This is a genomic window from Pseudomonas sp. p50(2008) (genome assembly GCF_015351605.1).
Lineage (GTDB): Bacteria > Pseudomonadota > Gammaproteobacteria > Pseudomonadales > Pseudomonadaceae > Aquipseudomonas.
This window is the reverse complement of the sequence record NZ_JACMYF010000001.1, coordinates 915,890-973,560: the sequence shown is the minus strand read 5'-3', so window position 1 is coordinate 973,560 and position 57,671 is coordinate 915,890. Positions and strand designations below refer to the sequence as shown.

Below are 57,671 nucleotides of genomic sequence, written 5' to 3'. Positions count from 1 at the left end.
AGAATGCCGGCCCGATCACCCCCGGCACCTTCACCGGTGTTTACGGCACCCTGGTGCTCAACGCCAACGGCACTTACACCTACACCCTGAACATCAGCGATGCCGATTTCAAAGCCCTGCACGGCGGTGGCGACGGGACGGAAACCTTCGCCTACACGATCACTGACTCGGACGGCGATACCAGCACCGCGAACCTCGTTCTGCAGATCCATAACAACGACGATCCGGTGACCATCGGCGGTTTGAACGTGAACGGTGGCGAACTCACCGTCTACGAGAAAAACCTCGACTGGGGCACCAGCCCTGACACGCCTGCATTGACCCAGAACGGCACCTTCACCGTGACCGCGCTCGACGGTCTGCAAACCCTGACCGTGGGCGGTTATGCAGTGATGAACGGTGGCGTGGTCTCCGGTTTGCCGCACACCATCGTTACTCCGCTGGGCAGCTACCTGACCATCACCGGTTTTGATCAGGTCACCGGCGTGGTCAGCTACAGCTACACCTTGGTGGGCAGCGAAACCCATCCCAATGCGGACGGTGCGAACAGCATCAGCGAAAACTTCCAGGTGGTGGCGACCGACTCTGATGGCAGTTCTGCTTCGGGCGAGATCAACGTCAACATCGTCGATGACCTGCCAAGCGCGAAGCCGGATTCGGCCCATGTCGATGAAGGCGGAACGGTCAGCGGCAATGTGCTCGACAACGACATCGGTGGCTCCGACGGTCCGGCGGCCAGTGGTGCCGTGGTGGGCGTGCGCGCCGGTAGCGATACGTCGACTTCGGCCAGTGGCGGGCTCAACACCAATATCAACGGCGCCTACGGCTACCTGACCCTCGATGCCAATGGCAACGCGACCTATCACAGCAACCCGAACTCGGTCGGCACGCCAGGTGCGACCGACGTGTTCACCTACACCGTGCGCGACGCTGACGGCGATGAAAGCACCACCACCATCACCATCGATGTCTGCAACAGCAAAATCCTCGCGGCGTCGGACACCGATGTGACGGTCTACGAAAAAGCCCTGGACCTGACCAAAGATGGCAACGATCTGGCAGCGGGTACGGTCGCCGGCAGCGAGCCTGGCAACACCGGTGAAACCGCTTCCGGAACACTGGTCGGCTCGGTCACCGGTGCCGTCGGTGCGATCACCTACGCATTGGTGGGCAGTGCGACCGGCAACTATGGCCAGATTCAGCTCAACGCCGACGGTACCTACACCTACACCCTGACTTCGCCGGCGAGCACGACACCTCACGCCAACGATGGCGCGAACACCCTGACTGAAAGCTTCACCTACCTTGCGACGGATTCGCTGGGCAACACCACCTCCAGCACCATTGTGGTGAGCATCGTCGATGACGTGCCAAAGGCAGTGGATGACACGAACGCGAAGACCGCTGCGGAATCCCTGGTGACCCTCGACGGCAACGTGCTGACCAACGACGTGCAAGGCGCCGACCGGGTCGTGACCGGCGACAATGCAGGCCCGGTTACACCCGGCACCTTCAACGGTGTTTACGGTAGCCTGGTGCTCAATGCCAACGGCACTTACACCTACACCCTGAACACCAACGACGCTGATTTCAAAGGCCTGAAGGGCGGCGGTAACGGGACGGAAACCTTCACCTACACCCTCACCGATTCGGACGGCGATACCAGCACCGCGAACCTCGTTTTGCAGATCCATAACAACGACGATCCGGTGGTCATCGGCGGCTTGAACGTCAACGGGGGCGAAGTCACTGTCTACGAGAAAAACCTCGACTGGGGCACCAGCCCTGACACGCCGGCATTGACCCAGACCGGCACTTTTACCGTGACAGCGCTCGACGGTCTGCAAACCCTGACCGTGGGCGGTTATGCGGTGATGAGCGGGGGCGTGGTCTCCGGTTTGCCGCACACCATCGTTACTCCGCTGGGCAGCTACCTGACCATCACCGGTTTTGATCAGGTCACCGGCGTGGTCAGCTACAGCTACACCTTGGTGGGCAGCGAAACCCATCCCAATGCGGACGGTGCGAACAGCATCAGCGAAAACTTCCAGGTGGTGGCGACCGACTCCGACGGCAGTTCTGCTTCGGGCGAGATCAACGTCAACATCGTCGATGACCTGCCGAGCGCGAAGCCGGATTCGGCCCATGTCAATGAAGGCGGTACGGTCAGCGGCAATGTGCTCGACAACGACATCAGTGGCTCCGACGGTCCGGCGGTCGGTGGTGCGGTGGTGGGCGTGCGCGCTGGCGGCAACACCTCGACCTCGGTCAGTGGCGGGCTCAACACCAACATCAACGGCAACTACGGTTACCTGACCCTGGACGCCAATGGCAATGCGACCTATCACAGCAACCCGAACTCGGTCGGCACGCCGGGTGCGACCGACGTGTTCACCTACACCGTGCGCGACGCTGACGGTGATGAAAGCACCACCACCATCACCATCGATGTCTGCAATAGCAAACTGCTCGCGGCGTCGGACACCGATGTGACGGTCTACGAAAAAGCCCTGGACCTGACCAAGGATGGCAATGACCTGGCGGCGGGTACCGTGATCGGCAGCGAGCCGGGCAATACTGGCGAAACCTCTGCGGGAACACTGGTTGGCTCGGTCACCGGCGCGTCCGGCGCAGTCACCTATACCTTGGTCAGCAATGCCACCGGCACCTACGGGCAGATGCTCCTCAACGCTGACGGCACTTACACCTACACCCTGACCTCGGCACCGAAAACGTCGCCGAACGCTAACGACGGGGCGAACACCCTGAGCGAAAGCTTCACCTACAAAGCCACCGATGCCCTGGGCAACAGCACCACCAGCACGATTGTGGTGAACATCGTCGATGACGTGCCCAAGGCGGCCGCCTCGGAACGCGCGGTGGCTGCCGTGGAAATCGATTCCAACCTGCTGTTGGTGATCGACGTGTCCGGCAGTATGGCCGACGCCTCGGGTGTACCGGGCCTGTCACGTTTGGCCCTGGCCAAGCAGGCAATCAGTGCCTTGCTCGACAAGTACGATGACCTGGGCGACGTGAAGGTGCAGATCGTGACCTTCAGCAGCAACGCCACCGACAAGACCTCGATCTGGGTCGACGTGGCCACCGCCAAGTCGATCATTTCCGGCCTGACGGCGGGCGGCGGCACCAACTACGATGCCGCTGTGGCCACCATGAAGCAGGCATTCGACACCGCCGGCAAACTGACCGGTGCGCAAAACATCGGTTACTTCTTCTCGGATGGTAAACCCAACGAAGGCGACATCAGCGCCTCCGACGAAGCCTCGCTGAAAGCCTTCCTCGACGCCAATGGCATCAAGAACTACGCCATTGGCCTGGGCAGCGGCGTGAGCAACGCCTACCTGGACCCGGTCGCCTATGACGGCAGCACCCATACCAATACCAACGCGGTGGTGGTAACCGACCTTAACCAACTCAACTCGGTACTCTCGGGTACCGTGCAGGGCGCGCCGGTCACTGGCACGTTGCTGGAGGGCGGGACGTTCGGTGCCGATGGCGGTTTCATCAAGACTATCGTGGTCGATGGCACCACCTACACCTATGACCCGAAGGACCTGGGGAACCAGGGGTCGCTGAAATTCACCGGCGGGGCCAACCACGGTACGTTCAACACCGTGGATAATTCGCTGAGCATTGCCACCAACAACGGCGGCACGCTGGTTATCAAACTCGACACGGGCGAATACAGCTACACCTCGCAAAAAGCCACTTCGGTGGTGATCACCGAAAACATCGGCTTCACCGTCAGTGACAACGATGGCGATCTGGCCAGTTCGACCCTGGTGGTCAAAGTCGTTCCGAACGCGGCGCCAGTGGCGGTGGATGACCACATCATCACCAACGTTCTGTCCAGCAGCGTTGTGGTACCGGGCGAATTGCTGCTGGCCAACGACACTGATCCTGAGGGCGATCCGCTGACTGCCACGCCGACCACGTTCAACACAGGTTGGGCGGCGAAGGGCGCGGATTTTGTCGGGACAGGCGCGAAAGGCTTCTCCGGAACCGGCAACACCGCGGCGAACCAGAACCTGGCGGACGTGCGCGCTCTATTCGCAGCCAATACGGCAGCGATGACGGCGGTACTGGTCGTCAGCGGATACCTGGGCGGTGTCACCACGGCCAACGCGAATGATGAAGACCTCATCACCGTCAAACTGAAAGAGGGCGAAACCCTTAATCTGGACCACAACCTGGCGGCCGGTCGCATCACCCTGGAGTACTCGCTCAATGGCGGCCCGTTCGTGTCCATCGCCGATGGCGGGACCATTACCGCAGCGGCTGACGGCACCTATCAGATCCATGTCACCAACATCAATAACGGCAGTGGCAGCAACCCCACGGGGGCGGAAAATTATCAGCTGAAAATGACCGTCAACTACGCCGGGGCTCACGACATCACCCCGGATGCCCACGGCAGTTATACCGCCAACGACAGCCATGGTGGCAGCGACGGGGCGAATGTGACCATCAGCTATCAGGACGGCCACACCCTCACCGGTACGGCGGGCGATGACGTGTTGGTGGCCGGCGCGGGCAACAACATCCTCAATGCTGGCGACGGCAACGACGTGCTGACTGCGGGCAGTGGCAACAATGAACTGCACGGTGGCGCCGGCAATGACTTGTTGTTCAGCGGAACCGGCAATGACCTGCTGGACGGCGGCGCCGGCATCGACACCGTGAGCTACGCCCACGCCACCAGCGGCGTTACGGTGGACCTGAGCTTGCTGACAGCGCAAACCACCGGCGGCGCCGGCACCGACACTTTGACCGGGCTCGAGAACCTGACCGGCTCCAACTTCAATGACAACCTGACCGGGGACAACAACAGCAACGTCATCAACGGCGGTTTGGGCGATGACATCCTCAATGGCGGTGGCGGCGATGACTTCCTGATCGGTGGCCTGGGCAATAACACCCTGACGGGCGGTGCCGGTGCGGACACCTTCCAGTGGCTCAAAGGCAATTCCGGGCACGACCTGGTTACCGATTTCACCCCCGGCACCGACAAGCTCGACCTGTCGCAATTGCTGCAGGGTGAAAACGGCACCACCGCTTCGCTGGATGATTACCTGCACTTCAAAGTCATTGGCAGCGGCGCTTCGGTGCTGACCAGCATCGACGTCAGCGCCATGGCCGGCGCCACGCCGAACCAGACGATCGATCTGGCGGGCGTCAACCTGGCAAGCCATTACGGCGTCACGCCGGGGGCCGGCGGTGTGGTGGCCGGGGGGCATGACACGGCGACGATCATCAACGGCATGTTGAATGACCATTCGCTGAAGGTGGATACCGTCTGATCCATGGCCTGAAACGACAAAACCCGCCATTCCTGTAAACAGGGAATGGCGGGTTTTTGTTTGTCTGGGGTTTCAGTATTGCGCTTCAGCCTTTATCGCGAGCAGGCTCACTCCTACAAGGGTTCGTGAACCCTTGTAGGAGTGAGCCTGCTCGCGATGAACGATGACGCGGTTGCCAAACGAACACTCACATCGGCTCTGGCGGCCCGATCAACCGTCCCATCACCCCGAACACTCCCAGCTCCTTGATCGTTTCAAACTCGCCGCGCGTCTCCACTCGCTCCGCAATCAACGGCAGATCGATGCTGTTTGTCGCGCGAAAAATGGCATCGATGAACAGTCGCTTGTCACTCTGCTCATCGATCCCGCGAATGTAGGCTCCATCAATTTTCAGGTACGCCAGGCCCAATTGAGTGAGGTTGCCGATCTGGCTGAAGCTGCCACCGAAATGCTGCAGGCCGATTCGATAGCCGGTGTTCAGCAGGCTGTGACTCAAGCCTTGCAGTTCAAGGGGAGGCGGTAGTTGGCGTTCGTCGATTTCCAGGGTCAGCAACGGTGCCAGCTCAGGCAGCGATTCGAGCATGTCGAGGATTTTTTGCAGTTGCACAGGGTCGCGCAGGGTGCTGCCGGACAGGCTCAATGCCAATGGCCAGCGGTTGACGATGAGGTAGTCGAGGGTCGCCTCAAGCATCGCAAGGTCCATCCGCGCCGACCAGCCGAGACGCTCGATCCACGGCAGGAAATGCCCTGCGGCGATGGCCACGCCCTGCGGATCGAGCAGGCGGGCCAGCACCTTGTGGTGCAACACCTGACTGGTGTCGGCGCATTGCACGACAGGCTGGAAATACAGCTGCATGTGGCCGTGGGTCAATGCGTCATCGATCCAGGTTCGCCAGTCGTGTTGGGACTGGTTGGGTGCGGTCGTGTCATCGGTCAGGTGTGTCCACGGCCGCTCGGGGCGCTGCCGGGCCTCGGTCAGGGCTTGATCGAGGCGCAGCAAGACATCGCCGGGCGATTCTCCCGGGTGGTAGGCGACGATGCCCAGGTGCGCCACGGGCATGCAGTCGCTGGCACCGGTCAGGCGCAGGTTTTCGAGGGTGGCGCTGATTTCACTCGCCACGCGTGCAGCGTCTGCGTTGTCCATGCCGGGTATCAGCAGGCTGAACTCCCCCCCGCGATTGCGCGCTGCCAGCCACGTGCTGCGTTCCGGTTGTTGCGTCAATCGCTTGAGCAGTTCGGCCACACTGCTGATCAACTCATCGGTGCGCTGACCGCCCAGGCGTTGATTCAGCCCCGCCAGGTCGTTGATCTGCAGCATCAGTAAATGGCCGTCGCTGCTTTGTTCGGAGATCAGCAGATGGTTCGCCAGGTGTTCATCCAGCAAGCGTCGATTGGCGAGGCCCGTCAGGCTGTCCTGATAGGACTCGGCCCGCAGTTTTTCGCTGCGCGCCGCCTCTTCGGCAAACAGTGCCTTGAGCTTTTCGACCATTTGATTCATGGCCAATACCACGCGCTTCAACTCTGGCGTGCGCGGCAATTTAGGCAAGCTCAGAAACTCGCGTTTGCTGATGGCTTCTGCCTGTTTAACCATCTTGTCCAGCGGTCGCAGCTGTCGACGCAGTAACCAGCCGCCGAACACCGCGCTGAGCAGCCCGCAAATCAATAACCAGATCAGGCTGCCAAGGGTGCTGTCCCAGAGTTTGGCCAGGGCGAACTGCGGGTTGCTCAACACTTCAACCCGCGCCGCCTGTTCCCAGCCGCGCATGATCAGCGCTTCGCCCGCCTGGGGGCGCAAGTCGACCAGGCTGATGAACCAGTCGGGAACGTCTTCGGCATAGGCACGTACGTTGCGTTCCACCAGTACCTGCTCATCGGCAATGCTGATGACCCGAATGCTGTTGAAGTAGCCGCTGTCGAAAATCGAGCTGACCATCAGTTCGACCATGGCCGGGTCATCGATTTGCGCCGTCAACGACAGTCCCAACGCAGTGGCCGCGTCCTGGGCGTGGGAGCGCAACTGCCCGAGCATCTGGTCGCGGGAGCTTTCCAGGCTGACAAAAAAACTGCCGCTGAACGCCACCAGCAGGAACAGGCAGATGGCGAGGAACAATTGTTTGCGCAGTGACATGACACGCTCCTTGCGGTGATGACTAGCCGTCGCCCACGGCGAACCCTTCGGTTTGCATTTTTTTCAAGACGTCCTGCCAACGCGACAACTTCTTCGAGTCGCTGGAGCGTTTGCCGCCGTTTGCTCCGGGCAGGTACAGGCCTTCGGCGTTGAAGGCGTACACCGGCAACAGATCTTTGCGTTGAGAGGCGGGGCGGATTTCGCCGATCAGGTTGTCCAGCACCAACGGGGCGGCTGTGGGCGTGCTGTAGTACGTCAGCACCATGTGCGCCTGATTCTGAGTCAGGGCCTTGACGTAGGTGATGCGCAGTTTTTCGCTGGGTATGCCGAGTTCACGCAGGCTGAAGTACTTCGCCAGGGCGTAGTCCTCGCAATCGGCTTTGCCCTTGACCAGGGACTCGACGGGGGTGGCCCAGTAATCGGTCTGACCCCAGATGCGAGAGTCGTCCTGAAAGGTCAGCTGCTGATTGAAGAAGCGATTGACCGCGGTGAGCTGCTCGCGCTCGGATTGCTTGCGTTCGCTCTGCAGCAACTGGCCCCAGGCCTCGATTCGTTTCTGCGCCGGACCGAGTGGGCCGTAGCGTGTATCGGCGGTTTGCAGGATCCGCGTGAAACTCCAGTCGGCAAAGACATTGCCCAGGCCTGCCAAAAGCAAACCTGCCAGCAACAGCCATCCGCCGAACCGAAGTCGGAGCGTTGACCATCCTGGACTACGCCGGCGACGAGGCATATTAGGCGGCTCGGGTACAGATGCGTGAAGTCTAGGCGGTGTTTTTAGCGGGGGAGGGTTGATCGTCGGCCTGTAAAGCAAAAGATCTCAGGACTTGTGCAGCGTTTTCTGCCGAAGAATATAGATCGTCACCAGCACTGCGCTGGTCAGCATGAAGCCGCGGGCCCAGGGCAGGGGCACCAGATAGCAGGAGAACAGGATGCTCACCCACATCAGCCCGATGGCGTAGACCTTGCCTTTGAGCGGGATGCCGTTGCCGTCGAGGTAGTCGCGAATCCATGGCCCAAGCCGTGGGTGCTCCACCAGCCAATGGTAAAAGCGCGGCGAACTGCGGGCGAAACAGGCGGCCGCCAGCAGCAGGAAAGGCGTGGTGGGCAACACCGGCAGGAAAATCCCGATCACCCCCAACGCTACGCTGAGCCAGCCGATGGCCAGCAGCACGTAGCGCAACATCAGGGAGCGGTTGCCTATGGGGTTGTCCATAGGCAGAACCTTAGTGGTGACGTGGCTTGAGGATCGCCGGTTTTTCGTCTGGCGCCTGGCACAGCAGGTACAGCGCGGTCAGCGCTTCCGGGATCTGCACGATCATGTCGTCCATCAGGTTGGCGTCTTTGGCGATGTCTTCGAACTCGGGTTGTTCGTCGAACAGGCCCGAACCCACCATGATCGGCAGCAGCATCTCGCTGACTTCGTCTTCGGCGGTTTCGAACCAGGCCGCTTCGCGCAGGAACACGCCTTCCATGAAACCGATGCACCAGCCGCGCAGGTCGGAATCATCCGGGTCTTCGCCCAGGTCGAGCTCGCAAGGCAGTTCAAACTCTTCATCCGACGCCAACTGGCGAGCGATGTGAGCCTTGAGTGCGATCAGGGTGGATTCGATGGCTTCACGCTCGGTGTCGTCGGCGTAATGCGGCTCTTCGGCGAACAGCGCGTCGATCCATTCACGGTCGGGCACGGTTTCGGAACAGATCGACAGGGCGGTGAGATAACCGTGGGCGGCCACGTAGTCCAGCGCCTCGTCATGCAGTTCATCGGCGTCGAGGAAGACTTGCAGGCGGGTAAGTTGCTCAGCGAAGGACATTAAAGGGCTACCTTGGGAATTAAACAGATGCGGGAATTCTAGGCCTTCTTGAGCAGTCAGGCCAGCCGCGCGGCATATTTGAACCCGATACGCACTGCCTATTCCTGCAGGAGCTGCCGCCGGCTGCGATCTTTTGATTTTGTTTTTTAGAGACAAGATCGAAAGTTTGTAGCCTGCGGGGGATCAGTGTTTGTCCTTATGTGTCTTCTCAGCGGCACCCTTTGAAGAGGAGGCGTCGGGTATACTCCCGCGTTTTGTGATGCCCTGCTGGCGTTGCGGCTGAGATGTGAAGCGTCATGCAATGCGCACTTACTATTCGTTGGTGCAGCCTGCGTGGTTCTGAACCAGCCTTGCGGGGATGTTTCGGTGATTTTTGGAGTTTTTATGCTCGAACAGGCTCAACGCGTCCTCAAGGACATCTTCGGCTACGACAGTTTCCGTGGCCGCCAGGGTGCAATCATTGAGCGCGTGGCCAACGGCGGTGACGCCCTGGTGCTGATGCCTACCGGTGGTGGCAAATCGTTGTGCTTCCAGGTGCCCGCGCTGTTGCGTGAAGGCCTGGCGGTGGTGGTGTCGCCCCTGATCGCGCTGATGGACGATCAGGTGGCCACCCTCGAAGAGCTGGGCGTCGCTGCCGCTGCATTGAACTCGACCTTGAGCGCCGAGCAGCAACGCGACCTGGCCGCGCGTATCAAGCGTGGCGAAGTGAAGATGCTGTACCTCGCCCCCGAGCGCCTGGTTCAGCCGCGCATGCTGGCGTTTCTGCAAAGCCTCGAAATCTCCCTCTTCGCTATCGACGAAGCGCATTGCGTCTCCCAGTGGGGCCACGACTTCCGCCGTGAATACCTGCAACTGGGCCAGTTGGCGGAGCTGTTCCCCAACGTCCCGCGTATTGCACTGACCGCCACGGCCGACAAGCGCACCCGCGAAGAAATCGTCGATCGCCTGCACCTGCAGGATGCCGAGCGTTTCCTGTCGAGTTTCGACCGGCCCAATATTTTTTACCGCATCGTTCCCAAGGAGCAGCCGCGCAAGCAGTTGCTGGCGTTCCTTGCCGAGCGACGCAGCGATGCCGGAATCGTCTATTGCCTGTCGCGCAAGAAAGTTGACGAAGTCGCGGTGTTCCTCAGTGAACAGGGCTTCCCGGCACTGCCGTATCACGCTGGATTACCCAACGAAACCCGGTCCCATCACCAGAAGCGCTTCCTCAATGAAGAAGGGCTGATCATGGTGGCCACCGTGGCGTTCGGCATGGGCATCGACAAGCCTAACGTGCGCTTTGTCGCTCACCTGGACTTGCCGAAATCCCTGGAAGCCTATTATCAGGAAACCGGGCGGGGTGGCCGTGATGGCCTGCCGGCGGACGCCTGGATGGCGTATGGCTTGCAAGATGTGGTGATGCTCAAGCAGATGCTGCAGAACTCCGAAGGCGATGAGCGCCACAAACGCCTTGAACATCACAAGCTCGACGCCATGCTCTCGCTTTGCGAAGAAACCCGCTGCCGTCGTCAAACCTTGCTGGCCTACTTCGACGAAGACATGCCGGAGCCTTGCGGCCATTGCGACAACTGCGTCGATGGCGTGCAGACCTGGGACGCCACCGAGCCCGCCCGGCAGGCACTCTCGGCCATCTACCGCACCGGCCAACGCTATGGCGTGGGTCATCTGGTGGATGTATTGCTGGGCAAGGACAACGAAAAGGTCCGCAGCTTTGGCCATCAGCATCTGTCGGTCTATGGGGTCGGCAAGGCGATGGGGGAGAGCGAATGGCGCTCCCTGTTCCGTCAGTTGGTGGCCCGCGGTCTGGCTGACATCGACCTCGAAGGTTACGGTGGCCTGCGTTTGAGTGACACGTGCCGGCCGTTGCTCAAGGGCGAAGTCACCCTGGAACTGCGCCGCGACCTCAAGCCGCAAACCACCGCGAAGAGCAGCAAGAGCCCGGCGAGCCAACTGGTTCGGGGCGAAGAGCGCGAGCAGTGGGAAGCGTTGCGCGCCCTGCGTCGCAAGCTCGCCGAAGAACATGGGGTGCCGCCGTACGTCATCTTCCCGGATTCGACCCTGCTCGAAATGCTGCGCAGCCAGCCGACCTCTCTGGCGGAAATGGCCAGGGTCAGTGGTGTGGGTGCACGCAAGCTGGAGCGTTACGGCGAGGCCTTCCTCGAAGTGCTCGGCGGCGAGGTCGAAGCGCCGAAAGTGGTGGCCGACGTGCGCCACGAGCTGATCACGCTGGCCCGTGCCGGCATGACTCCGATGCAGATCGCGGGCCAGCTGCAATGTTCGGAGAAGAACGTCTACACCATGCTCGCCGAGGCAATTGGCAAGCAGCAGTTGTCGCTGGAGCAAGCCCTGGACCTGCCCGAGGATTTGATGGGCGAAATCCAGGATGCGTTCCTGGACGGCGAAGGGGAGTTGCCGCCCGTTGCGGAAATTATCCCGCTGTTTGCCGGGCGGGTACCTGAGGGCGTTTTGTACTGTGTTCGGGCGGCACTTCAGTCAGAATTTGAAATTTAAATGACCCGTTACATTGATGTAACGATTCAGTACATAGCACCCCTTGCTTAGCGCCAACGGCCATGCTTAGCTGACTAATAATTAGGTTTTCTCTATTTCAGTCTAACCATGAGTTTTTTATGCCGTTAACCGACCAACACCGCTTTGGCATGCAATTAGCCCAAATGTCCCGAGGCTGGCGCGCCGAACTAGACCGTCGCCTTGCCGGCCTGGGGTTGTCCCAGGCACGCTGGCTGGTGCTATTGCACCTGGCTCGTTTCGAGGACGCGCCTACTCAGCGTGAATTGGCGCAAAGCGTTGGCGTTGAAGGGCCAACCCTGGCTCGGCTCCTCGACAGTCTGGAAGGCCAGGGCCTGGTCCAGCGCCAATCGGTTCTGGAAGACCGTCGAGCAAAAAAAATCGTGCTTTGTGCCCCGGCCCGCCCGCTGATTGAGCAAATTGAGACCATTGCCAACCAGCTGCGCCAGGAACTGTTCGATGGCGTCGACGAGGCGGATTTGAAGATTTGCATGCGCGTTCACGGACACATACTGGCCAACCTGGAAAAATCTTGAGGCATTGCCTCCCGCAGGATTTTTGAGATACCCCGTTCGGCAGACTATAAAGAACTACTAGGCAATATCGCGTTCGTACCGGATGTGCGAACGCGTACAGGTTGGTTCTGGTTATCTAAGGGATGCTCATGCTCGAGAGTTGGCACGTTGTAGTACGGTATTGCGCCAGACTGGTTTTGGTCGGTGTTGCTGTCAGTTACTCGGCATTGGCCCCCGCGCTGGGATTGGGTGACATCACCCTGCATTCGGCACTGAATCAGCCGTTGCGCGCAGACATCGCCCTGGTGGATGCGGCAGGACTGGAAGAAGGCGACTTGTCGGTCAGCCTGGCGACGGCGGATGAATTCAGTCGTGCCGGTATCGAGCGCGTGTTCTTTCTCAATGACCTGAAATTCACGCCGATCCTTCGTGGTAATCGCAGCGTGATCCGGGTCAGCTCCAACAAGGTAGTCAACGAACCTTTCCTGAATTTTCTGGTGCAGCTCAACCAACCCAACGGACGCGTGCTGCGCGAGTACACGGTGTTGATCGATCCGCCGGGCGCTCCGGGAATTGTCCCGGTCATGGATGAGCCGGTGGCCAGCACGGCAAATTCCCCGTTTCCCAGTGTCAAACCTGCAACTGCAGCGCCTGCTGCGGCGAAAAAAACGGCGCCAGCACCCAAAGTCGAACCCGTTGCGGTAACCCCGGCAATTGATCTCGCCGCCGAGCAGTTAGCCGCCAGCGTGCTGCAGAATCAGCAACTCCAGGCGACCATCAGCGAGCTCAATACCAAACTTCAGGCCCAGGAGGAGCAGATCGCCGGCCAGAAAAAGCAGGTCACCGAGCTGCAAACCCAATTGGCAGAAATCGAGCAGGCACCGCCAGTGGTGCCAGTCGCTGTTGCACCCGCTTCCGTCGTCGTGGAAGAGCCCGAGGCCAGTCGTTGGCCACTTGTTTTAGGGTTGCTGGTGTTGGCGGGATTGGTGGTCCTGTGGCTCTTTGTTCGGCGTCAACGTCAGCAGGCCGAGGTCTCTTCAGAGGCCTCGCCGGTTACGCCGTCTGGACATGAACCGGTACTGGATCAGGCTGCGGCACCAGTTGTCATGGCTACCATGCTGAAACCTGCCAGCGATCAGCAGGATGAAACCCCGGCGGGCGATGTGCTTGAAGGTGTGGGTATCTATCTGGCCTATGGACGATTTTCCGAGGCCGCGGGTTTGTTGCGCGAGGCGTTGGCCAAGGATCCACAGCGAAAGGACCTGGCCTTGCAATTGTTGGAGGTTCTGGGGAAACAAGGCGACGTCGCCGCCTATGAAGCTCAAGAAAACAACCTGCGTGACACCGGTGTCGACGAACAAACCCTTCAGGAAATTCGTGGTCGTCATCCCAAGCTGAACACTGTGGCGCCGATGGCTGCCGTAACCATGGCGACTGCACCGGTCATCGCGATTGCTACACCCACACCCGCGGCGCCGGTCGTAGCACCCAACGATGACTTCCAGTTGAATCTCGACGACCTGTCGATGGACGCCAACTGGGATCTGATCAGTCCCTTCGACAACGCTCCATCCCCGGCGAAGCTCGCTGAAACGCCGCTTGCGGATGAGCCAGCGTTCACCTCCAACCTGCACGTCTTGCCCGATGTGTTCGAAATGCCTGATGAGCCGGCGCTGGACGACACGGAGCTTGAATGGAGCGCTGAACCGGATGCGCAATCGCTGGATGACGACTTTCTTGCCGAGTTCAGCGATCCCGACCAGTCCCTGGAGCTGGAGCCGCTGAGTCTGCAACCAGACAACGCCGGTAAGCTCGAACAGGCGCAGACCTGCATCGATGACGGCGACCTGGACAGTGCAATCGAGCTGTTGAACGAGCTGCTCAAAGAGGGCGACGAACCGCTCAAGCAGACTGCCCGGAGCTTGTTGGCGGGTATCCGCTAAAGGGTTTTCAAAAGACTAAAACGTCTGCCCCAGATTCAGATAAACCGCCTGTTCATCCGCATCGTTGAAACCATAACTGAAATTCAGCGGCCCCAAGGGCGTGTCGAATCCGATGAACACGCTGGCCGCATTGATGTAGCCGCTGTCGAATTCATTGTCATTGTTCCACGCCCGACCACGCTCCAGCGAACCACCGACGTACAGCGGGAAGTCCAGCGGCAGGTAGGAACGTGGGGTCAGACGTCGGTAATAAACCCCGCGCATCAGGCTGATGTTCTGCCCCGAAATGGCGTCTTCTCTAAAGCCCGACAGTTGCCGCGCGCCGCCCAGCAGGAAGCTTGAGGTAACCACGTTGGCGTCGTTCAGCGTGCGCCCATAACGACCACCGAGAATGAAGGTGTCCGGGCCGCTGCTCAGGGCTTTGTCCAGTTTGAATTCCCATTGCCGATATCGCTTGTCCGAGCCCAGCCCAGGCTCGTATTGACGGAACGCAAGGCCGATGTCTTCGCCTTCATGAGGGAAGTAGACGTTGTCCAGTGAATCGAACGAGTACTTGAGCTCATAGAACCCCTCATTGAAACTTTCGCTCGGCAAGTTCTGATCGCCAATGCGCACGTCCGCCTCGCCCCAGGCTTCGCCGACACCGAAACGCACCTCGCCGCTGTTGCCGATTTGGCGACCGACGTTCAGGCCGAAGCCGTAGCGCTCAACGCGATATTGCGCGATAGGGTCGTTTTCGAGGATAGCCTCGACGTTCTGCGCATCGAAGGCGGCATAGGGCGCGATGAAGTACCGCGAACCGACATCCAGCGGCTGATAGAACTCGCTGTAGAGTTCCTGCCGGTCACCGATCTGCACGCGGGTCAGCCATTCGGCACCCAGGCGGTTGATACCGTTGACCCGATAGCTGGCACCCAGGTTAAACGCACTGTCGCCCCGCATGTCGTCCGAAAGATTCAGGCCGACGCGTAAATAATCCGTACCACTGCGCTTGCCCCGGGCGCTGATGATCAACGTATGGTCCTTGCCCTTGTGAGCGACGCGATACTGTACCTGCTCGAAGTAATCCAGCCCGTACAGCGTGCCCATGTCGGTTTGCAGGCGGCCCAGGTCCAAGGGTTCCCCGATGTGCTGGCGGATGTAGTAACGAATGACGTCGTCGCCGACTTTCGAATCGTTTTCGACCTTGATCGCGGTGATGATCGGTGTGCGCTGACTTGGCGCGCGCGCAGCGTTCAGTTCTTCATCCAGTGGCTGCGCCGGTTTGAGTTTTGTCAGGCGGGCATCGAGGATCCGCGTGGCGCGATAGCCGGCGTCGATCATTTCCTGAGCCCGGCCAAAGTCGGTGACGCCGAAGCTTGCCAGTGACGGCTGGATCAATATGTCGTCTTGATGCAGGGCGGCGAGTTGTTCTTCGGAGTTGCGGCGAGTCATCAGGGTGATGGACTGGTTCAAGACATCGACCACCGTGACCAGTTGTTTGCGATTACGCAGGGGCGTGCCGATGTCGACCACGATGGCAATGTCCACGCCCATTTCCCGGGCGACATCCAAGGGGATGTTGTCGGTCATGCCGCCATCCACCAACAAGCGGCCGTCCATTTCGACCGGTGCAAACACGGCCGGAATCGACATGCTGGCGCGAATCACCTGGGGCAGGTGACCCTTGCGGAACACCACTTTTTCGCCGCTGGCGATGTCGGTCGCGACCGCACGGAACGGAATCGGCAGCTTGTCGAAATCCCGGGTATCACTGGCGTGGGCCAGCAGACTTTCCAGGAGCAGGGCGAGGTTCTGGCCCTGAATGACGCCCAGGGGCAGACCGAGACTGCCGTCGTCGCGAAAGCTCAGTTTCTGTTTGACGAGGAAGTCGCGATCATCCTGTTTGCGCCGGAACGGCACATCTTCCCGAGGTGGTGCATCGGACAGGGCTTGCTGCCAATCGATGTTCAGGGCGAGCTTCTCCAGCTCATCGATCTTGTATCCCGACGCATAAAGCCCGCCGACCACCGCCCCCATGCTGGTCCCGGCGATTGCATCGATCTGGATCCCTTGCTCCTCAAGCGCCTTGAGCACGCCGATATGCGCCAGGCCACGGGCGGCACCGCCGGACAGCACCAGCCCGACTTTCGGTCGAGGCGTTTCAGCGGACTGAACGATCAAGGGCAGGAGGCAGAGCAGCAGGCAGGACAACAGATGGCGCATCATGAATCTCGGGACGAGCGAAAAAGGCCGCTATTATAGCGGCGCCCTCTGGCTCAGGAGTTTTCTCGATCATGACCGCAAGTAAACCGGAAATCATCATCACTTATTGCACGCAGTGTCAGTGGCTCCTGCGCGCCGCCTGGCTGGCGCAGGAACTGCTCAGTACCTTTGGCGATGACCTGGGAAAAGTGTCGCTGGTGCCCGGTACCGGTGGGGTCTTTCACATCTTCTGTGACGATGTACAGCTCTGGGAGCGCAAGGCCGACGGCGGTTTTCCCGAGGCCAAAGTATTGAAGCAGCGTGTCCGTGACCGGATTGATCCGGACCGCGATCTGGGCCACAACGATCGGACTCAGTGAGACGCGGCCTCTGCTGCGACGACCTTCTTGTTTGATCCGCCTGAAAGCCGGCTCGATACCACGATCGCCAAAATGATCAGCGCACCGCCGAACAGCATGCGCAGCGTCGGATTTTCATCGAACAGCAGCCATGCCACGGTAATGCCATAGACCGGCTCCAGGGCAAAAACCACCGCAGCGGTGCGTGCCTTGATCACCGCGAGGCTGGCAACGAACAGGCTGTGAGCGACGCCTGTGCAGAACACCCCGAGCAGCCCGATCCACAGCCAGTCCAGGGCGCGGACTTCGCTCAATTGCGGTGCCGCAACCGGCAGCAGGCACAGCGCGACCACCACGTTCTGACACAGGGCGGCCTGGACCGGCGGGATGCGCCCCGAGCTGGCGCGGTTGGTCAATGAAAGCAGGGCGAACAGCAAGCCGGACGCGATGGCCCACAACAGGCCTGTGGTAGCTCCGCTGGCCAGATCGAAGTCAGGCGTGACCAATACCAGTCCGACACTCACCAGCACCACCAGCAGGATTTCGTTGGCGCGAATGCGTTCGCGGAAAATCAGTCCTTCGAGGATCACCGTGAATGCCGGGAAGCTGGCGAAACCCAAGGTGGCAATCGCCACCCCGGCGACTTTCACGGCGATGAAAAAACTCACCCAGTGTCCGGCCAGCAACAAGCCGCTGAGCAGCAGTCGACGCCAGTCCACCGCTTGGAGTTTGCGCCACGGTGTATCACTGGCGAATCGAGCAAACACCGCCAGTGCCAGTACCGCGAAAGCCGCGCGACCGAAAACGATGACGGCGGGAGAGGCCGCGGCGAGTTTGCCGAACACACCGGTCAGGCCGAACATCAATGCGCCGATATGCAGGGCGCCAAGGGCAGTACGGGGAGTCATTGCAAATCCTTGCTGAATTTTGAGCTACAAACTGAAACCTGTAGCAGCTGGCTTACCTGTGGCGAGGGGATTCATCCCCGTTCGGCTGCGCAGCAGTCGTAAAGAAATTGGGGCCGCTGCGGGACTCAACGGGGATGAATCCCCTCGCCACAGGTCGCCAGCTGCTACAAGGGGCGGGCAGAGTCGGACCTCAGTTGCTACATTAACTGTGCTTGCTTCACCGCGTCTGTCGCCAGACTCGCGTCATTTGTCGCCAGCCTCGCGTCGCAATGTCCCGGGCGAGGCGCCAAATTCCCTCAGCACCGCTGCCGCGAAGGCACTTTGAGAGCTGTAGCCAACCTGACTGGCGATCTCGCCAATGGGCAACGCCGACCCGCGTAACAAGTCGACGGCCCGATGCAGGCGGCGGCTGCGTATGTAATCCATCGGCGTCTGTCCGCACTCGGCAACAAACCGTGCATGCATCCGGGCGCTGGACAATCCAGCAACGCGGGCGAGGTCGGCCACTTGCAATGGGTAAGCCGCGTGCTGATCGATGTGTGCGTTCAGCGCAGCGTAGGGCAGACGCCGGCCACCCACGGTCTCGGCTCTGGCGTTATTTAGGCTGGCTAGCAACAGCACCGCGCCTTGTTGCGCGATCACCGGATCGTTGACCTGGCTTCCCGCCAGCCAGCTCACCAACTGACTCTGTCCCGCGTCCAGTGGCAGGCGTCCGGCGTTGTCGAGCAGGCGCCGGCTGGCTTCGGCGTGATCACCCAGGGACTGTGAAACCCATTGATCGCTCGGCACATCCAGCACCAGGCACCGACTGCCATTGGCGCTGCCGCAGGCATGGTGAAAGCCCGACGGCACCACCACAAAACTTTGCTGGACCACCTGACTGCCATGCCCGCCAACTTCGAAATCCAGCGCGCCCGACAGCCCGAACACCAGTTGCGCGTGGTCGTGGCTGTGGACAATCAGGTCTTCTGTGTAGTGGCGTAGCGTGAGGATCGGTCTCATCGCAGGTCTCCCGGGCAAGGTCGTCAGTCTACACCGAGGTCACTGCAGCGCGCTGTCACAGGACTGACGCGCACCTGTCATGGACGGTTCACCCGGCCGGCGCACAGTTGCAAAAACCATCGCAGAGGGTTGCCCATGACCAGCGCAGAGTTCGTCAAACCCAGTGGCAAGCAGCGTGTGCGTACCTTGTGGATTTCCGACGTGCACCTGGGTACCCGGGATTGCCAGGCCGAGCACTTGTCGCAGTTTCTCAAGCGCTACCACACGGACAAAATCTACCTGGTCGGTGACATCATCGATGGCTGGAAACTGCGCGGCGGCATGTACTGGCCTCAGGCGCACACCAATGTGATTCGACGGTTGCTGACGATGAGCAAGCGCGGCACCGAAGTGATCTACGTCACCGGTAATCACGACGAGTTCCTGCGCCGGTATTCCAAGCTGATTCTGGGCAACATCCATCTGGTGGACGAGGCGGTGCACGTCACGGCCGACGGTCGACATCTGTTGGTGATCCACGGTGATCAGTTCGATGTGATCACCCGCTATCACCGTTGGCTGGCCTTTCTCGGCGACTCGGCTTACGAATTCACCCTGACCCTCAACCGCTGGCTCAACCATTGGCGTGCACGTTACGGCTACGGGTATTGGTCGTTGTCGGCGTACCTCAAACACAAAGTTAAAACAGCGGTCAGCTTCATCAGCGACTTCGAAGAAGCCATCGCCCATGAGTGTGTGAAGCGCGAGTTGCACGGTGTGGTGTGCGGGCACATCCACCATGCCGAGATCCGCAAGGTCGGCGGGGTGGATTACCTCAATTGCGGGGATTGGGTGGAGTCATGCACGGCGTTGATCGAGCATTGGGACGGGTCGATCGAGTTGTACCGGTTGGCGGACGCGCAGGCACGGGAGGCCGAGCTGAAGGCGGTGAAGATTTCAGAGCCAGCATAGCCTGATAAATATGCAGTGTCTGAAAGGGCTTCTTCGCGGGCAAGCCCGCTCCCACAGGTGTCTCGGGTGCTCTCGAGTTCTGTGCTTATCTCACTCACTGTGGGAGCGGGCTTGCCCGCAATGGGGCCGATCCTGCTGAATCGATCAGGCTGGCGCGTGCTCTTCCATGGCCGCCTTGTAGATCGAGTTCTTGGGCTGCGCAAACAGCCGCTCCAACATCGGTTCGAAGAAGCTCAATGGCAGCGTGTCATAAGCCGGATCGAACGCCGCGGCATCGTATTTGGCACAAAACTCGATCGTCGCCTGATACTGCGGATGCTGGCTGAATTGCTCGCGTAAATGCCTGTCCATGCCCAAGTGGTGAAAGAAGTAATAGCCCTGGAAAATCCCGTGCTTCTCGACCATCCACAAGTTTTCCGGGCTGACAAATGGCTTGAGGATCGCCGCCGCGATGTCCGGATGATTGTAGGAACCCAACGTATCGCCAATGTCATGCAGCAACGCGCAGACCACATATTCCTCATCGCGGCCATCGCGCCAGGCGCGGCTGGCGGTTTGCAGGGAATGAGTCAGGCGATCCACAGGGAAGCCACCGAAATCACCCTCCAGCAACGTCAGGTGCGCCACGATCCGCTTCGGCAACTGCCGCGCGTAAGCACTGAAATCGGCGGCGATAATGGCCCAGTCTTCCTGAGTGCCGTCTTTCATGTGGGTGAAGCGGGCGTTGGCATTCATCGGTTTTCCTCGTGTGACGGTTGTGCACCTAGAACGGCACGCGACCCAGGATCATGTCGCGGTACATGACGAAATCGCCGAACAGGCTGTAAAGCGGGTGTTGAAAGGTGGCGGGACGATTCTTCTCGAAAAAGAAATGCCCGGCCCAGGCGAAGCTGTAACCGGCCAGCGGAAGCGCCCACAAGAGCCACCACGCGCCTTTAGCAAGGGTCAGCGCCAGGATTAAAATAACCAGCGACGTACCGATGAAGTGCAATCGTCGGCAAGTACTGTCGCTGTGTTCGCTGAGGTAATACGGATAGAACTCAGCGAAGCTGTTGAAACGCTTGGTGTTTTCCACGACTGCGATCTCTGTGGTTATTGTTCTGACGGCAAGTTGTTCTGCGGGTAGCTTATTTGAGTCTAGAGTGATCATTGGCATCAGCCAGTGACAATGGGCGCCACTTTAGTATCCTTCGGGAAATTTGCCGCGGTAGACGGCTCACCAAGACAGTAAACGCCATGAGCGAACGAACGACTTCTGCAAGCTGGGCGATGGGGATTGTCAAAGCACTGGAGATGGACGGCCTGGATTGCCGGGTTCTGTTCAAGCAGCTAGGGCTCGACTACGCATCACTGAATGATCCGGATGCGCGCTTCCCTCAAGATTCCATGACACGACTGTGGCAGCGTGCGGTCGAGCTGTCCGGCAACCCGGCGATCGGCCTGAACATGGGCAAGGTGGTGCGACCGGCCTCCTTTCATGTCGCGGGCTACGCCTTGATGTCCAGCCAGACCCTTGTCGAAGGCTTTCAGCGGCTGGTGCGCTATCAGCGGATCATCGCGGAAAGTGCCGACTTGAGTTTTCGTCTGCTGGATGAGGGGTATGCGCTGATTCTGACGGTGCATGGCGACCATTTGCCGCCGACCCGGCAAAGTGCCGAAGCGTCACTGGCCTGTGCCTTGGGGCTGTGCAGCTGGCTCACCGGGCGCACCTTGCAACCGCGCAAAGTGATGTTTCAGGGGACTCACCCCGCCAACCTTGAACCCTATAAACAAGCTTTCCACGCGCCGCTGGTGTTCGACGCGCCTTATGACGCGCTGATCTTCGAGCGTGCTGACATGGAGGCGCCACTGCCGACCGCCAACGAGGCCATGGCGCTGTTGCATGACCGGTTTGCCGGCGAGTACCTGGCGCGCTTTTCGGAGAGCCGCGTGACCCACAAGGCGCGGCAGGTATTGTGCCGCTTGCTGCCGCAAGGCGAACCCAAGCGCGATGCCGTGGCGCAGACGCTGCACCTGTCGCAGCGAACCCTGCAGCGACGGCTGCAGGAAGAGGGCACCAGTTTTCAGACGCTGCTGGACGACACCCGGCGCGAGCTGGCCGAGCAGTACCTGGCGCAACCGACCATGACCCTTCTGGAAATTGCCTACCTGTTGGGATTCGCTGATCCGAGTAATTTTTTCCGCGCTTTTCGACGCTGGTTCGACGCCACTCCAGGCGAATACCGGGCGCGGCTGTCGGGCATGCCTGTGCCGGTCAGTGACGCCAAAACGCCGGTATACACAGAACGAACACCGTAATGATCTCGAGTCGGCCCAGCAGCATGCCGAACGACAGAATCCACTTGGCAGCGTCCGGCAGCGTCGCGAAATTGCCCGCAGGGCCAATGGTCTCGCCGAGCCCCGGGCCGACGCCTGACACGGTACTGGCCGCGCCGGTCAACGCCGTCATCCAGTCCACGCCGAGCAGCGACAGCAGCAGGGCGATCACGCAGATGGTGATGGCGAAGAAGAACGAAAAGGTCAGAATCGAACGCACGATCTCTTCGTCGAGACGGTGACCGTTGTACTTTTGCTTGATCACCGCACGTGGATGAATCAACTGGTTAAGGTTGGCCTTGAGCAGGATGTAGGCCACCTGGAAGCGGAAAATCTTGATCCCGCCGGCGGTCGATCCCGAGCAGCCACCGACAAAGCCCAAATAGAAGAACAACATCAACGAGAAATTACCCCAGAGGCTGTAATCCCCCAGCGCGAAACCCGTGGTGGTCACCACCGACGTCACGTTCAGCGCCACGTGCCGCAAGGCCTCCAGCCAGTGCAACTGAGTCGTCCACCAGTACCAGGTGCCGAGTACCAGCCAGGTCACCAGCAACATGCCGAGCAAGCCTTGGACCTGTTGATCCTTGATCAAGGCTCGACGGTTGCCGCGTAACGTGGCCACGTACAGGGTGAACGGCAGGCTGCCAAGGATCATGATGACGATCGCTACCCAGTGCACCGCAGGTTGCGTCCAGTTGGCCAGTGATTTGTCGGAGGTCGAGAAGCCGCCGGTGGAGATCGCCGACATCGCGTGATTGATCGCGTCGAACGGGCTCATTCCGGCCCACCAGAACGCCAGGCTGCCGAGAATGGTGATGCCGACGTAGGCCGCCACGATCAGGCGCGCCACCATATGCGAGCGGGGCATGACCTTTTCAGAACGGTCCGAAGACTCCGTCTGAAACAGGCGCATGCCACCGATACGCAGTAGCGGAAGAATCGCAACCGCCATGCCGATAAAGCCGATACCGCCGATCCAGTGCAGCAATGAGCGCCACATCAGGATGCCGGGTGACATGGTGTCCAGGCCGTTGAGTACCGTCGCACCGGTGGCGGTGATCCCGGACATGCTCTCGAAGAACGAGTCGGTGTAACTGATGTGTTGGGTCAGCAGGAACGGCAGCGCGGCGAAGATGCACACCACCAGCCAGCTGCTGACCGTCAGCAGGTACATGTCCCGGGGCCGCAGGTGCACGTGTTCGGGACGACCGGGGATGACCAGGGCCAGGCCGGCGACAAACGTGATCATGCTGGCCCAGAGGAACGATGGCAGGTCGCTGGTGCGGTCAAAGATAAGCAGCGTGGCCATGGGCACGACCATGGCGATGGCCAGCGTGATCAGGAAGATGCCGATGATGAAACCAATTGTCCGTAAGGTCGGCAACGCCATGAAGTCCGCTCGGGCTGAAATAGGGAAGGGCGCCATTCTACCCGCGGGGCAGGGCATGTAAACCGGCATCCCTGCGGCACTTACCGCTAGAATAGCCAATCATTTTTTAAAGGAGGTGGCCGATGCAGGCTCTCGACGCGTTGCTCAACCGTGTTTCCGTTCCCCGATTGCTCGAGCCGGCACCGACCGCAGAGCAGCGTGAAGTGCTGTTTGCCGCCGCCATGCGTGCGCCGGACCATGGTCATTTGCAGCCGTGGCGCTTCCTGACCGTCGAAGGTGCAGCACGCGAGCAAATGGGCGAGCTGCTGGCCGAGGCCGCGAAGCTGCAGGACAGTGAAGTGTCCGATGCTGCGTTGGACAAGGCGCGCAACGGTCCACTGCGTGCGCCGTTGGTGGTCGTGGTGATCGCGCGTTTGCAGGATCACGTCAAATACCCCAAGTCCGAGCAATTGCTGGCTGCGGGCTGTGCAGCCCACGGGATTCTGCTGGCGGCTTATGCTCAAGGCATTGGCGCGGTGTGGCGCACCGGAGAGCTGGCGTATTCGGCCCATGTGGCCAAAGGGTTAGGGCTGGCGGAAGGGGAGGAAGTGATCGCGTTTCTTTATCTGGGGACACCGCAGAAAGAACCGCGCATTGCGGAGAAAGTCGAACTCGCGGAATTTGTCAGCGCCTGGCCACGTCATTAAGGATCGTTCCCACGCTCTGCATGGGAATGCAGCCCTGGACACTCTGCGTCCCATTGGAACGCGGAGCGTTCCTTGAGGCAATCCCACGCGGAGCGTGGGAACGATCAAACGAGCGGGCCGCAGGTCACAAGAGGTCAGGGTTGTACCACCGCTCCCGGCACTAACGGTAATTCCAGGCTGGCGATGAACCCGCCTTGCGGGTGATTGGCCAGCACCAGACTCCCGCCATGTCGCTCCGCTGCACGCCGCGCAATCGCCAGGCCCAAACCGTGGCCTGCCGTTGTCTGTCCCGGCGCCCGATAAAACGGCTCACCCAATTGGCCCAGGTGTTCGACCTCGACACCCGGCCCATGGTCGCGAACGCTGATCACAATCCGCTCACCCTGACGCGCTGCGTGCATTTCAATCGGCTGACCTGCCGGGTTGAAGCGCTGGGCGTTGCGCAGCAGATTGTCCACGGCGCGTTCGATCATCGTCGGCCAGCCTTTGAGGTTCAGCGGCGATTCGGCTTCCAAACGCACGGTCTGCTCCGGGGAACCGAGCTGGGCGTCTTTTTGCAGGGTGTGCAGCAGTGCATTGAGATCAATGTCTTCAGCGCTGGCGTTGTCGGCGTCAACTCGCGCCAATACCAGGATCTCGCTGATCAGGGCTTCGAGTCGGTCGCATTCGCGCGTCAGGCGCGGCCAGAGTTTTTCACGTTCTTCAGGGTTCGCCCGCTCGGCCAGTGCCAGGGCAATGCGCAGTCGAGCGAGCGGCGAGCGCAGTTCGTGGGAAACGTCACGCAACAATTGCCGCTGACTGCCGATCAGGCTTTGCAGGCGTGCGCCCATGCGGTTGAAGTCGTTGGCCAGCACGCCGAACTCGTCGCGACGATTGGCCAGTTTGACCAGGCTGTTTTGCTGATACGTGGTTTGCCCGAGATCATGCACCGCGCCGCGCAGACGGCTGAGCGGACGCGTGATGGACAATGTCACGAGCAGGCTGAACAAGGTCAGCACCACCAGCGCAATCCCCAGCGCACTCAATGGCCAGAGCAGGCTTTCGCGATGCCATGAATCGAGTTCCGGGTGCGGGATGCGGTAGATCAACAGGTAGGTATTGCCGGTTTTTTCGCTGGTGTATTCATCGGTCAGGCGACGCCACGGCAGACGGCGATCACCATCGTTCTGGCGCGCTTCGAAGGCGGCCGCCCGGCGTGGAAACGTGCCGCGCACCACCGGATCACCGCTTTCGTTGAGCACTTGAACGTCGATGTGATACTGGCGTTTGCGCTGCTGGAGAATGTCCTGGGCCGCTTCCTCACCCTGAGCTTCGTAGGTTTGCGTCCACTGTTCTGCCAGGGTGTTGAGCCCCGGGTGGCGGCTGAGTATCCAGGCGTCCTGATTCAGCATGTGCCCCAGCAGAATCGAGAGACCTGCAACCAGGGCGATGGCCAGCCAGAAGCTGGCCAGAATACGCCAGAACAATGAGCGCACAGAAAATCCTCGAAACGCATATCACTGTGGCAGTGAGCTTGTGTGGCGAGGGGATTTATCCCCGTAGGGCCGCGAAGAGGCCCTGTCATTCTTTCAGCCACGTCGAGCCGTCAGAATCTACGACTGCTTCGCAGCCGAGCGGGGATAAATCCCCTCGCCACACAGGCTGACTCCCACAGGGGTTTTGAATAGAGTCAGACCCAACGGTTGAGGCCGTTGGGTCCATGGGTCAGCTCATTATTGCGCTTTTTGCGGTTGTTGCGCTTTCCAGGCCTTGAACTCGGCCCATTCGGCGCGACGCTCTGCCTGTTTCTTCTGGATCTCGTCGAATTGCTTCTGTTGATCCGGTTTCAGCAGGGCGCGTACGTCAGCCTCGGCTTTTTTGTGGTTGGCCGCCATTTCGTCTTTCATGGCTTTCTGGTCGGCTGGCGAGAGTTTCTCCAGGTACTTGTCGACCACTTGCTTACGCTCGTGCATCTGCTCGCCCATGATTTTGCGGATCTGCTCGCGCTGTTCGCGGGTCAGGTCCAGCTGGCTGTACGGGCCTTTGCCGTGTCTGTCATGCATCTGACCGCCGTGGCGCGGACCGTCCATCGGCCCACCCATCGGGCCTGTGCCTTCAGGCATCGCCATGGCAACGGTTGGCAGGGCGGTAGCGAACATCAGAGCGATAAGAGTCTTGCGCATGGTGAATCTCCTTGTCTCGTTCCCGGTACGTTCCGGATGAGTACAGATTACGGAGATCAAGGTAAGCGGCGGTCAGCGGAGCGTAAAGCTTGGGTAAAGACGGTTTCGGACTATCCTGACAAACCCCGAGTCTCCGATTGCTTTTTTACGACGCATAACCTGTAGCAGCTGCCGAGCCTGCGAGGCTGCGTTCGAGTGCGCAGCGCTCGCCAGTTCGACGAATGCTGCGCATCCGAACGCAGCCTCGCAGGCTCGACAGCTGCTACAGGAAACAACACAGCACCTGCAGGGGCGTGTGGTTTAGAGGCTGTAGTAGTAACCGCGGCTGCGCAGGGCAACGATGCGAGGGCGGCCGTCGGGGTGCGGGCCGATCTTTTTGCGCAGGTTGCTGACGTGCATGTCCAGGCTGCGGTCGTACAGAGTCAGCTTGCGACCGAGGGCGATTTGCGCCAGCTCCTGTTTGTCCAGCGGTTCGCCGGGCTGCTTGAGCAGGGCTTCAAGCAGGCGGCTTTCGGAGACGGTGAGGGTGAATTCTTGTTCATCGATGCTGACCACGCCACGCACCGGGCTGAAGCACAGGTCACCCAGCTCCACCTGGCTGGTCACGGCTACCGGATGGCTGCGGCGCAACACTGCGCGCAGGCGGGCGGTCAGCTCCCGAGGATCGCAGGGCTTGGCCAGATAATCGTCGGCGCCAAGTTCCAGGCCCAGGATGCGGTCCAGCGGTTCCCCGCGGGCTGACAGCATCAGCACTGGCAGGTCCGGGTGATCGCTACGCAGTTGCTTGAGCAATTCCAGGCCGCTGCCGTCCGGGAGCATCACGTCCAGCACCACAGCTGCCGGCGACGTTTCAGCCAACGCACGGCGGGCGCTCTGGCCGTCGTGGCACGCACGGACCTGAAAGCCTTCCTGGCTCAGCCAACTGCCCAGGAGCTCACACAGCTCCTGGTCATCATCAATTAGTAACAACTCGCTCATGAATCACTCAATTTAACCATTGCCGACGTTTTCGACTTGCACCACTGGCGAAGATACCGCAGAGCAGTGCCAACAGTGCAACTCCCGCTCCCGTGACGAACCACTGTTGTTGATCGGTCAACAGACGCGGCTGCTGGGGGCTGGCCTGTGCTTCCTTGAGTTGCAGCTTGAGGCGCTGGTTCTCTTGGCGCAATCGGCTCAGTTGGGCGCTTTCGCGTTCGCCATCGTTACTTTGCAATTGTTTGCTCAGTACTTCTCGTTGCTGCTCGCTTGCCTGCAAACGTTGCTGCAGTTCGCTGATCTGGCTGCCGACACTCGGGGAAACGGGCGTCGAACCGGCGCTCTCTTCACCTTGGGCGGTGCCCACCAATGACAACGTTACCAATATCAGACACAACGGACCCTTGCGCATCGCGACTCCTGATTCCAATCGGGTTATTGGGCAAGTTGTCGGCAGGCAAACGGGAATAATGAGCGATTGAGAGCACGATGAACCCACAAAGGTTCATCGTGCAGGAGCGTATCAGGGCAGGACTTGCTTGAATGGCTTGACCGAAACGTTGGCGTACACGCCGGCGGCGATGTACGGATCGGCGTCGGCCCAGGCCTGGGCGGCGCTCAGGGAATCGAACTCGGCAACGATCAGGCTGCCGGTGAAGCCCGCTGCGCCCGGATCATTGCTGTCGACCGCCGGGTGTGGGCCGGCCAATACGATACGGCCTTCGCCCTTGAGCTGTTGCAGGCGCTCGAGGTGCGCAGGCCGCGCGGCCAGGCGGGCTTCCAGGGAATTGGCGACGTCTGTGGCAATGATTGCGTAAAGCATGTCAGTCCTCGGTTTTTGGCGTTGTGGTATCGGCGTCATGCAGGTGGCGGGACAGGTAAATGCCCTGGCCGACCAGGAACAGCAAGGTCATGCCCAGGCTACCGAAGACCTTGAAGTCGACCCAGTAGCTCTGGAATGTGAAGGCGACGAACAGGTTGGCCGCACCGCAGAACAGGAAAAACGCGATCCAGGCAATGTTCAGGCGGGTCCAGACCGGATCCGGCAGCGTCAGCGCGTGGCCCATGATGCGTTTGATCAACAGGCGGTCACCGATGAAGTGGCTGCCGATGAATGCCAGGGCGAACAGCCAGTTGACCACGGGCGCTTTCCATTTAAGGAAAGTCTCGCTGTGGAAGGCCAGGGTCAGGCTACCGAAGACCAGACAGGCGATGAGGGTCAGCCACTGGCTCTTCTCCAGCTTGCGCTGAGTGATGAACAGCGCGCCGTACACCACCAGGGAGCTGATGATCAGCATCGCAGTGGCGCTGTAGATACCGCCTACAGTCAACTCATGGCCGGCAATGTCGACGACCCGTGGATCGAGTTTGTAGACGATGAAAAACAGGAGAAGCGGGATGAAATCGATGAATTGTTTCACAGTGGCAGCCAGAAGCAGGATGTGGCGGCATAATAACAAACATATGGGCGCGCGATAGCGCCAGCTGATTTGAGGTAATACATCCCCGTGAATGTTGATTTGCACTGCCATAGCACGGCCTCCGACGGCGCACTGGCGCCCGGGGTTCTGGTCGAGCGTGCGTTCGAGAAAGGCGTGCGAGTCCTGGCCTTGACCGATCACGACACCCTCGAAGGGCTCGATGAGGCTCGTACGACGGCAACGGCACTGGGGATGCAGCTGGTCAACGGCGTCGAATTGTCCTGCACCTGGGGCGGTGCCACCATTCATGTGCTGGGCTACGGTTTCGATGTCAACGCGCCGTCGTTGGTCGAGGCCATCGCCAAACTGCACGATGGTCGCTGGCTACGGTCCGAAGAGATAAGCCGCAAGCTTGCGCTCAAGGGCATGCCCGGAGCGCTGGAAGGCGCTCGGGCCATTCAGCAGGAACTGGGTGACAGCGGCAATGCGCCGGCCCGTCCGCATTTCGCGGACTGGATGGTGCGCGAAGGTTTCGTCAAGGACCGCGCTGAAGCGTTCCGCAAATGGCTGGGTGCCGGCAAGCTGGGGGACGTCAAGCAACATTGGCCGACCCTGGAAGAGACCGTCGAAACCCTGCGGGCCGCGAAGGCCTGGGTGAGCCTGGCGCATCCCTGGCACTACGATTTCACTCGCAGCAAACGTCGTCGGCTGATTTCTGACTATATTCAAGCAGGGGGCCACGCAATCGAGGTGGTCAATGGCCATCAGCCTGCAGAGCAAGTGGGCAGTCTGGCGATTCTTGCCCGCGAGTTCGGTCTGCTGGTCAGTGCCGGCAGTGATTTTCATGGCCCTGGAGGCTGGTCCGAGATCGGTGAATATCGCCCGCTCCCGGAGGATCTGCCACCACTTTGGTGTCGATTCAAACATGACCCAATTATTGCCGCCGTCTGAACAGGTAGAGAATGTGAGTCAATTTTTCCAGATTCATCCGGAAAACCCGCAAGCGCGCCTGATCAAACAGGCTGTCGAGATCATCCGCAAAGGCGGGGTGGTGATTTATCCCACAGACTCGTCCTACGCCATTGGTTGCCAGATCGGCGACAAGAATGCCGTGGAGCGCGTGCGCCGGTTGAGACAGCTGGATGAAAAGCACAACTTTGCGCTGATTTGCAGTGACCTGTCGCAGCTGGGCCTGTTCGCCAAGATCGATACCGGCACTTTCCGGTTGCTCAAGGCCCATTTGCCGGGGCCCTACACCTTCATTCTCAATGCCACCCGCGAAGTCCCGCGGCTGTTGCTGCACCCGAAAAAACGCACCATCGGCCTGCGCGTACCAAGCCATCCGATTGCCCTGGCGTTGCTGGAAGAGCTGGGTGAGCCCCTGATGAGCGTGACGCTGATTATGCCGGGGGACACCGATCCGCTGACGGATCCTTACGAAATGCGGCAGTTGCTCGAACATCAGGTTGACCTGATCATCGACGGCGGTTTTGGCGGGATAAAGGCGTCCACGGTAATCAACCTCGCCGATGGCGAACCGGAAGTCATTCGTGTCGGTTGCGGCGACCCTGCGCCGTTCATGGCCGAGGCCTAGATGTCTGCAGTAGAACCCGTCGACAGTCAGGCCGGTGCCCAGCAAGAGCTGCCTTTCGCCATGGTCTATGGCCAGGCGGTCATGGAAATGCCGCTGGACCTGTACATTCCGCCTGATGCCCTGGAAGTCTTCCTCGAAGCGTTCGAAGGTCCGCTCGACCTGTTGCTGTACCTGATCCGCAAACAGAACATCAACATCCTCGACATCCCGGTGGCGGAAATTACCCGTCAGTACATGGGCTATGTCGAATTGATGCAGACGGTGCGCCTGGAGCTGGCCGCCGAGTATCTGGTGATGGCTGCGATGCTGGCCGAAATCAAATCGCGGATGCTGTTGCCCCGTGCAGAATCGATTGAAGCCGAAGAAGACGACCCGCGCGCCGAGCTGATCCGCCGCTTGCAGGAGTACGAGCGTTTCAAGGCGGCGGCTGAAGGCATTGATGGTCTCAGTCGGGTAGGTCGTGACGTTGTGGTGCCCAAGCTCGATGCCCCCGAGGCACGTGCGCGCAAGTTGGTGCCGGACGTGAGCCTGGAAGAATTGCTGATGTCCATGGCCGAGGTGCTGCGCCGTGGCGATATGTTCGAAAGTCACCAGGTCAGTCGTGAGGCGTTGTCCACGCGGGAACGCATGAGTGATGTACTGGAGCGGCTCAAGGGCGGCGGTTTCGTGCCCTTCGTCGAGCTGTTCACTGCCGAAGAAGGGCGCCTGGGGGTAGTGGTGACCTTTATGGCGATCCTCGAATTGGTCAAGGAATCCCTGGTCGAGCTGGTGCAGAATGAGCCGTTCGCAGCGATCCACGTGCGGGCCCGAGCCGAATAACGAGTTGAATCATGAACCTGACTGAACCCCGCGAGCTGGCACCATTGCTTGAAGCCTTTCTGTTGGCCTCGGGAAAGCCGCAATCGCTTGAACGCCTGTTCGAACTCTTTGAAGAGGGTGAAAGACCAGAACCGCCCGTCTTCAAGAAAGCGCTGACGATCCTGGCCAAGTCCTGTGACGGCCGCGCCTTCGAGCTGAAAGAGGTTGCCTCGGGCTATCGCTTGCAGATTCGCGAAAAATTCTCGCCATGGGTCGGCCGCTTGTGGGAAGAGCGCCCCCAGCGTTACTCCCGCGCCATGCTCGAAACCATGGCGCTCATCGCCTATCGCCAACCCATTACCCGGGGTGAAATCGAGGACGTGCGGGGCGTGGCGGTCAACAGTCACATCGTCAAGACGCTGCTTGAGCGCGAGTGGATCCGCATCGTCGGCTACCGTGACGTGCCCGGAAAACCGGCGATGTTCGCGACCACCAAGGTGTTTCTCGATCACTTCAACCTGAAGAACCTCGACGATCTGCCGCCGCTGGCGGAACTGCGCGAGCTGGAACCGGACCCGGTGCTTGATTTCGACGATGCTCCGGTGCCCGCGAGTCTGCAGGCGTTAGCGGATGCCAGTGCCGAACAGGAAGAGCCGAAGGAAGAAACCAGCTTCCATACGCTATTGCTGGAGCTGGACACCATGGAAGACGGGATCAAGACCGACTTCGATGACATCCTGCGCGATGGGGCGGTGACTCAGGGCGAAGAGTTTCAGGATCAACCTGAACCTGGGGTTGAAGTTGAACTTGAGGTTGAGGCTGAACCTGGGATTGATGTTGAACTTCAGACCGAGCCTGACGCCACACTTGAAGAGGAACAGGACGACGATGTGCTCGGCGTTGCCGAAGCTCGCGAAAAACTATTGGCCGCGGTCGCTGCCCTTGACCCGCACAAGCCTGAGCCCGAGCCCGAGTTGAGCGACGAAGAAGCCGAAGCCCGCGCCCTGGCCGAAGCAATTGAAGCCGAACGCCGCGAGTTCGACGATTGACCCAAACCCTATGGGCAATGAAGATCCCTGTAGGAGCGGGCTTGCCCGCGATGAGGGCGTGCCAGTCGACATTCTTGCTGCCTGACCCACCGCGATCGCGAGCAAGCTCGGCCCACAGGGAATTGTGTTGTCTGGAGAGTGTAATGAGCTCAACCAAAGACCCGTGCATCAGCATCTGCAAATTCACCGACGATATCTGCGTCGGCTGCGGTCGCAGCAAGCGCGAGATCAAGGCCTGGAAGAAACTCGACAAGGTCGACAAACGCTCGGTGCTCGCCGAAGCGGCACTGCGCTTGATCAAACTTGGCGTCACCGGTCGGCGGAAAAGCAAATAACCTTGCATCAATCAGCTAGTCTCTGATGCGCGAACGCTGTCATGAGCGTATGATTCGCGACCCTTCGGCGACTGCTTCGCCAAAGTACCCAGATTTACATCGCTTCAGGACGCTCAATTCAGGGCTTCCTGAACAGACCACACCGGGAGGTGCCCAGATGAGTATCAACGACCAGAAAGACGACCAGGAAATCGGCCCAGCAGGCGAAAAACTGCAGAAAGTCCTCGCCCGTATCGGCGTTGGCTCGCGCCGTGACGTAGAAGCCTGGATCAGCCACGGCCGCATCAAGGTCAATGGCAAAGACGCCACCCTCGGTCAGCGCGTCGACCTGCATGACGCCATCACCATCGATGGCAAGGTGATCAAGCGCGAAGAAGCCGCCGAGTCGGTACGCCGCGTGATCATGTACAACAAGCCCGACGGTGAGATCTGCACCCGTAACGACCCGGAAGGCCGTCCAACCGTATTCGACAAGATGCCGCGCCCGAAAGAAGGCCGCTGGATCAACATCGGTCGCCTGGACATCAACACCACCGGTCTGCTGATGTTTACCACCGACGGTGAACTCGCCAACCGCCTGATGCACCCGTCCTACGAAATGGACCGTGAATACGCGGTGCGTGTTCGTGGTGAAGTCGATGACGAGATGATCGAGCGTTTGAAAGCGGGCGTCGTCCTCGAAGACGGTCCGGCCAAGTTCACCGACATCAAGCAGGCACCAGGAGGCGAAGGCTTCAACCACTGGTACCACTGCGTGGTGATGGAAGGTCGTAACCGCGAAGTTCGTCGTCTGTGGGAATCCCAGGGCCTGGTGGTCAGCCGCCTGAAGCGCGTGCGTTTCGGTCCGGTGTTCCTTAACTCCGATCTGCCGATGGGCCGCTGGCGCGAAATGAGCCAGTACGAAGTCGACATTTTGAGTGCTGAAGTCGGCTTGACCCCGGTGGCCATGCCGCAGATGAACGCCAAGAGCAAAGACAAGCTCGAGCGCATGCAGCGTAAATCGTCCCGTCCGATGGGCACTACCGAGCGCGTACGCACTCTGCGTCCTGCGGCAGGCGCACCGGCTGCCGGTCCGCGTCCAGCCCGTGAGCCGCATATCGAAGGCGAACGTCCTGCCCGCAAGCCGGCAGCACCGCGTGCCGATGGCGAGCGCGGTCCACGTACTCCGCGTCCGGCCAACGGTCGCACTGAGCGCGGCGAAGGTCGCGGCGCGCCAACGGGCGGTCGCAGCGATCGTGGGGCACCTGCTGGTCGTGGTGAATCAGGTCGCGGTACGCCAGTGGCGGATCGTCCGACCGATACCAAGCGTCCGGCCAAGCCTGCGCCGAAAAAACGCCCAGGCATCGTTCTGGTCGACAAGGACGCGCCATCGGGCAAGCGTCGTGGTGCACCGGCCGGTTCGGGCCAGCGTCCGGGCTTCGGTCGTCGCAAGCCTGAGTAATCGGTGAGCGGTACATGAAAAACGCCAACCTTCGGGTTGGCGTTTTTTTTTGCCACCTTTAATGATGGGGTGAATTCAACTTGCCTCTTCGCGAGCAAGCCGCCGCTCCCACATTGATTCGCGATGAACCGGATAGTGCATGCGCCCATTACCCGGTGGGAGCCGAGCTTGCTCGCGATGGCGTCTGCGGCCATTCCACCCAATTCCGCAATGGAAAACCTGCGTTACGGCCTGTAACGAAAAACTGACGATATTCCTCGATTCGTCCAGTGCTATCGCCACTTGCCGAATTCTGTAAGGAAATCCTTCCGCAGGGCGCCCCAATGTCCCTCCGTCAGCGCTCTGGCCCGCTTGTTTCAGCTGTCGTAGAAGGATCAGATGCGCCCCATGCCTGCCGTGCAGGTGCATAAAAACAAGGAGGCGCAATGAACGCCGTGATCCATCTTCATCTCCCCAAGGGACGTTTTCTTACCGTTCCCGTCGATGACCCACAAAGGTCTGACTCAATTTTTGCATCCGCCCGGCAGCTCCGAGGCGTACACACGCAATCCCGGCAACCGACACGCTGATCCAGTGATGTCTGGCAGCAGGGGGTTACAGGTGTACAATGCGCCGCGTTTTAACTGTGACCTCCTGCGCATCTGCGCAAACCTCAGGGCTATCAGCCTTGTTCACTCCGCTGCGCCACAAGCGTGTCGGGTTCGATTTCGTCACAGATAAAAACAAACAGGTGACGCATGAACGTTGTAAATACGCTGAACTCCTGGTGCCTGCGCTGGGGTTTGATCGGCGCTGCTTGAAATCGCAACTGAGCAGCATCGTCTACTGAACATCATCAAACCTTGCGTGAGACCCTTTTCATGAGTGGACAAAACTCGCATTCAGGCGAGCTGAAGCGCGGCCTGAAAAATCGCCACATTCAATTGATCGCCCTCGGTGGCGCCATCGGTACCGGTTTGTTTCTGGGCTCGGCCGGCGTGCTGAAATCTGCTGGCCCGTCGATGATCCTCGGCTATGCCATCTGCGGCTTCATCGCTTTCATGATCATGCGCCAACTGGGCGAAATGATCGTCGAAGAGCCGGTGGCCGGTTCTTTCAGCCACTTTGCTCACAAGTATTGGGGTGGTTTCGCCGGCTTCCTGTCGGGCTGGAACTGCTGGATTCTGTACATCCTGGTGGGCATGTCGGAGCTGACTGCGGTCGGCAAGTACATTCACTATTGGGCGCCGGACATCCCGACCTGGGTCTCTGCTGCCGGATTCTTCGTACTGATCAACCTGATCAACCTGGCGAACGTCAAAGTCTTTGGCGAGGCTGAGTTCTGGTTCGCGATCATCAAAGTCGTGGCCATCGTCGGCATGATTGCGCTGGGCAGCTACCTGCTGGTCAGCGGCAACGGCGGTCCGCAAGCATCGGTGACCAACCTGTGGGCCCATGGCGGCTTTTTCCCGAACGGGATTAGCGGTCTGGTCATGGCCATGGCGATCATCATGTTCTCATTCGGCGGTCTGGAAATGCTCGGTTTCACCGCAGCAGAAGCCGACAAGCCGAAAACCGTGATCCCGAAAGCCATCAACCAGGTGATCTACAGGATCCTGATTTTCTACATCGGCGCACTGGTCATTCTTTTGTCGCTGACACCATGGGACAGCCTGCTGGCCACCCTGAATGCTTCCGGCGATTCCTACAGCGGCAGCCCGTTCGTTCAGGTGTTCTCGATGCTTGGCAGCAGCACTGCCGCGCACATCCTGAACTTTGTCGTGCTGACCGCTGCATTGTCGGTCTACAACAGCGGTACCTACTGCAACAGCCGTATGTTGCTGGGCATGGCCGAGCAGGGTGATGCGCCCAAGGCCCTGGCGAAGATCGACAAGCGAGGCGTGCCGGTACGCTCGATCCTGGCTTCGGCAGCGGTGACATTGATCGCCGTACTGCTGAACTACCTGATCCCGCACAGCGCGCTTGAGCTGTTGATGTCGCTGGTAGTGGCCACCCTGGTCATCAACTGGGCGATGATCAGCTTCTCGCACTTCAAGTTCCGCCAGCACATGAACAAGACCCAACAAACGCCGCTGTTCAAGGCGCTGTGGTACCCCTACGGTAACTACATCTGCCTGGCGTTCGTGGTGTTCATCCTGGGTGTGATGCTGCTGATTCCGGGTATCCAGATCTCGGTCTACGCGATACCGGTGTGGGTCGCGTTCATGTGGATCTGCTACGGCATCAAGAACAAGCGTCGTAACCACGGCGCTGCGATGACCGGCTCCGTGATCAAGTAGGAGACGGATGACAACAAAAGAGCCGGCGTCTGCCGGTTTTTTTGTCTGCGGTCCTACAAGAGGTGACGATAGACTGCTCAAGCCAGAAATACAGGACAGGAGGCAAGCATGAGCGAAGAACAAACGCACTACGAAATAGAAGGCGGCCTGTTGGGTCGTGAGGACGTTCAGGCGGCGATTGATCATCACGGCTTGCCGCTGCGCTTCATCGGTGTGGACTTCACCGATGCCGATTTGTCGCGGTTGGTACTGGATCACTGCGAGTTCCATCGCTGTACCTTGCTCCGCAGTCAGTTTCTAGGGGCTCGTCTGGAGGGCACAACGTGGAAAGGGTGCCGGGGGGCACACGGGGTTTTCGAAGCTGCGCACTTGCTTGAGGCATCGTTCGGCAATTGTGATCTGAACAATACGAGCTGGCAGCGAGCTAAGTTGGCGCAAGTCGAGTTCAACGGCTGCAAGCTGACCGGCGCCAACTTCAGTCACTGTTCGGGTCTGGGGCTTTCGTTCAACGAGACGCGACTCAACAGTGCTTTTTTGCCGGGGATGTCCTTTGCCAGAAGCACGCTGAACAACCTGGATTTTTCTGAAGCGGACCTGAGTGATGCGGACTTTCGCAAAGCAGAGTTTGTTGATTGCAGTCTCGCCCATGCCCGTATCAATGGCGCGACATTCGCCGGTGCGGATTTGCGCGGTGCCGATTTGAGCGGCTTTCGACTCAATGATGCGAAACTGTTCAAGGGCGCCGTGATTTCTCGCGCACAAGCCTCGATGCTGCTGTCGGAGCTGGGTTTATCTGTTGCGTAGCAATTATTACCCGCAGGAGCTTGAGCGAAGCAAGGCTGTTATCTTTTGATCCCGCATTTCAGCGATATCGGGAGAAAATCAGGATCAAAAATCGCAGCCTGCGGCAGCTCCTGCAAGGGCACTCCTTCATTCGCGGTATCCTGCACGTTCTGAATACGGACGCTTTTCCATGCTGGTGATTTCCAACAACGTGCATCTGCCGGATGCCGAGATCGAGTTGACAGCCATCCGCGCCCAGGGCGCCGGTGGACAGAACGTCAACAAGGTTTCCAGCGCCATGCACCTGCGCTTCGACATCCCGGCCTCGTCTTTGCCCGAGTTCTACAAAGAACGCCTGCTCGCGCTGCGTGACAGTCGCATCACCAGCGAAGGCGTGTTGATCATCAAGGCACAGCAATACCGGACGCAGGAGGCCAATCGCGCCGACGCGCTGGAGCGGTTGATCGAGTTGATACTCAGCGCCACCAAGGTCGAAAAGAAACGCCGGCCGACCAAGCCGACGCTGGGCTCGAAGAAGCGTCGACTGGAATCCAAAACCAAGCGCGGCAGCATCAAGGCCGGGCGAGGGAAGGTCAATTTCTAGGGAGCGCCACGCTCTTCGCGGTACTTTTCATTAAGGTGCCTGGGCGCCTGGCGGTACAGGTAAACACTCAAGCCCAAACCACTTAATGCGGCAATGGCGGCGAACAGGAAGATCGAGGCAAAACCGAAACCTGCTGCAATAGCACCCGCCAACGGTCCGGTAATCCCTAACGACAAATCGATGAACAGCGAGTAAGCACCGACCGCTGCCCCACGGCTTGAGGCCGGAACCAGGTTCACCGCTTCTACGCCAAGCGCCGGGAATACCAGCGAAAAGCCGAACCCGCTCAGTGCTGCGCCGGCCAATGCCCAGTGGGCGTCCGGCGCCAACCACAGCAGCAGCAAGCCCAGGGTTTCCACCGAGAGACAGGCAATCGCCACGCGAAAGCCACCGAGGCGATTGATCAGATTGCCGAACAGCAATCGTGCACCAATGAAACTGGCGCCGAACAGGCTCAGGCAAAGCACCGCGTTGTCCCAGTGTTGCGTGGCGTAATACAGGGTAATGAACGTGGCGATGGTGCCGAACCCGATCGAGCCCAGCGCCAGACCGCAGCCATGGGGCAACACCCGACCCAGTACGTGCATGAACGGCAAGCGCTCGCCGACGACAATCGGCGCGGCGGTTTTTGGCCAGGCCAGCGCCAGACCGAGGATGGCCAGTAGCACGATGCTCACGCCCATGCTCCACAGGCCCCACTCCCTCACCAGCAACACGCCTAGCGGTGCGCCGACGGCCAGTGCGCCGTAGCTGGCGATGCCGTTCCAGGAAATCACTTTCGCGGTGTTCGCTGCGCCGACGCGACCAATGCCCCAGCCAATCGATCCCGAGCCCACCAGGCTTTCTGCGCTGCCGAGGACCAGGCGACCGATCAGCAAACTGACGAGGCTAAGCGCCGGCAGACTTTGAGTCCACGCCGAGATCAGCATGAACACCCCACTCAAACCACAACCGGCGAGGCCATACATCACCGCCAGTTTGCTGCCTTTGTTATCGATGATCTTCCCGGCATACGGCCGGCTGAGCAGGGTGGCGAGGTATTGCACGCTGATCACCAGGCCGGCGATCACGGCGCCGAAACCCAGGTCGCTGTGGACATAGCCAGGCAACACCGCCAAGGGAATGCCGATATTCAGGTAGCCAATAAAGGTGAACAGAACGATGGAGACAACTTGCAGCGTGACCGCCAGGGGGCGCTGGTTTTCAGACATGGGTAAAGGTCCACGGGAAAGCAGGATAGATAGGCAGCTTATGATAGCGGCGCGAGCGGCCGCAGGTCGTGAAAAAGTAAAACTATTTGCCGGATGGGCTGATCAGGGTTTGGCAGGGGCAACCAGTTGCGTCGTGACCAGGGCGGCCAAGGCATTTTCTTCGCTGCCGAAACGGGCGAGCAGGGCGGCTTGTTTTTCGGGGGAGAGGCGATTCCAGATCTCGATCATTTTCTCGGCGGTGCCGATCAATGCGCTGGCTTGCTCTTCGCTGAATTCGTCAGACATGGGGGGCTCGGGTTTCAGGCAGTGTGGAAAGCGCATGTTAGCGCTTTCCACACGGTCTGGTAGTGCGGTGTATCAGTCTTCGCTGTCAGCCTTGCGACTGTCAGTGGCTTCTTTCGGCTCGGGCTGTTGGGCGCCGGCTTGTTGCGTGGTTGTCTGCTCAGTTTCGTGCAGGCTTGGGAAGGGGAGATTAGGGATCTCGTGCATGGTTCGCGCTCCTCGCAAAGTCTGTTGATAGATCTGGTAGATCCGCGCTTTTACAAAGCTTGCGCAGGATACAGCAGGAGAAATGACAAATAGACTTTTATCTGGGATTTCTGCGACAGATGGCCGCAGCCGGGAACTTAATTGAGACCGGATGTCGCGAGGGAGAGCTTGCTGCCGCTGGGCTGCGAAGCGGCCCCACTGCCAGACAACGCGGTGCAACAGATTCATCGAGGGTGAATTTACGACTGTTGCGCAGCCGAGCGGTAGCAAGCTCCCTCACAAGGGAGCTTGCTGTTACTCAAGCTACTTGCAGACCTCGGCAATCGCCTCGGCTAACAGGTCCAGGCGCGTAGCGTCTATTCCTGCCACGTTCGCCCGGCCAGTACCGACCATGTAGACGCTGTGGTGATCACGCAGGTTCTTCACCTGCTCAGGCGTCAAGCCGGTGTAGGAGAACATCCCGCGTTGCACCCCAATGTGCGCAAAACGTTCACGCAGTCCGTGAGGCTCAAGCGCTTCGACCAGGCCGCTGCGCAGTTGGGCGATCCGCAGGCGCATGGCCTCCACTTCGTCGGCCCACAGGCTTTTCAGTTCAGGATCACCAAGAATGGTCGCTACCACTGCAGCGCCATGATCTGGCGGCGTCGACCACAGGTTGCGGGCAATGTTGGCCAGCTGGCTGCGAACGTCCACCAATTTGTCAGCGGTTTTCGCACAGACAATCAGCGCGCCAGTGCGATCCCGATACAGGCCGAAGTTCTTTGAGCACGAACTGGTGATCAGCACCTCCGGCAACTCGGCAGCGAACAGCCGGGTCGACCAGGCATCCTGCTCCAGGCCATCGCCAAAACCCTGGTAGGCGAAGTCGATCAGCGGCAACAAATCGCGACTGCGCACGATGTCCAGCACGCGACGCCAATCGTCATGGGACAGATCGAAGCCGGTCGGGTTGTGGCAGCAAGCATGCAGCAACACCACGTCGCCCATGGGCACTCCGTTAAGGACCGCCAGCATCGCCTCGACGTCGAGACGGTTATCCTTGCCGACGTAAGGGTAGTGGCTGACCTTGACCCCGGCTGTCGCGAAGATGGTTTCGTGAATCGGCCAGGTCGGATTGCTCAGCCACACGCCGCGCCCCGGAAGGCATTGGGCGATGAAGTCCGCGCTCAGGCGCAGTGCGCCAGTGCCACCCGGTGTCTGGGTCGCGCCGGCTCGTTGTTCCGAGATCAGCGCGGAATCCGCGCCCAGCACCAACTCGTTGATCGCTTTGCCAAACGCCGGCTCGCCATGACCACCGATATAGGTTTTGGTGGACTGACGGTCCACCAGCCGCGCCTCGGCCAGTTTCACCGCTTGCGGAATGGGCGTCAGGCCTTGGGCGTCTTTGTAGACACCCACGCCGAGGTCGAATTTGCGCGGATTCGGGTCCTGCGCATAGGCCTCCATCAAACCGAGAATCGGATCGCCGGGCACCCGGCCGATGGCGTCGAAGTGCATTACTTGCGGCCCTCGGCGTCCTTGGCCACTTCGTCAGTGCGCGCGGCCATGATGAAGTCATTGCGGTGCAGGCCTTTGATGGAGTGGCTCCACCAGGTCACGGTGACTTTGCCCCATTCGGTCAGCAGGCCCGGGTGGTGACCTTCCGCCTCAGAGATCTCGCCGACCGCATTGGTAAACGCCAGTGCGTGCTTGAAATTCTTGAACAGGAAGACTTTTTCCAGCTGCATGATGCTGTCGCGAACTTCGATGTTCCAGTCTGGAATCTGCTTGATCAGTACCGGCAGTTCTTCATCGCTGACTTGAGGGGCGCCGGCTTGGCAGGCTTCGCAATGGGCTTGGTTCAGAGCGTTCATGGTGTGTTCCTGAATTCGATTCTTGTTGGAAATTACTATCTTTGCGCGCAAGTCGCGAGCGGGATCTGCTCAGGCCGCTTTGGGCTTGGGCGGAAATTTCGGTGCGTGCAAACCAAGCTGCATGCCCTGCTGGACCATGCCCATGATGTCTTCGTGGGCGAGGTCGAACAGGCGCTTGAGATTTGGCAGGACAAAATACAGCGGCTGCAGAATGTCGATGCGGTAAGGCGTGCGCATGCATTCCAGAGGGTCGAAGGCTTGATGCTCAGGCTCGTCCGACAGGCAGTAAACGGTTTCTTTCGGCGAAGAGAGGATGCCGCCGCCATAGATTCGCTGGCCTTGAGGCGTGTCGACCAGGCCGAACTCGATGGTCATCCAGTAAAGACGCGCCAGGTACACGCGTTCTTCCTTGCTCGCCTGCAGGCCGAGTTTGCCGTAGGTGTGGGTAAATTCGGCGAACCAGGGATTGGTCAGCAGCGGACAGTGGCCAAAGATCTCATGGAAAATGTCCGGCTCCTGGAGGTAATCCAGTTCTTCACGGGTACGAATGAAGGTCGCGACGGGGAATTGCTTGTTGGCCAGCAGTTCGAAAAACGTCTGGAAGGGAATCAGTGCCGGAACGCGGGCGACTTGCCAGCCGGTGGTTTCACCGAGGACCTTGTTGATTTCGCCGAGTTGCGGAATGCGGTCGTGGGGCAGACCGAGTTTTTCGATACCGTCCAGGTACTCCTGGCACGCACGACCCTCGATCACTTTCAGTTGGCGAGTGATCAACGTGTTCCACACCGCGTGTTCTTCGGCGGGGTAATCGATAAAACCTTGCGCATCGGGCTCGCGAGCCACGTATTGCGTCTGATTCATGCTGCTCTCCTGCTAGGGGATTTCGTTCTTGTTATGTTCAGCTATGGAGTTAGAAATACCCCATGGTGCGTGGCGATGCAGCCGCACGTAGTAGCACCAAGTAGGAAAATTCTTATCAATTCGTAAAGTTTTCGTTACGGATGTTCTGCTGTGGCGCAGTTATTGAGTTTTTCGAGTTTGAAAAGCGCTGTAGGTGTCACATAATCTTGACGACTATCTGCGCGTCTTGGCAGAAAATCCTTCTCTACAGAACAGCAACTCACTCTGTAGGAGTGAGCCTGCTCGCGATAGCGGTGTTTCAGGCAACATCCCAATTGCATGATCCACCGCTATCGCGAGCAGGCTCGCTCCTACAGTTTGCCGGCGCGATTCACTCCACATTCACCGTTTTTCGGGCCTTCATATGCGTATCAAAGTCCACTGCCAGAACCGCATCGGCATTCTGCGCGACATTCTCAACCTGCTGGTGGAGTACGGGATCAACGTCGCTCGCGGCGAAGTGGGGGGGGAGCATGGGAATGCGATCTACCTGCACTGCCCAAACCTGATCAACCTCCAGTTCCAGGCGTTGCGGGCGAAATTTGAATCCATCGCCGGTGTATTTGGCGTCAAGCGTGTCGGGCTGATGCCCAGCGAGCGTCGGCACATGGAGCTCAATGCCTTGCTCGGTGCGCTGGAATTTCCGGTGTTGTCGATCGACATGGGTGGCTCGATTGTCGCGGCTAATCGTGCGGCGGCACAGTTGCTCGGCGTGCGGGTGGACGAAGTGCCGGGCATTCCCTTGTCCCGTTACGCTGAGGATTTCGACCTGCCAGAACTTGTCCGCGCCAACAAGTCGCGGATCAACGGGTTGCGAGTGAAGGTAAAAGGCGATGTGTTCCTGGCGGACATCGCACCGCTGCAATCGGAACACGATGACAGCGAGGCCATGGCCGGCGCAGTACTCACGCTGCACCGCGCGGATCGGGTGGGCGAGCGCATCTACAACGTGCGCAAGCAGGAATTGCGTGGATTCGACAGCATTTTCCAAAGCTCGAAGGTGATGGCCGCCGTGGTCCGCGAAGCCCGACGCATGGCGCCGCTGGATGCGCCACTCTTAATAGAAGGGGAAACCGGCACGGGCAAAGAGCTGTTGGCGCGGGCTTGTCACCTGGCCAGTCCTCGCGGTCAATCGCCGCTGATGGCGCTCAACTGTGCCGGCCTGCCAGAGTCCATGGCCGAGACCGAACTGTTCGGCTACGGTCCCGGCGCCTTCGAGGGCGCGCGGGCTGAAGGCAAGCTCGGGCTGCTGGAATTGACGGCGGGCGGTACGTTGTTTCTCGATGGCGTCGGCGAAATGAGCCCGCGCTTGCAGGTGAAATTGCTGCGCTTCTTGCAGGACGGATGCTTCCGTCGTGTCGGCAGCGATGAAGAGGTTTACCTCGATGTGCGAGTGATTTGCGCGACCCAGGTGGATTTGTCCGAACTGTGCGCGCGCGGTGAGTTTCGCCAGGACCTGTACCACCGCTTGAATGTACTGTCTCTGCACATCCCGCCGCTGCGAGAGTGTCTGGATGGTCTGACGCCGCTGGTTGAGCACTTTCTTGATCAGGCCAGTCGGCAGATCGGCTGCCCGTTGCCGAAGTTGGCGCCAGCGGCCATGGAGCGGCTCAGTCATTACCATTGGCCCGGTAATGTGCGGCAGCTGGAGAACGTCTTGTTCCAGGCGGTTTCCCTGTGCGAAGGCGGCACCGTCAAGGCGGAACATATTCGTCTGCCGGACTATGGCGTGCGTCAGCCCCTGGGCGATTTTTCGCTGGAAGGCGGGTTGGACGAAATCGTCGGCCGGTTTGAAAAGGCAGTGCTGGAGCGCCTGTATTCCGAGCATCCAAGCAGCCGGCAGCTGGGCAAGCGGTTGGGGGTTTCGCACACCACGATTGCCAACAAGTTGCGCGAGTATGAGGTGGGCAAGGATTCGGGCCCTGCATAGATCTCTGTAGCAGCTGTCGAGCCTGCGAGGCTGCGTTCGGCTGCGCAGCAGTCGTCAGTTCGTTCCCCGCGAACATTCAGGTAAAACGCATTCGTTAGTTTTGCGACTGCTGCGCAGCCGAACGCAGCCTCGCAGGCTCGACAGCTGCTACAGGTACCTCGCTGTTTTCACAGAGCCGTTGCCGCGTAGCGGCATAACACCGCCGGTTTTTCGTCTTCTCTACATTCCTCCTTTCCTCCTGAAACCCCTCAAGTCCTTTGTTTGCCGGGTCCGGTGCCGCCAGAAAAAAGTTGGTCTGCAAATTGCTTATGGCTCAGCAGTACAGCAGTGGGCGGCAAACGTCCGGCATGCAGAGGAAAGAGTGTGGACAAGTACCTTTATGTAGCGATGACCGGCGCCAGCCAGAATGCATTGGCGCAAAAGGCTCATGCGAACAACCTGGCGAACATCTCCACCAACGGTTTTCAGAAAGACCTGGAGCAAGCGCGCTCGATGCCGGTGTTCGGCGACAGCTTTCCGGCGCGTGCGTTTGCCATGTCCGAGCGTCCGGCCACCGATTTCTCCGCCGGGTCCCTGGTGGAAACCGGTCGTGATCTCGATGTGGCGGTTCAGGGCAATGGCTGGATCGCCGTGCAGAACCCGGATGGTGGTGAAAGCTATGTGCGCACCGGCAGCCTGAACGTCGACGCCCTTGGCGTGCTGCGGGCCGGTAACGGTATGCCGGTGATGGGCAACGGTGGACCGATTGCCGTGCCGCCCGAGCAACAGATCGAAGTTGGCGAGGACGGCACCATCAGCATCCGTGCGATGGGCGAAGGCCCGCGAGTGATGGCCGAAGTCGACCGCATCAAGCTGGTCAACCCTGACTTCAAGAACATGACCAAAGGCCTGGATGGTTCGATCCATACCAAGGACGGCAAACCGGCACAGGCCGATGCCGGCGTGAAACTGGTGTCCGGTTTCCTCGAGTCGAGCAACGTCAATGCCGTCGAGGAAATGACCTCGGTGCTGGCGCTGGCCAAGCAATTCGAATTGCACATCAAGATGATGAACACCGCCAAAGAAGACGACCAGGCCATGGCTCGGGTCTTGCAGATCAGCTAATTACCAGAACGTCGCGCCGTAAAACAGGCGCACGAGGAGAATCGAATGCTTCCGGCTCTATGGGTTGCCAAAACAGGTCTGTCCGCCCAGGACACCAACCTGACCACCATTTCCAACAACCTGGCCAACGTGTCGACCACGGGTTTCAAACGTGACCGCGCCGAATTCCAGGACCTGCTCTATCAGATCAAACGCCAGCCAGGCGCCCAGTCGACCCAGGACAGCGAACTGCCGTCGGGTCTGCAAGTGGGTACCGGTGTGCGCATCGTCGGCACCCAGAAAAACTTCACCGCCGGCAGCCTGCAAACCACCGAGCAACCACTTGACATGGCCATCGACGGTCGCGGTTTCTTCCAGATTCTGCAGCCGGACGGCACCACGTCATATACCCGTGACGGTACTTTCCATCTGGACTCCAACGGCCAGATCGTCAACGCCAGCGGTTTCGCCCTGGAGCCGGCCATTGTCATCCCGAACGACGCGCAGACCTTCACGGTCGGTCGCGACGGTACCGTGTCCGTCACCGTTCCCGGCAACGCCGCGTCCCAGGTGATCGGCAACCTGCAAACCGCCGACTTCATCAACCCGGCCGGCCTGCAAGCCGTGGGTAACAACCTGTTCCTGGAAACAGCTGCCAGTGGCGCGCCGCAAGTCGGTACGCCGGGCCTCGCCGGTTTCGGCACCACGCTGCAGAACACCCTGGAAACGTCCAACGTCAGCACCGTTGAGGAGATGGTCAACATGATCACCACCCAGCGCGCCTACGAGATGAACTCCAAGGTGATCTCCACCGCCGACCAGATGCTCTCGTTCGTAACGCAGAATCTGTAATCAAGTCTATGTGGCGACCATGAGGTCGCCTGCAACACCGTGAGGTAGGGTCATGAATCGCTTTGTATCTGTTCTGGCACTGAGTGGGATCACCGCGCTCGCGGGCTGCGTCGCCCCGACGCCCAAGCCCAATGACCCTTATTACGCTCCGGTGTTGCCGCGCACGCCGCTGCCGGCTGCCGCCAATAACGGCTCGATCTACCAGGCCGGTTTCGAACAGAACCTGTACAGCGACCGCAAGGCTTTCCGGGTCGGTGACATCATTACCATCACCTTGAACGAGCGGACACAGGCGAGCAAAAACGCCAACTCGCAGGTGGGCAAGACCAGCAAGACCGACATCGGGCTGAGCTCGTTTTTCGGTGGTGGCCTGAGCACCAATGACCCGGTGGGCGGTGGTGACCTGAGCCTGGACGTCGGTTATGCCGGCGACCGCGCCACCAAGGGCGATAGCAAGTCGGGGCAGAGCAACAGCCTGACCGGTTCGATCACCGTGACCGTTGCCGACGTGCTGCCAAACGGCATCATCGCCGTGCGCGGCGAGAAGTGGCTGACCCTCAACACCGGCGATGAGCTGGTGCGGATCGCCGGCATGGTTCGGGCCGATGACATCGCCACCGACAACACCGTTTCCTCGACCCGTGTCGCCGATGCACGCATCACCTACTCGGGCACCGGTGCCTTTGCCGATGCGAGTCAGCCAGGCTGGTTCGACCGTTTCTTCCTCAGCCCGCTGTTCCCTTTCTAGGTGGCCATCTTGAATCTTAAACACCTGACGGTGGCCGCCCTTTTGTTGTCCGCAGCCTTCAGCGCTCAAGCCGAGCGGCTGAAGGACATCGCCAGTATTTCCGGCGTGCGTTCCAACCAATTGATCGGCTACGGCCTGGTGGTCGGGCTCAACGGTACCGGTGACCAGACGACACAGACCCCGTTCACCCTGCAGACCTTCAACAACATGCTCTCGCAGTTTGGCATCAAGGTGCCGCCGGGTTCGGGTAACGTGCAGTTGAAGAACGTCGCCGCGGTGTCGATCAGCGCCGATTTGCCTGCCTTCGCCAAGCCCGGTCAGCAGGTTGATATCACCGTATCGTCCATCGGTAACTCCAAGAGCCTGCGTGGCGGCACCTTGCTGCTGACACCGCTTAAAGGGATCGACGGCAATGTCTACGCCATCGCCCAGGGCAACCTGGTGGTGGGTGGTTTCGATGCGGAAGGTCGCGACGGCTCGAAGATCACCGTCAACGTCCCGTCGGCTGGTCGCATCCCTGGCGGTGCGTCGGTTGAACGCTCGGTGCCGAGCGGCTTCAACCAGGGCAACAGCCTGACCCTGAACCTTAACCGTTCGGACTTCACCACGGCGAAGCGCATCGTCGACAAGATCAACAACATGCTCGGCCCTGGCGTCGCGCAGGCCATCGACGGCGGTTCGATTCGCGTCAGTGCGCCACTGGATCCGAGCCAGCGTGTCGACTACCTGTCGATCATCGAGAACCTCGAGGTCGATCCTGGTCAGGCGGTGGCGAAAGTCATCATCAATTCCCGCACGGGCACTATCGTGATCGGCCAGAACGTCAAGGTTTCCCCGGCGGCCGTGACGCACGGCAGCCTGACCGTGACCATTACCGAAGACCCGATCGTCAGCCAGCCCGGCCCTCTGTCCAATGGTCAGACGGCGGTCGTGCCGCGCTCGCGGGTCAACGCCCAGCAGGAAGCCAAGCCGATGTTCAAATTCGGCCCGGGCACCACCCTCGACGAAATCGTTCGCGCGGTTAACCAGGTCGGCGCGGCACCGGGTGACTTGATGGCGATCCTCGAAGCATTGAAACAGGCCGGCGCGTTGCAAGCCGATCTGATCGTGATCTGAGGACGACGACCATGGATATGTTCAAGAGCGGTCTGGTCAGCAGCAGCGACTCGGGTTCCTATTCGGACCTGAATCGACTGAACCAGCTCAAGGTCGGCGACAAGAACAGCGATGGCAACATGCGCAAGGTTGCGCAGGAGTTCGAGTCGCTGTTCCTGGGAGAAATGCTCAAGTCCATGCGCTCCGCCACCAACACGCTGGGGCAGGACAACCCGCTCAACACGCCTGAAGCCAAGCAGTATCAGGAAATGTACGACCAGCAACTCGCTGTTTCCATGTCCCGCGAGGGCGGTGGTATCGGTCTGGCCGACGTGTTGATGCGCCAGATGTCGAAGAACAAACCGATGGCGCCGGGTGAGGCTGCTGCAGCGTCCGCCACCAAGCAGGCCGAAGCGAAAGCTGCCGTGGAAACGCCGATTGCTGCCGGCACGGTTGCCACCAATGGACCGTTGTCGCGCCTCAATGGCCAGCGTCCGCTGTGGGCTTCGCGCTCGATCCACGCACCCCAGGCAGCAGGCGAGGGCGAGCACCGCAATGACATGGCGTTGATCAATCAGCGTCGATTGGCGTTGCCGCCGAAACTGGCGGATCGCTTGCTCGCGGGACTGGTGCCGTCGGCATCGACCCCGGCGGCGACAGCCTCCTCGGCGATCAACAAAATCGAAGTGCCGCAAACCAGCCCAACCGGTTCCGGATCGCTCTATAACGGCGATTGGCTGACGGCGCAGACCGAGGCGCCATCGACCGGCCGCCTGCAGATTTACGGCCGTGCCATGGCGCAGATTCCGCTGGCGCCGCCGAAGAAAGCCTTCAGCTCCGCCGACGAATTCGTCAATGCCATGCTGCCCATGGCCAAGGAAGCAGCCGATCGCATTGGCGTCGATCCGCGCTACCTGGTCGCCCAGGCCGCGCTCGAAACCGGTTGGGGCAAATCGGTCATGCGGGCCCAGGATGGCAGCAGCAGTCACAACCTGTTCGGCATCAAGGCCAGCAGTAGCTGGAAGGGCGATTCGGCGCGGGCCATCACCAGTGAATTCAGGAATGGCGAGATGGTCAAGGAGACGGCGCAGTTCCGTTCCTACGACTCGTACAAGGACAGCTTCCACGACCTGGTGACGTTGTTGCAAAGCAACAATCGTTATCAAGATGTCGTGAAGTCGGCCGATAACCCGGAACAATTTGTACGCGAGTTGCAGAAGGCCGGTTATGCAACCGACCCGAACTACGCAAGCAAGATTTCGCAGATAGCCAAGCAGATGACGAGTTACCAGAACTACGCTGCGGCGGGCGTTTCCACCACGCCTATATAGGCACAAGGTATAAGGTCTGAACCATGAGTTTGCTCAATATCGGGATGTCGGGGCTCAACGCCAGTCAGGTGTCGTTGGCGACCGTCGGCAACAACATTGCCAACGCCAACACCGCCGGCTATTCACGCCAGCAGACCATCCAGAGCAGTAATACATCCAATCTGAGCGGTGGCGTGTTCATCGGCAGCGGTACGACCCTGGCGGACGTGCGTCGGGTCTACAACGCTTATCTCGATCAGCAGCTGCAGACCAGTACATCGCTGAGCAATGACGCCAACGCCTACCTCGAGCAAGTGAACCCGCTCGACAAGCTCTTCTCCGACAAGACCACGGGGATCAGCGCGGTCTTGAGCAGCTTCTTTTCGTCGGTACAAACGTCCGCCGCTACGCCAAGCGACACGGCCGCCCGGCAACTGCTGCTGACCAATGCGCAAACGTTGAGCAACCGCTTCAACGCCTTGGCCTCGCAGATGCAACAGCAGAACGAGGGCATCAACAGCCAGCTGACGACGATGACCGAGAAGGTCAACCAGTTGACGTCCTCCATTGCCTCACTCAACAAGCAGATTTCCCAGGCCAGCAGCTCGACCGGCAGCGGCCCGAGCAACTTGCTCGATGCGCGTAACGAAGCGGTCCGCACGCTCAACGAGCTGGTCGGCGTGACGGTTCAGGAGCAGAACGGCAGTTACAACATCTCCTTGGGGACGGGGCAATCGCTGATGTTGGGCAATACGTCCAATACCCTCACGACGGCGCGAACCGGGATCGACAAGAGTCAGTTGACCATCCAGGTGAACTCCCCGTCGTCAGTCACCGACGTGACTTCCGTTGTCAGCGGCGGCAAGATCGGCGGGTTGCTGCGCTATCGTGATGACGTGCTGGTCCCGGCAATGAATGATCTGGGCCGTACGGCGATTGTGGTTGCCGACAAGATCAACCGCCAGTTGGGGCAGGGGCTCGATGCCAATGGCGAGTTTGGTTCATCGCTGTTCTCCAGCATCAACAGCTTGACCGCTATCAGTCAGCGCAGCCTGGCGTCGTCGAACAACAGCACCGGTTCCGGCAACCTTGATGTCACGATCACCAACTCCAGTGCGCTGACCACCTTTGACTATCAGGTAACGTTTACCGCAGCGGACAAGTACACGGTCAAGCGCTCCGACGGCAAGGACATGGGTTCGTTCGACCTGTCCCCGGCGGCAGAAATCGACGGTTTCAAACTTGATCTGAACGGTGGCGGTCTGAGCGCGGGTGATTCGTTCAAGGTGATCCCGACCCGCACCGGCGCAAGCGCGATCACTACCCAGATGACCGACTCGAACAAGCTCGCCTTCGCCGGTGCGCTGGTTGCGACCAGTAACACGGGCAACGGCGGTACCGGTGCGCTGACTCCGCCGGCGTTGACCATTCCAATGGACATCTATGGCGGAGCGGACCTCGCTGCGCTGCAAGACGGCATCAAGAATTCCATGCCGGTGACGCTGACCTTCAAAGAGGCCGCAGGCGGGAGCCAGGGCTACGAAGTGTTCAACTCGAAAGGGCAGAGCATCGGCACCGGCACCATCGTGCCGGGCCAGGGCAATGACCTGACGATCAACGTGCCGATACTCGATGCGTCGGGCGCCCCGATCGCGGGCAAGTCGTTCTCCTTCAACACCACGGTCAGTGGCTCGCCTTCGAAGAACGACAAGTACGAAGTCGCGTTCAACGTCGACGGCAAGAAAGACAACCGCAACGCCAACGAACTGTTGGGTTTGCAGACCAAGGCAACGGTCGGCGTCACTGGCGGCAACGCCGGCATGAGCATGACCACCGCCTACAGCCGACTGGTGGAACAGGTCGGCGCCAAGGCCAGTCAGGCCCTGGGTGACAGCACCGCCAGTGGCGCCATCCTGGCCCGGGCCAAGTCCGAAGTCGGTTCCGTGTCCCAGGTCAACCTGGATGACGAGGCCGCCGACCTGGTCAAGTTCCAGCAGTACTACACCGCGTCGTCGCAGATTATCAAGGCCGCGCAAGAAACCTTCAGCACGCTGATCAATAGTCTTTAAGGGAGTTTTCGACGATGCGTATTTCTACTGCCCAGTACTTTGAGACGAGTGCGGCCAAGTACCAGAATAATTTTTCTTCGATCGTTAAGACTCAGGAGCAGATCACTTCAGGTGTGCGTATTCAGAGTGCCGGTGATGATCCTGTTGGGGCTGCGCAGTTGTTGATGCTGCAACAGCAAAAAGCAATGCTCAGCCAGTACAGCAACAACATGGGCAGCATCAAGAACTCTCTGATGAACGAAGAGAGTGTGCTGGATAGTGTCAACACGGCACTTCAGCGCGCTCGTGAACTGGCCCTGAGCGCCGGTGATGGCAGCAAGAGTGACGCCGACCGCAAGTCCATTGCTGAAGAGCTGGGCGAGATCGAAGCAAACGTGTTGGGCTTGCTGAACAGCAAGGACGCGGCGGGTAACTACATGTTTTCCGGCTCTAAGACGTCGACACCTCCCTATGTGCGCAACAACGACGGTACCTACTCGTATCAGGGTGATGACACCCAGTTGAGCCTGCAGGTGTCGGATACCCTATCCATCGCCACCAACGATACGGGCAAAAGTGTTCTTGAGGGGGCGACTAACTCCGGGCGCACTCAGGCGACGCTAGATCCATCGAAGCCTAATGACGGCACTGTGTCGATATCCGCAGGCTTGATGAAATCGAATGCGGCTTACACAAAAAACTTCACCGCTGGCGAGCCCTACGAGTTGAAGTTTGTCGACAGCACTCATTACACCATTGCAGACAAAGACGGTAACGATGTCACGTCGGAAGTTTCCGGCAACGGCACTTTTGACTCAAAGAAAGAGGGTGGCTCGACCATCAGTCTGCGCGGTGTAGAGTTCGACATCACTTTGCGACTCAAGGCGCCCGTTGATCCAGTCACGAACTTGCCAATGACCCCTGATGCAGAGGTCAAGGATCACATCTTCTCACTGGGCACCAAGCCGGATAGCTTCAACGCATCGCGCACCCCGAGCAATGGTTCGACGGCTCAGATTACCCAATCTGGCGTCACCAATCAGGCTGACTACGTCAACGGATTTCCCGGCAGTGGCGTGGTCGTCAAGTTCACCGATGCCACCAATTACAAAGTCTATGCCCAGCCGATGAGCGCAGACAGTAAACCGATTGGTGATGGGGCAATGGTTGCTGGCTCCGGCACGATCACCGTGGCGGGTGTGAAGCTCGATTTTACTGGCGCTCCGGGGCCGGATGATCAGTTTGTCGTCAGTGGCAGCAGCCACCAGACACAGAGCGCACTCGATACATTGGGTCAGTTGCGCCAAACCCTGGAAACGCCGTCCGATGGCAACGATCTGGCGCAGATCAAACTCAAGGATGCTTTGAATTCGGCGGTCAGCAATCTGGCCAACGCGAGCGAGCAGGTATTGAGCGTACGCGGTGCCATTGGGGCGCGTCTGAATTCCATCGATATTCAGAGTGCCGAAAACATCAGCCTGGATCTGTCAAACGCCAGCACCCAGAAAGCCATTGGTGATACCGATGTGGCGACCGCGTCGATTGATTTGGCTTTCCAGCAATCACTGCTGCAGGCCTCGCAGTTGGCATTCGTTAAAATCGCCCAATTGAGCCTGTTCAACAAGCTGTGATCCCTTCCTGATAGCCGGTGTCGCTGATGCCGGTTATGTCTGATGCGCTCCCGTCGACTCATTAATGGGTGCTTTTTGTCATTCAGCAGGCGAATGATCGCTTGTTCGTGGCTGGATGTTTGGCACAAGGCACGCATAATGCGTGACCTGCGAGTCATAAAGCGCATCTTCACTGTATTGTGTAAAAAAGGATGGGCGGGGGAATGACCCCTGTCGGGCGTGTTTTCAGGATATCTGGAGCGCCTGCGCCGTATTTTTTCGCTCGGTGAAATCCAGTATTGTCAGTACCTCTCGGTCTTGCGAGCGGTGATCTCCAGCTATTTAGTATTGGGAAGCCACAATGATTGGCATAAAAAGCATTGCTAGCTACGTGCCAGCGAGTGGGCTGGATAATTACGCTCAGGGCGCGAAGTTCGAGAAGGATGAAGAGTTCATCCTCGGGAAAATCGGTTCGGCGTTCCTGCCGCGTAAGGATCCGGCTCAGGAAACATCCGACCTCTGTGTCGAAGCGGCCAATGCCTTGTTTGCGAACAATCCTCAGCTGGATCGTCAATCCATCGACGTGCTGATTGTCGTCACCCAAAACGGTGACGAAGAAGGCTTGCCGCACACCTCGGCCATCGTTCAGGACAAACTGGGCCTGTCGACCAATGTTGCGGCGTTCGACATCTCCCTGGGGTGCTCGGGCTATGTCTACGGCATCTACGCCATCAAGGGCTTCATGGAAGCTGCAGGCTTGAAGAATGGCCTGCTGATCACCGCCGACCCGTATTCGAAGATCGTCGATCCGGAAGATCGCAATACCACTATGTTGTTCGGTGACGCCGCAACCGCGACCTGGATGGGTGAAGACGCCACCTGGCAGCTCGGCAAAGCCAAGTTCGGTACCGACGGTTCCGGCGCACCTCACTTGAAGGTCACGGACGGCGTGTTCTATATGAACGGGCGTCAGGTGTTCAACTTTGCCTTGCTTAAGGTGCCAGCACACTTGCACGAGTTGCTGAACGAGTCGGGCCTGACGTCTCAGGATGTCGACGCGTTCTGCATTCACCAGGGCAGTGCGGCCATCGTCGACGCTGTAGCGCGACGTTTCGAAGGCGAGCCGGAGAAGTTCATCAAGGACATGGTCGAGACCGGCAACACCGTGTCGTCGAGCATTCCGCTGCTGCTGGAAAAGCACATGTTCGACTCCAGCTGGAAGCGCGTGGCAATCAGTGGTTTCGGCGTAGGCCTGTCCTGGGGATCGGCGATTATTCATCGCCCCTGACGCGCCAGTTAATTAACGCCAAAAAAACGCCCATGACCGCGAGGTCATGGGCGTTTTTGCATTCCGGGGCTCTGATCTAAGGCCTTGAAATTCAAGGAGTGGCACGGTGCTAGTAAAAATAATCAAAAAAACGCTCAAGCAACCTGCTTTCACGACGATAACTATTACGAAGGTTCTCTAGGCCACACCCGGCGGTTGCCAGGGCCGGAAGCCGCAGCACCCAACCAACGAGGAATTCGTCATGGCTTTATCAGTAAACACCAACATCACCTCCCTGGGCGTTCAGAAAAACCTGAACAAGGCTTCCGACGCTCTGAGCAACTCGATGAACCGCCTGTCCTCCGGCCTGAAAATCAACAGCGCTAAAGACGACGCAGCTGGCATGCAAATCGCCAACCGTCTGGGCAACCAGGTGAAAGGCTTGAACGTTGCAATCGCCAACGCCAACAACGGTGTTTCGATCGCGCAGACCGCTGAAGGCGCGATGCAAGAATCCACCAACCTGCTGCAACGTCTGCGTGAACTCGCCCTGCAGTCTGCGAACGGTGATAAAAGCGACGCTGACCGTACTTCCCTGCAGCAGGAATTCACCGCCAAGGTGGGTGAGCTGACTCGTATTTCCAATACCACTACTTTCGGTGGTCGTAACCTGCTGGACGGTTCGTTCAGCAACGTAGGCTTCCAGATCGGCGCCAACGCCAACGAAACCATCTCCTTCGGCATGACCGACATCAGCGCAACTGGCCTGAAGGGTACATACAGCGAAGCAAGCGTTAATAGCACTGCGTTGGCTGGTTTGAGCGCTACCGCAACTGGTTCGACTCTGCCATTGCCAAAAGGGGCTAGCGTAACGGGCGGTGCGGCACTTGCGACTACCGCTGCCGACAAGATTGATATCAACGGAACTGTAATCACCTTCGGTGTTGCGGCTGCTGGTAGCGCTTCTGGTATCTCCGCTGCAACAGCGATCAACGCTCAATCCGCGCTTACTGGTGTTACTGCACTTTCCGATCCTGCAACCGGCGCTCTAACCCTTTCTTCGAATCGCGACATCATTTTGGGGGACAACGTTGCTGGTAGTCTGGCCAAGGCTGGCTTGACCGCGGGTACTACTGCTGCTGTAGCTGCAGAACCAAAAGCTACAATTACCGGCACTGCCGCTTTGGCAACAACTGCTGGCGAAATCATCAACATCAACGGCACAGACATTACCCTGACAACTGCTGCCGCTGGTGCCGCTGCTGGCTTAGCAGCAGCTGTCGCGATCAACAGCAAATCGGCTCAGACCGGCGTTACAGCTTCAACCGATGCTGCTGGTCTTCTGACCCTGACATCGGCGAAAGACTTCACCGTTGGTGGTCCTGACGCAACCAAGACCGGCTTGACGGCTGGTACTACTGGTACTTGGGATAAAGAAAAGATGAGCTCTGCTGGTGCCATCACCGTTAACGGTACGAATGTATCGTGGGCTGCAGGCGCCACAATGAAAACTGTATTGTCTAGTCTTGCAGCTACTACAGGTGTAGGGGGTACCGCCACAGTTAAAGAAGGTCGTGTGACCCTCACTTCGGGCGAAGGTAAAGACATCAAGCTGGCCAACACTTCCAGCGGCTCACTGTCTCAGCTGGGTCTGTCGGCGGGGACTTCCCAGGCCAAGCTGAAAGAAGACACTTCCGTCGACGTCAACGGCGTTGAAGTCAAATTCAAGAAAGGCGACACCACCGATGCGATCGTTGCGTCGATCAACAGCGCCAGTACCGGCGTAAACGCCAGCAAAAACACTGACGGCACCCTAAATCTGTTTGCTGACAAAGACATCACCCTCAAGGACGGAAGCGCGGGCACTGGTCTAGCCGCACTGGGTCTGACCGCCGTTTCCGCTGCTGGCACCAAGTCTGCAGTCACCATGGAAACCACTGTTTCCGACCTGAGCATCCTAACCAATGCTGCTTCGCAACAGGCGGTACAGGCACTGGACGGCGCGCTGCAGCAGATCGACAGCCAGCGTTCGCAACTGGGTGCTGTTCAAAACCGTTTCGCCAGCACCGTGGCCAACCTGCAGAGCATTTCGCAGAACTCCACCGCTGCTAAAGGCCGTGTAGAAGATGCTGACTTCGCTTCTGAAGCGGCTGAGCTGACCAAGCAACAAACCCTGCAACAGGCATCCACCGCGATCCTGTCCCAGGCTAACCAGCTGCCATCCGCTGTTCTGAAGCTGCTTCAGTAATATCGGTAGCGGTTAACTAACGGAAGGGCGCGTATACGTGCCCTTCCGTTTTTTTGGTTTTGAGGTGATGACATGGATATGAGCATTAAGCTGAACGCGCATTACCCTGCTGGTACGACTCCGGCAAGCAACTCTGCTGTCACTCAGGCACCGCCCGCAGCGAAACAGGAACCGGCGGTGGCTGATGACTCTCAGCGTGTAGCCCTGGAAAAAGCGGTAACCGATATTCGCGAGTTCGTTCAGTCGACTCAGCGCAACCTCGATTTTTCCATCGATGACTCGACCGGTAGAGTCGTGGTCAAGGTGGTCGCAACCGAAAGTGGCGAAGTCATACGGCAGATTCCATCGGAAACTGCTTTGAAGCTTGCACAGAATTTGAGTGATGCCAGCAGCCTGCTGTTTGATACGAAAGCCTGAGCTGGCATGAAATGTGTTTCTGACTGCAGCTACGGCAATATTCGCCAATAAAGCGGCAGCCACAGGACAAGGAGATTACCAATGGCTAGTTCAACGATTTCCGGCCCGGGTTCGGGCTACGACACCCAAGCCATCGTCAAGGCGTTGGTGGGTGCTGAAAAGGCACCTAAGCAAGCCCAGATCACCAGCCAGCAAAAAGACACGACTATCCAGTTGTCGGGTGTCGGCTCGGTGAAAAGTGCGCTGGAAACTTACCGGGCGGCAATCGCCAAGTTGAACAACGTGGCCGCTTTCAACGGCCTGGCCGCTACCTCGTCCGAAGAAAAAAATATCAAGGTCACCCTGGGTGATGGCGCCTCCAGCGGTAAATACGTGGTGGTGGTCAGCGATCTGGCGACTTCTTCGAAAGTCACCAGCAAGGTGTTCGAGGGTGGGGCATCAGGCTCTTCCAACTCCACCGATGAAGATCAAACTCTGACGATCACCCAGTCGGGCAAAAGTTACGACGTCATAGTGCCGGGCGGCGCGACCCTGCAGGAAGTGCGTGAATCGATCAATACTCAGCTTTCGGCTCAGGGTATTAGCGCCAACGTCTTGAGTGATGCAAACGGTGCGCGTTTGGTTATTGGCTCTAATACAACGGGCGTTGACACCGACATCACGCTCAGCGGTGACTCGGATCTGGCCCAAGGTTATGACAAAGGCACGCCAGCACAAAATGCCAAATACACCATCGACGGTATCGCGATGGAGTCCACCAGCAACAATGTCACTTCCGCCATCAGTGGGGTGTCTTTTGAGTTGTTGGCCAAAGATAAGGACAAGCCGATCACCATCAACGTTGCAAGCAACACCGCCACGCTGAAAACCTCTGTCCAATCCTTCGTCACGGCTTACAACGCGTTGATGACCAGTATTAATACTCAGACCAAGGTTACTGCCACCGGCGATGCTTCTACCACGACTGCTGGTGCCTTAACTGGTGATGCGTCCATGCGTCAGCTGGTCAACAATCTGCGCAGTGAGTTGGTCAACAGCTCGGGGTCGAGTGCCATGAGCAGTCTGGCGCAGATGGGTATTACCACCGACCAGAAAACCGGCCTTCTTAGCCTGGATGACAAGA

52 protein-coding genes (2 of these 52 running past the window's edge) are annotated in these 57,671 nt (G+C 59.3%); 30 read left to right on the top strand and 22 right to left on the bottom strand.

Features of this window, described 5'->3' with window-relative positions; translation table 11 throughout:
• Positions 1-5,318, top strand: the 3' portion of a protein-coding gene (locus H7698_RS04385; protein ID WP_194690689.1) for a retention module-containing protein. 3,346 nt of this gene lie to the left of the window's left edge; only the last 5,318 of its 8,664 coding nucleotides appear in the window; its start codon lies beyond the left edge, outside the window; its stop codon occupies positions 5,316-5,318.
• A 187-nt stretch (positions 5,319-5,505) separates the two neighbouring features.
• Here the strand turns inward: H7698_RS04385 and lapD are convergent, their stop codons facing one another.
• The 4 genes from lapD to H7698_RS04365 form a co-directional block, all read right to left on the bottom strand.
• On the bottom strand, positions 5,506-7,446 hold the full coding sequence (lapD, locus tag H7698_RS04380; RefSeq protein ID WP_194690688.1) for a cyclic di-GMP receptor LapD: 1,941 nt from the start codon (positions 7,444-7,446) through the stop codon (positions 5,506-5,508).
• Between the two features lie 22 nt (positions 7,447-7,468).
• The gene (lapG, locus tag H7698_RS04375) at positions 7,469-8,176 is read right to left on the bottom strand and encodes a cysteine protease LapG (RefSeq protein ID WP_194690687.1); all 708 of its coding nucleotides are present in this window, start codon (positions 8,174-8,176) and stop codon (positions 7,469-7,471) included.
• An 87-nt stretch (positions 8,177-8,263) separates the two neighbouring features.
• Positions 8,264-8,659, bottom strand: a complete 396-nt coding sequence (locus tag H7698_RS04370; RefSeq protein ID WP_194690686.1) for a YbaN family protein — start codon at positions 8,657-8,659, stop codon at positions 8,264-8,266.
• 10 nt (positions 8,660-8,669) lie between these two features.
• Positions 8,670-9,257, bottom strand: a complete 588-nt coding sequence (locus tag H7698_RS04365) for a UPF0149 family protein (protein ID WP_162436857.1) — start codon at positions 9,255-9,257, stop codon at positions 8,670-8,672.
• 384 nt (positions 9,258-9,641) lie between these two features.
• Here H7698_RS04365 and recQ point away from each other — a divergent pair, with 384 nt between their 5' ends.
• The 3 genes from recQ (at position 9,642) to H7698_RS04350 (ending at position 14,244) form a co-directional block, all read left to right on the top strand.
• Positions 9,642-11,768 (top strand): DNA helicase RecQ, encoded by a 2,127-nt coding sequence (recQ, locus tag H7698_RS04360; RefSeq protein ID WP_194690685.1) that lies wholly within the window; start codon positions 9,642-9,644, stop codon positions 11,766-11,768.
• Between the two features lie 119 nt (positions 11,769-11,887).
• Positions 11,888-12,322, top strand: a complete 435-nt coding sequence (locus H7698_RS04355; protein WP_194690684.1) for a MarR family transcriptional regulator — start codon at positions 11,888-11,890, stop codon at positions 12,320-12,322.
• Between the two features lie 128 nt (positions 12,323-12,450).
• Entirely contained in the window at positions 12,451-14,244 is a 1,794-nt protein-coding gene (locus H7698_RS04350) for a FimV/HubP family polar landmark protein (protein ID WP_194690683.1), read from the top strand.
• A gap of 15 nt (positions 14,245-14,259) precedes the next feature.
• Here H7698_RS04350 and H7698_RS04345 read toward each other — a convergent pair whose 3' ends face one another.
• Positions 14,260-16,449 carry a patatin-like phospholipase family protein gene (locus tag H7698_RS04345; RefSeq protein WP_194690682.1) on the bottom strand — a complete coding sequence of 730 codons (2,190 nt, stop codon included), beginning with the start codon at positions 16,447-16,449 and terminating at the stop codon, positions 14,260-14,262.
• Between the two features lie 71 nt (positions 16,450-16,520).
• On the opposite strand from H7698_RS04345, the gene H7698_RS04340 reads away from it, so the two are divergent.
• Positions 16,521-16,808 carry a SelT/SelW/SelH family protein gene (locus H7698_RS04340; protein ID WP_162436852.1) on the top strand — a complete coding sequence of 96 codons (288 nt, stop codon included), beginning with the start codon at positions 16,521-16,523 and terminating at the stop codon, positions 16,806-16,808.
• Here the strand turns inward: H7698_RS04340 and H7698_RS04335 are convergent.
• Entirely contained in the window at positions 16,802-17,695 is an 894-nt protein-coding gene (locus H7698_RS04335) for a DMT family transporter (protein ID WP_194690681.1), read from the bottom strand. The genes H7698_RS04340 and H7698_RS04335 overlap by 7 nt on opposite strands.
• Before the next feature lie 243 nt (positions 17,696-17,938).
• Positions 17,939-18,697, bottom strand: coding sequence for a helix-turn-helix transcriptional regulator (locus H7698_RS04330; RefSeq protein WP_194690680.1), 759 nt, complete (start codon positions 18,695-18,697; stop codon positions 17,939-17,941).
• A gap of 135 nt (positions 18,698-18,832) precedes the next feature.
• On the opposite strand from H7698_RS04330, the gene H7698_RS04325 reads away from it, so the two are divergent.
• Complete coding sequence (locus H7698_RS04325) at positions 18,833-19,648, top strand: UDP-2,3-diacylglucosamine diphosphatase (protein ID WP_162436849.1); 816 nt, start codon at positions 18,833-18,835, stop codon at positions 19,646-19,648.
• A gap of 144 nt (positions 19,649-19,792) precedes the next feature.
• On the opposite strand, the gene H7698_RS04320 is transcribed toward H7698_RS04325, so the two are convergent.
• Positions 19,793-20,383, bottom strand: coding sequence for an HD domain-containing protein (locus H7698_RS04320; RefSeq protein WP_194690679.1), 591 nt, complete (start codon positions 20,381-20,383; stop codon positions 19,793-19,795).
• A 28-nt stretch (positions 20,384-20,411) separates the two neighbouring features.
• Positions 20,412-20,723, bottom strand: coding sequence for an Mpo1-like protein (locus H7698_RS04315; protein WP_194690678.1), 312 nt, complete (start codon positions 20,721-20,723; stop codon positions 20,412-20,414).
• Between the two features lie 161 nt (positions 20,724-20,884).
• On the opposite strand from H7698_RS04315, the gene H7698_RS04310 reads away from it, so the two are divergent.
• Positions 20,885-21,946 (top strand): AraC family transcriptional regulator, encoded by a 1,062-nt coding sequence (locus H7698_RS04310; RefSeq protein WP_208525571.1) that lies wholly within the window; start codon positions 20,885-20,887, stop codon positions 21,944-21,946.
• Here the strand turns inward: H7698_RS04310 and H7698_RS04305 are convergent.
• Positions 21,903-23,357, bottom strand: a complete 1,455-nt coding sequence (locus tag H7698_RS04305) for a TrkH family potassium uptake protein (protein WP_162436845.1) — start codon at positions 23,355-23,357, stop codon at positions 21,903-21,905. The two genes, H7698_RS04310 and H7698_RS04305, sit on opposite strands and share 44 nt — an antisense overlap.
• A gap of 122 nt (positions 23,358-23,479) precedes the next feature.
• On the opposite strand from H7698_RS04305, the gene H7698_RS04300 reads away from it, so the two are divergent.
• Complete coding sequence (locus tag H7698_RS04300; protein ID WP_194690677.1) at positions 23,480-24,043, top strand: NAD(P)H nitroreductase; 564 nt, start codon at positions 23,480-23,482, stop codon at positions 24,041-24,043.
• A 134-nt stretch (positions 24,044-24,177) separates the two neighbouring features.
• Here the strand turns inward: H7698_RS04300 and H7698_RS04295 are convergent, their stop codons facing one another.
• From H7698_RS04295 to H7698_RS04270, 6 genes are all read right to left on the bottom strand, one after another.
• Positions 24,178-25,518 carry a sensor histidine kinase gene (locus H7698_RS04295; protein ID WP_194690676.1) on the bottom strand — a complete coding sequence of 447 codons (1,341 nt, stop codon included), beginning with the start codon at positions 25,516-25,518 and terminating at the stop codon, positions 24,178-24,180.
• Positions 25,519-25,755: 237 nt separating this feature from the next.
• Positions 25,756-26,205 carry a Spy/CpxP family protein refolding chaperone gene (locus tag H7698_RS04290; protein WP_194690675.1) on the bottom strand — a complete coding sequence of 150 codons (450 nt, stop codon included), beginning with the start codon at positions 26,203-26,205 and terminating at the stop codon, positions 25,756-25,758.
• A 300-nt stretch (positions 26,206-26,505) separates the two neighbouring features.
• Positions 26,506-27,183, bottom strand: coding sequence for a response regulator transcription factor (locus tag H7698_RS04285; RefSeq protein WP_162436841.1), 678 nt, complete (start codon positions 27,181-27,183; stop codon positions 26,506-26,508).
• 7 nt (positions 27,184-27,190) lie between these two features.
• Positions 27,191-27,595 (bottom strand): translation initiation factor 2, encoded by a 405-nt coding sequence (locus tag H7698_RS04280; protein WP_162436840.1) that lies wholly within the window; start codon positions 27,593-27,595, stop codon positions 27,191-27,193.
• A gap of 111 nt (positions 27,596-27,706) precedes the next feature.
• On the bottom strand, positions 27,707-28,006 hold the full coding sequence (locus H7698_RS04275; RefSeq protein ID WP_162436839.1) for a YciI family protein: 300 nt from the start codon (positions 28,004-28,006) through the stop codon (positions 27,707-27,709).
• A gap of 1 nt (position 28,007) precedes the next feature.
• A complete protein-coding gene (locus H7698_RS04270; RefSeq protein WP_162436838.1) occupies positions 28,008-28,604 on the bottom strand; it encodes a septation protein A in 597 nt (198 codons plus the stop codon).
• Positions 28,605-28,691: 87 nt separating this feature from the next.
• Between H7698_RS04270 and H7698_RS04265 the strand changes: the two genes are divergently transcribed.
• The 10 genes from H7698_RS04265 to arfB all read left to right on the top strand — a co-directional run bounded on the left by H7698_RS04265 (position 28,692) and on the right by arfB (position 37,487).
• On the top strand, positions 28,692-29,555 hold the full coding sequence (locus H7698_RS04265) for a PHP domain-containing protein (protein WP_162436837.1): 864 nt from the start codon (positions 28,692-28,694) through the stop codon (positions 29,553-29,555).
• A gap of 13 nt (positions 29,556-29,568) precedes the next feature.
• Positions 29,569-30,198: an L-threonylcarbamoyladenylate synthase gene (locus tag H7698_RS04260; protein WP_162436952.1), complete on the top strand. Its 630-nt coding sequence runs from the start codon at positions 29,569-29,571 to the stop codon at positions 30,196-30,198.
• Positions 30,199-30,318: 120 nt separating this feature from the next.
• The gene (locus tag H7698_RS04255) at positions 30,319-31,017 is read left to right on the top strand and encodes a segregation and condensation protein A (RefSeq protein WP_178114280.1); all 699 of its coding nucleotides are present in this window, start codon (positions 30,319-30,321) and stop codon (positions 31,015-31,017) included.
• Positions 31,018-31,028: 11 nt separating this feature from the next.
• Positions 31,029-32,045: an SMC-Scp complex subunit ScpB gene (gene scpB / locus H7698_RS04250; RefSeq protein WP_194690674.1), complete on the top strand. Its 1,017-nt coding sequence runs from the start codon at positions 31,029-31,031 to the stop codon at positions 32,043-32,045.
• A gap of 143 nt (positions 32,046-32,188) precedes the next feature.
• Positions 32,189-32,380, top strand: a complete 192-nt coding sequence (locus tag H7698_RS04245; protein WP_162436834.1) for a DUF1289 domain-containing protein — start codon at positions 32,189-32,191, stop codon at positions 32,378-32,380.
• A gap of 157 nt (positions 32,381-32,537) precedes the next feature.
• Entirely contained in the window at positions 32,538-33,821 is a 1,284-nt protein-coding gene (gene rluB / locus H7698_RS04240) for a 23S rRNA pseudouridine(2605) synthase RluB (protein ID WP_194690673.1), read from the top strand.
• A gap of 607 nt (positions 33,822-34,428) precedes the next feature.
• The gene (locus tag H7698_RS04235; RefSeq protein WP_194690672.1) at positions 34,429-34,650 is read left to right on the top strand and encodes a hypothetical protein; all 222 of its coding nucleotides are present in this window, start codon (positions 34,429-34,431) and stop codon (positions 34,648-34,650) included.
• Positions 34,651-34,681: 31 nt separating this feature from the next.
• The gene (locus H7698_RS04230; RefSeq protein WP_162440434.1) at positions 34,682-36,100 is read left to right on the top strand and encodes an amino acid permease; all 1,419 of its coding nucleotides are present in this window, start codon (positions 34,682-34,684) and stop codon (positions 36,098-36,100) included.
• A 108-nt stretch (positions 36,101-36,208) separates the two neighbouring features.
• The gene (locus tag H7698_RS04225) at positions 36,209-36,904 is read left to right on the top strand and encodes a pentapeptide repeat-containing protein (protein WP_162440433.1); all 696 of its coding nucleotides are present in this window, start codon (positions 36,209-36,211) and stop codon (positions 36,902-36,904) included.
• A gap of 169 nt (positions 36,905-37,073) precedes the next feature.
• Positions 37,074-37,487, top strand: coding sequence for an alternative ribosome rescue aminoacyl-tRNA hydrolase ArfB (arfB, locus tag H7698_RS04220; RefSeq protein ID WP_194690671.1), 414 nt, complete (start codon positions 37,074-37,076; stop codon positions 37,485-37,487).
• Here arfB and H7698_RS04215 read toward each other — a convergent pair.
• From H7698_RS04215 to phhA, 6 genes are all read right to left on the bottom strand, one after another.
• Positions 37,484-38,698, bottom strand: coding sequence for an MFS transporter (locus tag H7698_RS04215; RefSeq protein ID WP_162440432.1), 1,215 nt, complete (start codon positions 38,696-38,698; stop codon positions 37,484-37,486). The two genes, arfB and H7698_RS04215, sit on opposite strands and share 4 nt — an antisense overlap.
• Before the next feature lie 102 nt (positions 38,699-38,800).
• A complete protein-coding gene (locus H7698_RS04210; RefSeq protein ID WP_162440431.1) occupies positions 38,801-38,983 on the bottom strand; it encodes a hypothetical protein in 183 nt (60 codons plus the stop codon).
• A 72-nt stretch (positions 38,984-39,055) separates the two neighbouring features.
• A complete protein-coding gene (locus H7698_RS31600; RefSeq protein ID WP_268932884.1) occupies positions 39,056-39,187 on the bottom strand; it encodes a hypothetical protein in 132 nt (43 codons plus the stop codon).
• A gap of 303 nt (positions 39,188-39,490) precedes the next feature.
• Positions 39,491-40,684: an amino acid aminotransferase gene (locus tag H7698_RS04205; protein WP_194690670.1), complete on the bottom strand. Its 1,194-nt coding sequence runs from the start codon at positions 40,682-40,684 to the stop codon at positions 39,491-39,493.
• On the bottom strand, positions 40,684-41,040 hold the full coding sequence (locus H7698_RS04200) for a 4a-hydroxytetrahydrobiopterin dehydratase (protein ID WP_162440429.1): 357 nt from the start codon (positions 41,038-41,040) through the stop codon (positions 40,684-40,686). Before H7698_RS04200 ends, H7698_RS04205 begins: the two co-directional genes overlap by 1 nt.
• Before the next feature lie 69 nt (positions 41,041-41,109).
• Complete coding sequence (gene phhA / locus H7698_RS04195) at positions 41,110-41,901, bottom strand: phenylalanine 4-monooxygenase (RefSeq protein ID WP_194690669.1); 792 nt, start codon at positions 41,899-41,901, stop codon at positions 41,110-41,112.
• A 403-nt stretch (positions 41,902-42,304) separates the two neighbouring features.
• Between phhA and H7698_RS04190 the strand changes: the two genes are divergently transcribed.
• From H7698_RS04190 to fliD, 12 genes are all read left to right on the top strand, one after another.
• Positions 42,305-43,870 carry a sigma-54-dependent transcriptional regulator gene (locus H7698_RS04190; protein ID WP_194690668.1) on the top strand — a complete coding sequence of 522 codons (1,566 nt, stop codon included), beginning with the start codon at positions 42,305-42,307 and terminating at the stop codon, positions 43,868-43,870.
• A 363-nt stretch (positions 43,871-44,233) separates the two neighbouring features.
• Complete coding sequence (locus H7698_RS04185) at positions 44,234-44,974, top strand: flagellar basal body rod protein FlgF (RefSeq protein ID WP_162440426.1); 741 nt, start codon at positions 44,234-44,236, stop codon at positions 44,972-44,974.
• Positions 44,975-45,019: 45 nt separating this feature from the next.
• The gene (gene flgG, locus H7698_RS04180) at positions 45,020-45,805 is read left to right on the top strand and encodes a flagellar basal-body rod protein FlgG (protein ID WP_045058874.1); all 786 of its coding nucleotides are present in this window, start codon (positions 45,020-45,022) and stop codon (positions 45,803-45,805) included.
• 52 nt (positions 45,806-45,857) lie between these two features.
• A complete protein-coding gene (gene flgH / locus H7698_RS04175; RefSeq protein ID WP_162440425.1) occupies positions 45,858-46,553 on the top strand; it encodes a flagellar basal body L-ring protein FlgH in 696 nt (231 codons plus the stop codon).
• A 6-nt stretch (positions 46,554-46,559) separates the two neighbouring features.
• The gene (locus H7698_RS04170) at positions 46,560-47,669 is read left to right on the top strand and encodes a flagellar basal body P-ring protein FlgI (RefSeq protein WP_162440436.1); all 1,110 of its coding nucleotides are present in this window, start codon (positions 46,560-46,562) and stop codon (positions 47,667-47,669) included.
• A gap of 11 nt (positions 47,670-47,680) precedes the next feature.
• Complete coding sequence (gene flgJ, locus H7698_RS04165; protein WP_194690667.1) at positions 47,681-48,979, top strand: flagellar assembly peptidoglycan hydrolase FlgJ; 1,299 nt, start codon at positions 47,681-47,683, stop codon at positions 48,977-48,979.
• A 23-nt stretch (positions 48,980-49,002) separates the two neighbouring features.
• Positions 49,003-51,027 (top strand): flagellar hook-associated protein FlgK, encoded by a 2,025-nt coding sequence (gene flgK, locus H7698_RS04160; RefSeq protein WP_194690666.1) that lies wholly within the window; start codon positions 49,003-49,005, stop codon positions 51,025-51,027.
• 14 nt (positions 51,028-51,041) lie between these two features.
• Complete coding sequence (locus H7698_RS04155) at positions 51,042-52,637, top strand: flagellar hook-associated protein 3 (RefSeq protein WP_194690665.1); 1,596 nt, start codon at positions 51,042-51,044, stop codon at positions 52,635-52,637.
• Between the two features lie 340 nt (positions 52,638-52,977).
• Positions 52,978-53,904 carry a ketoacyl-ACP synthase III gene (locus tag H7698_RS04150; protein ID WP_194690664.1) on the top strand — a complete coding sequence of 309 codons (927 nt, stop codon included), beginning with the start codon at positions 52,978-52,980 and terminating at the stop codon, positions 53,902-53,904.
• A 241-nt stretch (positions 53,905-54,145) separates the two neighbouring features.
• Positions 54,146-56,131, top strand: a complete 1,986-nt coding sequence (locus H7698_RS04145; RefSeq protein ID WP_194690663.1) for a flagellin N-terminal helical domain-containing protein — start codon at positions 54,146-54,148, stop codon at positions 56,129-56,131.
• Between the two features lie 72 nt (positions 56,132-56,203).
• The gene (locus tag H7698_RS04140; protein ID WP_194690662.1) at positions 56,204-56,548 is read left to right on the top strand and encodes a flagellar protein FlaG; all 345 of its coding nucleotides are present in this window, start codon (positions 56,204-56,206) and stop codon (positions 56,546-56,548) included.
• Between the two features lie 81 nt (positions 56,549-56,629).
• Positions 56,630-57,671, top strand: the 5' portion of a protein-coding gene (fliD, locus tag H7698_RS04135; RefSeq protein WP_194690661.1) for a flagellar filament capping protein FliD. It continues 323 nt past the right edge of the window; 1,042 of the gene's 1,365 nt are visible here — the first part of the coding sequence; its start codon is at positions 56,630-56,632; its stop codon lies beyond the right edge, outside the window.

Excerpts from the sequence above, each read along its gene's own strand:
- H7698_RS04365 (WP_162436857.1), bottom strand. The coding sequence starts at position 9,257 with ATGTCCTTCGCTGAGCAACTTACCCGCCTGCAAGTCTTCCTCGACGCC.
- lapD (WP_194690688.1), bottom strand. The coding sequence starts at position 7,446 with ATGTCACTGCGCAAACAATTGTTCCTCGCCATCTGCCTGTTCCTGCTG.
- H7698_RS04140 (WP_194690662.1), top strand. The coding sequence starts at position 56,204 with ATGGATATGAGCATTAAGCTGAACGCGCATTACCCTGCTGGTACGACT.
- H7698_RS04155 (WP_194690665.1), top strand. The coding sequence starts at position 51,042 with ATGCGTATTTCTACTGCCCAGTACTTTGAGACGAGTGCGGCCAAGTAC.
- H7698_RS04150 (WP_194690664.1), top strand. The coding sequence starts at position 52,978 with ATGATTGGCATAAAAAGCATTGCTAGCTACGTGCCAGCGAGTGGGCTG.
- arfB (WP_194690671.1), top strand. The coding sequence starts at position 37,074 with ATGCTGGTGATTTCCAACAACGTGCATCTGCCGGATGCCGAGATCGAG.
- H7698_RS04300 (WP_194690677.1), top strand. The coding sequence starts at position 23,480 with ATGCAGGCTCTCGACGCGTTGCTCAACCGTGTTTCCGTTCCCCGATTG.
- H7698_RS04235 (WP_194690672.1), top strand. The coding sequence starts at position 34,429 with ATGCGCCGCGTTTTAACTGTGACCTCCTGCGCATCTGCGCAAACCTCA.
- flgJ (WP_194690667.1), top strand. The coding sequence starts at position 47,681 with ATGGATATGTTCAAGAGCGGTCTGGTCAGCAGCAGCGACTCGGGTTCC.
- H7698_RS31600 (WP_268932884.1), bottom strand. The coding sequence starts at position 39,187 with ATGCACGAGATCCCTAATCTCCCCTTCCCAAGCCTGCACGAAACTGAG.
- phhA (WP_194690669.1), bottom strand. The coding sequence starts at position 41,901 with ATGAATCAGACGCAATACGTGGCTCGCGAGCCCGATGCGCAAGGTTTT.
- H7698_RS04320 (WP_194690679.1), bottom strand. The coding sequence starts at position 20,383 with ATGAATGCCAACGCCCGCTTCACCCACATGAAAGACGGCACTCAGGAA.
- scpB (WP_194690674.1), top strand. The coding sequence starts at position 31,029 with ATGAACCTGACTGAACCCCGCGAGCTGGCACCATTGCTTGAAGCCTTT.
- H7698_RS04230 (WP_162440434.1), top strand. The coding sequence starts at position 34,682 with ATGAGTGGACAAAACTCGCATTCAGGCGAGCTGAAGCGCGGCCTGAAA.
- H7698_RS04245 (WP_162436834.1), top strand. The coding sequence starts at position 32,189 with ATGAGCTCAACCAAAGACCCGTGCATCAGCATCTGCAAATTCACCGAC.
- H7698_RS04205 (WP_194690670.1), bottom strand. The coding sequence starts at position 40,684 with ATGCACTTCGACGCCATCGGCCGGGTGCCCGGCGATCCGATTCTCGGT.
- H7698_RS04145 (WP_194690663.1), top strand. The coding sequence starts at position 54,146 with ATGGCTTTATCAGTAAACACCAACATCACCTCCCTGGGCGTTCAGAAA.
- H7698_RS04345 (WP_194690682.1), bottom strand. The coding sequence starts at position 16,449 with ATGCGCCATCTGTTGTCCTGCCTGCTGCTCTGCCTCCTGCCCTTGATC.
- H7698_RS04280 (WP_162436840.1), bottom strand. The coding sequence starts at position 27,595 with ATGCGCAAGGGTCCGTTGTGTCTGATATTGGTAACGTTGTCATTGGTG.
- H7698_RS04210 (WP_162440431.1), bottom strand. The coding sequence starts at position 38,983 with ATGTCTGACGAATTCAGCGAAGAGCAAGCCAGCGCATTGATCGGCACC.
- H7698_RS04215 (WP_162440432.1), bottom strand. The coding sequence starts at position 38,698 with ATGTCTGAAAACCAGCGCCCCCTGGCGGTCACGCTGCAAGTTGTCTCC.
- H7698_RS04335 (WP_194690681.1), bottom strand. The coding sequence starts at position 17,695 with ATGACTCCCCGTACTGCCCTTGGCGCCCTGCATATCGGCGCATTGATG.
- H7698_RS04285 (WP_162436841.1), bottom strand. The coding sequence starts at position 27,183 with ATGAGCGAGTTGTTACTAATTGATGATGACCAGGAGCTGTGTGAGCTC.
- H7698_RS04340 (WP_162436852.1), top strand. The coding sequence starts at position 16,521 with ATGACCGCAAGTAAACCGGAAATCATCATCACTTATTGCACGCAGTGT.
- H7698_RS04310 (WP_208525571.1), top strand. The coding sequence starts at position 20,885 with ATGAGCGAACGAACGACTTCTGCAAGCTGGGCGATGGGGATTGTCAAA.
- H7698_RS04200 (WP_162440429.1), bottom strand. The coding sequence starts at position 41,040 with ATGAACGCTCTGAACCAAGCCCATTGCGAAGCCTGCCAAGCCGGCGCC.
- H7698_RS04325 (WP_162436849.1), top strand. The coding sequence starts at position 18,833 with ATGACCAGCGCAGAGTTCGTCAAACCCAGTGGCAAGCAGCGTGTGCGT.
- flgK (WP_194690666.1), top strand. The coding sequence starts at position 49,003 with ATGAGTTTGCTCAATATCGGGATGTCGGGGCTCAACGCCAGTCAGGTG.
- H7698_RS04350 (WP_194690683.1), top strand. The coding sequence starts at position 12,451 with ATGCTCGAGAGTTGGCACGTTGTAGTACGGTATTGCGCCAGACTGGTT.
- recQ (WP_194690685.1), top strand. The coding sequence starts at position 9,642 with ATGCTCGAACAGGCTCAACGCGTCCTCAAGGACATCTTCGGCTACGAC.
- H7698_RS04305 (WP_162436845.1), bottom strand. The coding sequence starts at position 23,357 with ATGGCGTTGCCGACCTTACGGACAATTGGTTTCATCATCGGCATCTTC.
- lapG (WP_194690687.1), bottom strand. The coding sequence starts at position 8,176 with ATGCCTCGTCGCCGGCGTAGTCCAGGATGGTCAACGCTCCGACTTCGG.
- H7698_RS04370 (WP_194690686.1), bottom strand. The coding sequence starts at position 8,659 with ATGGACAACCCCATAGGCAACCGCTCCCTGATGTTGCGCTACGTGCTG.
- H7698_RS04330 (WP_194690680.1), bottom strand. The coding sequence starts at position 18,697 with ATGAGACCGATCCTCACGCTACGCCACTACACAGAAGACCTGATTGTC.
- H7698_RS04290 (WP_194690675.1), bottom strand. The coding sequence starts at position 26,205 with ATGCGCAAGACTCTTATCGCTCTGATGTTCGCTACCGCCCTGCCAACC.
- H7698_RS04275 (WP_162436839.1), bottom strand. The coding sequence starts at position 28,006 with ATGCTTTACGCAATCATTGCCACAGACGTCGCCAATTCCCTGGAAGCC.
- H7698_RS04355 (WP_194690684.1), top strand. The coding sequence starts at position 11,888 with ATGCCGTTAACCGACCAACACCGCTTTGGCATGCAATTAGCCCAAATG.
- H7698_RS04190 (WP_194690668.1), top strand. The coding sequence starts at position 42,305 with ATGCGTATCAAAGTCCACTGCCAGAACCGCATCGGCATTCTGCGCGAC.
- rluB (WP_194690673.1), top strand. The coding sequence starts at position 32,538 with ATGAGTATCAACGACCAGAAAGACGACCAGGAAATCGGCCCAGCAGGC.
- H7698_RS04225 (WP_162440433.1), top strand. The coding sequence starts at position 36,209 with ATGAGCGAAGAACAAACGCACTACGAAATAGAAGGCGGCCTGTTGGGT.
- flgG (WP_045058874.1), top strand. The coding sequence starts at position 45,020 with ATGCTTCCGGCTCTATGGGTTGCCAAAACAGGTCTGTCCGCCCAGGAC.
- flgH (WP_162440425.1), top strand. The coding sequence starts at position 45,858 with ATGAATCGCTTTGTATCTGTTCTGGCACTGAGTGGGATCACCGCGCTC.